Annotated in this window: 54 protein-coding genes; 30 read left to right on the forward strand and 24 right to left on the reverse strand. The window is 63.0% G+C overall.

The window, feature by feature from the left end; genetic code table 11:
* Positions 1-407: 407 nt before the first annotated feature.
* Positions 408-1301, forward strand: coding sequence for a formate/nitrite transporter family protein (locus tag Q7C30_RS07870; protein WP_317871186.1), 894 nt, complete (start codon positions 408-410; stop codon positions 1299-1301).
* 3 nt (positions 1302-1304) lie between these two features.
* On the opposite strand, the gene Q7C30_RS07875 is transcribed toward Q7C30_RS07870, so the two are convergent.
* The gene (locus Q7C30_RS07875) at positions 1305-2327 is read right to left on the reverse strand and encodes an MBL fold metallo-hydrolase (protein WP_317871187.1); all 1023 of its coding nucleotides are present in this window, start codon (positions 2325-2327) and stop codon (positions 1305-1307) included.
* Positions 2328-2492: 165 nt separating this feature from the next.
* On the opposite strand from Q7C30_RS07875, the gene Q7C30_RS07880 reads away from it, so the two are divergent.
* A complete protein-coding gene (locus tag Q7C30_RS07880; protein ID WP_317871188.1) occupies positions 2493-3560 on the forward strand; it encodes a diguanylate cyclase in 1068 nt (355 codons plus the stop codon).
* An 8-nt stretch (positions 3561-3568) separates the two neighbouring features.
* On the opposite strand, the gene Q7C30_RS07885 is transcribed toward Q7C30_RS07880, so the two are convergent.
* A complete protein-coding gene (locus tag Q7C30_RS07885) occupies positions 3569-3892 on the reverse strand; it encodes a DUF2025 family protein (RefSeq protein WP_116887721.1) in 324 nt (107 codons plus the stop codon).
* Positions 3893-4092: 200 nt separating this feature from the next.
* On the opposite strand from Q7C30_RS07885, the gene Q7C30_RS07890 reads away from it, so the two are divergent.
* Positions 4093-5289, forward strand: coding sequence for a GAF domain-containing sensor histidine kinase (locus Q7C30_RS07890; RefSeq protein WP_317871189.1), 1197 nt, complete (start codon positions 4093-4095; stop codon positions 5287-5289).
* Between the two features lie 31 nt (positions 5290-5320).
* Here the strand turns inward: Q7C30_RS07890 and Q7C30_RS07895 are convergent, their stop codons facing one another.
* The 7 genes from Q7C30_RS07895 to Q7C30_RS07925 all read right to left on the reverse strand — a co-directional run bounded on the left by Q7C30_RS07895 (position 5321) and on the right by Q7C30_RS07925 (position 10185).
* Positions 5321-6190 carry an HlyD family secretion protein gene (locus Q7C30_RS07895; RefSeq protein ID WP_029613196.1) on the reverse strand — a complete coding sequence of 290 codons (870 nt, stop codon included), beginning with the start codon at positions 6188-6190 and terminating at the stop codon, positions 5321-5323.
* 11 nt (positions 6191-6201) lie between these two features.
* Positions 6202-6408, reverse strand: a complete 207-nt coding sequence (locus Q7C30_RS07900) for a DUF1656 domain-containing protein (protein ID WP_029613197.1) — start codon at positions 6406-6408, stop codon at positions 6202-6204.
* Positions 6395-8383: an FUSC family protein gene (locus Q7C30_RS07905; RefSeq protein WP_317871190.1), complete on the reverse strand. Its 1989-nt coding sequence runs from the start codon at positions 8381-8383 to the stop codon at positions 6395-6397. Before Q7C30_RS07905 ends, Q7C30_RS07900 begins: the two co-directional genes overlap by 14 nt.
* Before the next feature lie 165 nt (positions 8384-8548).
* Positions 8549-8659 carry a cytochrome c oxidase subunit CcoM gene (gene ccoM / locus Q7C30_RS07910; RefSeq protein WP_029613199.1) on the reverse strand — a complete coding sequence of 37 codons (111 nt, stop codon included), beginning with the start codon at positions 8657-8659 and terminating at the stop codon, positions 8549-8551.
* Positions 8660-8792: 133 nt separating this feature from the next.
* Positions 8793-8954, reverse strand: coding sequence for a hypothetical protein (locus tag Q7C30_RS07915; RefSeq protein WP_317871191.1), 162 nt, complete (start codon positions 8952-8954; stop codon positions 8793-8795).
* 84 nt (positions 8955-9038) lie between these two features.
* On the reverse strand, positions 9039-9377 hold the full coding sequence (locus Q7C30_RS07920; RefSeq protein ID WP_039576006.1) for a hypothetical protein: 339 nt from the start codon (positions 9375-9377) through the stop codon (positions 9039-9041).
* Between the two features lie 109 nt (positions 9378-9486).
* On the reverse strand, positions 9487-10185 hold the full coding sequence (locus Q7C30_RS07925) for a hypothetical protein (protein WP_317871192.1): 699 nt from the start codon (positions 10183-10185) through the stop codon (positions 9487-9489).
* 118 nt (positions 10186-10303) lie between these two features.
* On the opposite strand from Q7C30_RS07925, the gene rapA reads away from it, so the two are divergent.
* The 3 genes from rapA to Q7C30_RS07940 all read left to right on the forward strand — a co-directional run bounded on the left by rapA (position 10304) and on the right by Q7C30_RS07940 (position 16303).
* The gene (gene rapA / locus Q7C30_RS07930; protein ID WP_317871193.1) at positions 10304-13150 is read left to right on the forward strand and encodes an RNA polymerase-associated protein RapA; all 2847 of its coding nucleotides are present in this window, start codon (positions 10304-10306) and stop codon (positions 13148-13150) included.
* 71 nt (positions 13151-13221) lie between these two features.
* Complete coding sequence (locus tag Q7C30_RS07935; RefSeq protein ID WP_317871194.1) at positions 13222-13851, forward strand: hypothetical protein; 630 nt, start codon at positions 13222-13224, stop codon at positions 13849-13851.
* A 187-nt stretch (positions 13852-14038) separates the two neighbouring features.
* On the forward strand, positions 14039-16303 hold the full coding sequence (locus tag Q7C30_RS07940; protein ID WP_317871195.1) for an EAL domain-containing protein: 2265 nt from the start codon (positions 14039-14041) through the stop codon (positions 16301-16303).
* On the opposite strand, the gene Q7C30_RS07945 is transcribed toward Q7C30_RS07940, so the two are convergent.
* The gene (locus Q7C30_RS07945) at positions 16203-17090 is read right to left on the reverse strand and encodes an NAD(P)-dependent oxidoreductase (RefSeq protein ID WP_317871196.1); all 888 of its coding nucleotides are present in this window, start codon (positions 17088-17090) and stop codon (positions 16203-16205) included. The genes Q7C30_RS07940 and Q7C30_RS07945 overlap by 101 nt on opposite strands.
* Before the next feature lie 173 nt (positions 17091-17263).
* Positions 17264-17575: a DUF2288 domain-containing protein gene (locus Q7C30_RS07950; RefSeq protein ID WP_317871197.1), complete on the reverse strand. Its 312-nt coding sequence runs from the start codon at positions 17573-17575 to the stop codon at positions 17264-17266.
* A gap of 360 nt (positions 17576-17935) precedes the next feature.
* Between Q7C30_RS07950 and Q7C30_RS07955 the strand changes: the two genes are divergently transcribed.
* The 8 genes from Q7C30_RS07955 (at position 17936) to nhaA (ending at position 26802) form a co-directional block, all read left to right on the forward strand.
* Positions 17936-19051, forward strand: coding sequence for a branched-chain amino acid ABC transporter substrate-binding protein (locus Q7C30_RS07955; RefSeq protein ID WP_295481366.1), 1116 nt, complete (start codon positions 17936-17938; stop codon positions 19049-19051).
* A gap of 189 nt (positions 19052-19240) precedes the next feature.
* On the forward strand, positions 19241-20164 hold the full coding sequence (gene livH / locus Q7C30_RS07960) for a high-affinity branched-chain amino acid ABC transporter permease LivH (RefSeq protein ID WP_039575990.1): 924 nt from the start codon (positions 19241-19243) through the stop codon (positions 20162-20164).
* Complete coding sequence (locus Q7C30_RS07965; protein ID WP_039575988.1) at positions 20161-21417, forward strand: high-affinity branched-chain amino acid ABC transporter permease LivM; 1257 nt, start codon at positions 20161-20163, stop codon at positions 21415-21417. The genes livH and Q7C30_RS07965 overlap by 4 nt, the downstream gene beginning before the upstream one ends.
* Positions 21414-22181, forward strand: coding sequence for a high-affinity branched-chain amino acid ABC transporter ATP-binding protein LivG (gene livG, locus Q7C30_RS07970; protein ID WP_317871198.1), 768 nt, complete (start codon positions 21414-21416; stop codon positions 22179-22181). The genes Q7C30_RS07965 and livG overlap by 4 nt, the downstream gene beginning before the upstream one ends.
* Positions 22182-22883, forward strand: coding sequence for an ABC transporter ATP-binding protein (locus Q7C30_RS07975; protein WP_029613208.1), 702 nt, complete (start codon positions 22182-22184; stop codon positions 22881-22883). It begins immediately after the preceding gene.
* A gap of 110 nt (positions 22884-22993) precedes the next feature.
* Positions 22994-23668, forward strand: coding sequence for a hypothetical protein (locus Q7C30_RS07980; protein WP_317871199.1), 675 nt, complete (start codon positions 22994-22996; stop codon positions 23666-23668).
* 102 nt (positions 23669-23770) lie between these two features.
* Complete coding sequence (locus Q7C30_RS07985; RefSeq protein WP_317871200.1) at positions 23771-25384, forward strand: NAD(P)/FAD-dependent oxidoreductase; 1614 nt, start codon at positions 23771-23773, stop codon at positions 25382-25384.
* A gap of 227 nt (positions 25385-25611) precedes the next feature.
* On the forward strand, positions 25612-26802 hold the full coding sequence (gene nhaA, locus Q7C30_RS07990) for a Na+/H+ antiporter NhaA (RefSeq protein ID WP_317871201.1): 1191 nt from the start codon (positions 25612-25614) through the stop codon (positions 26800-26802).
* Between the two features lie 59 nt (positions 26803-26861).
* Here nhaA and Q7C30_RS07995 read toward each other — a convergent pair whose 3' ends face one another.
* Positions 26862-27326, reverse strand: coding sequence for a glycine zipper 2TM domain-containing protein (locus Q7C30_RS07995; RefSeq protein WP_029613212.1), 465 nt, complete (start codon positions 27324-27326; stop codon positions 26862-26864).
* A 143-nt stretch (positions 27327-27469) separates the two neighbouring features.
* Here Q7C30_RS07995 and Q7C30_RS08000 point away from each other — a divergent pair, with 143 nt between their 5' ends.
* The gene (locus Q7C30_RS08000) at positions 27470-27712 is read left to right on the forward strand and encodes a hypothetical protein (RefSeq protein WP_317871202.1); all 243 of its coding nucleotides are present in this window, start codon (positions 27470-27472) and stop codon (positions 27710-27712) included.
* A gap of 28 nt (positions 27713-27740) precedes the next feature.
* Here the strand turns inward: Q7C30_RS08000 and pdxH are convergent, their stop codons facing one another.
* The 5 genes from pdxH to dinG form a co-directional block, all read right to left on the reverse strand.
* Complete coding sequence (gene pdxH, locus Q7C30_RS08005) at positions 27741-28388, reverse strand: pyridoxamine 5'-phosphate oxidase (protein WP_317871203.1); 648 nt, start codon at positions 28386-28388, stop codon at positions 27741-27743.
* A gap of 19 nt (positions 28389-28407) precedes the next feature.
* Complete coding sequence (locus tag Q7C30_RS08010) at positions 28408-29403, reverse strand: OmpA family protein (protein WP_317871294.1); 996 nt, start codon at positions 29401-29403, stop codon at positions 28408-28410.
* Between the two features lie 98 nt (positions 29404-29501).
* Positions 29502-30647, reverse strand: a complete 1146-nt coding sequence (locus tag Q7C30_RS08015; protein WP_317871204.1) for a serine hydrolase domain-containing protein — start codon at positions 30645-30647, stop codon at positions 29502-29504.
* A gap of 119 nt (positions 30648-30766) precedes the next feature.
* A complete protein-coding gene (locus Q7C30_RS08020; RefSeq protein WP_317871205.1) occupies positions 30767-33004 on the reverse strand; it encodes a beta-galactosidase in 2238 nt (745 codons plus the stop codon).
* 81 nt (positions 33005-33085) lie between these two features.
* Positions 33086-35230, reverse strand: coding sequence for an ATP-dependent DNA helicase DinG (gene dinG / locus Q7C30_RS08025; protein ID WP_116887709.1), 2145 nt, complete (start codon positions 35228-35230; stop codon positions 33086-33088).
* A 98-nt stretch (positions 35231-35328) separates the two neighbouring features.
* Between dinG and Q7C30_RS08030 the strand changes: the two genes are divergently transcribed.
* On the forward strand, positions 35329-35793 hold the full coding sequence (locus Q7C30_RS08030) for a CopD family protein (RefSeq protein WP_317871206.1): 465 nt from the start codon (positions 35329-35331) through the stop codon (positions 35791-35793).
* Between the two features lie 39 nt (positions 35794-35832).
* Here the strand turns inward: Q7C30_RS08030 and Q7C30_RS08035 are convergent, their stop codons facing one another.
* From Q7C30_RS08035 to Q7C30_RS08045, 3 genes are all read right to left on the reverse strand, one after another.
* Positions 35833-36594, reverse strand: a complete 762-nt coding sequence (locus Q7C30_RS08035; protein ID WP_317871207.1) for a collagen-like protein — start codon at positions 36592-36594, stop codon at positions 35833-35835.
* A complete protein-coding gene (locus tag Q7C30_RS08040; protein ID WP_317871208.1) occupies positions 36587-36862 on the reverse strand; it encodes a DUF1145 domain-containing protein in 276 nt (91 codons plus the stop codon). The genes Q7C30_RS08035 and Q7C30_RS08040 overlap by 8 nt, the downstream gene beginning before the upstream one ends.
* A gap of 153 nt (positions 36863-37015) precedes the next feature.
* Positions 37016-37720: an OmpA family protein gene (locus Q7C30_RS08045; RefSeq protein ID WP_317871209.1), complete on the reverse strand. Its 705-nt coding sequence runs from the start codon at positions 37718-37720 to the stop codon at positions 37016-37018.
* 160 nt (positions 37721-37880) lie between these two features.
* On the opposite strand from Q7C30_RS08045, the gene Q7C30_RS08050 reads away from it, so the two are divergent.
* The 10 genes from Q7C30_RS08050 to pdeM all read left to right on the forward strand — a co-directional run bounded on the left by Q7C30_RS08050 (position 37881) and on the right by pdeM (position 49361).
* Entirely contained in the window at positions 37881-38375 is a 495-nt protein-coding gene (locus Q7C30_RS08050; RefSeq protein ID WP_039575975.1) for a DUF6231 family protein, read from the forward strand.
* A 4-nt stretch (positions 38376-38379) separates the two neighbouring features.
* Positions 38380-38856 carry a YchJ family protein gene (locus Q7C30_RS08055; protein ID WP_029613221.1) on the forward strand — a complete coding sequence of 159 codons (477 nt, stop codon included), beginning with the start codon at positions 38380-38382 and terminating at the stop codon, positions 38854-38856.
* The gene (locus tag Q7C30_RS08060; protein ID WP_317871210.1) at positions 38829-39335 is read left to right on the forward strand and encodes an LEA type 2 family protein; all 507 of its coding nucleotides are present in this window, start codon (positions 38829-38831) and stop codon (positions 39333-39335) included. The genes Q7C30_RS08055 and Q7C30_RS08060 overlap by 28 nt, the downstream gene beginning before the upstream one ends.
* Before the next feature lie 6 nt (positions 39336-39341).
* A complete protein-coding gene (locus Q7C30_RS08065; protein WP_029613223.1) occupies positions 39342-39539 on the forward strand; it encodes an SEC-C metal-binding domain-containing protein in 198 nt (65 codons plus the stop codon).
* A gap of 170 nt (positions 39540-39709) precedes the next feature.
* Positions 39710-42145 (forward strand): penicillin acylase family protein, encoded by a 2436-nt coding sequence (locus Q7C30_RS08070; protein ID WP_317871211.1) that lies wholly within the window; start codon positions 39710-39712, stop codon positions 42143-42145.
* A gap of 108 nt (positions 42146-42253) precedes the next feature.
* A complete protein-coding gene (locus Q7C30_RS08075; protein WP_317871212.1) occupies positions 42254-43270 on the forward strand; it encodes a ligase-associated DNA damage response exonuclease in 1017 nt (338 codons plus the stop codon).
* Positions 43267-44931: an ATP-dependent DNA ligase gene (locus Q7C30_RS08080; RefSeq protein ID WP_317871213.1), complete on the forward strand. Its 1665-nt coding sequence runs from the start codon at positions 43267-43269 to the stop codon at positions 44929-44931. The genes Q7C30_RS08075 and Q7C30_RS08080 overlap by 4 nt, the downstream gene beginning before the upstream one ends.
* 103 nt (positions 44932-45034) lie before the next feature.
* A complete protein-coding gene (locus Q7C30_RS08085) occupies positions 45035-46150 on the forward strand; it encodes a M14 family metallopeptidase (RefSeq protein WP_317871214.1) in 1116 nt (371 codons plus the stop codon).
* 68 nt (positions 46151-46218) lie between these two features.
* A complete protein-coding gene (locus Q7C30_RS08090) occupies positions 46219-48669 on the forward strand; it encodes a ligase-associated DNA damage response DEXH box helicase (RefSeq protein WP_295481353.1) in 2451 nt (816 codons plus the stop codon).
* A 35-nt stretch (positions 48670-48704) separates the two neighbouring features.
* Positions 48705-49361 carry a ligase-associated DNA damage response endonuclease PdeM gene (pdeM, locus tag Q7C30_RS08095; protein ID WP_317871295.1) on the forward strand — a complete coding sequence of 219 codons (657 nt, stop codon included), beginning with the start codon at positions 48705-48707 and terminating at the stop codon, positions 49359-49361.
* Here the strand turns inward: pdeM and Q7C30_RS08100 are convergent, their stop codons facing one another.
* Positions 49362-49565, reverse strand: a complete 204-nt coding sequence (locus Q7C30_RS08100) for a hypothetical protein (RefSeq protein WP_029613226.1) — start codon at positions 49563-49565, stop codon at positions 49362-49364.
* 95 nt (positions 49566-49660) lie between these two features.
* Positions 49661-50227 (reverse strand): dCTP deaminase, encoded by a 567-nt coding sequence (gene dcd, locus Q7C30_RS08105; protein ID WP_029613227.1) that lies wholly within the window; start codon positions 50225-50227, stop codon positions 49661-49663.
* A gap of 323 nt (positions 50228-50550) precedes the next feature.
* Between dcd and Q7C30_RS08110 the strand changes: the two genes are divergently transcribed.
* On the forward strand, positions 50551-50760 hold the full coding sequence (locus Q7C30_RS08110; protein ID WP_016488765.1) for a cold-shock protein: 210 nt from the start codon (positions 50551-50553) through the stop codon (positions 50758-50760).
* Positions 50761-50880: 120 nt separating this feature from the next.
* On the opposite strand, the gene apbC is transcribed toward Q7C30_RS08110, so the two are convergent.
* Positions 50881-51975 (reverse strand): iron-sulfur cluster carrier protein ApbC, encoded by a 1095-nt coding sequence (gene apbC / locus Q7C30_RS08115; RefSeq protein WP_317871215.1) that lies wholly within the window; start codon positions 51973-51975, stop codon positions 50881-50883.
* Between the two features lie 159 nt (positions 51976-52134).
* On the opposite strand from apbC, the gene metG reads away from it, so the two are divergent.
* The 3 genes from metG (at position 52135) to Q7C30_RS08130 (ending at position 55174) form a co-directional block, all read left to right on the forward strand.
* Positions 52135-54174, forward strand: a complete 2040-nt coding sequence (gene metG, locus Q7C30_RS08120) for a methionine--tRNA ligase (protein WP_317871216.1) — start codon at positions 52135-52137, stop codon at positions 54172-54174.
* An 86-nt stretch (positions 54175-54260) separates the two neighbouring features.
* Positions 54261-54899, forward strand: coding sequence for an endonuclease III (nth, locus tag Q7C30_RS08125; RefSeq protein ID WP_039575953.1), 639 nt, complete (start codon positions 54261-54263; stop codon positions 54897-54899).
* A gap of 104 nt (positions 54900-55003) precedes the next feature.
* The gene (locus tag Q7C30_RS08130; RefSeq protein ID WP_029613231.1) at positions 55004-55174 is read left to right on the forward strand and encodes a hypothetical protein; all 171 of its coding nucleotides are present in this window, start codon (positions 55004-55006) and stop codon (positions 55172-55174) included.
* A 42-nt stretch (positions 55175-55216) separates the two neighbouring features.
* On the opposite strand, the gene Q7C30_RS08135 is transcribed toward Q7C30_RS08130, so the two are convergent.
* Positions 55217-55843 (reverse strand): response regulator transcription factor, encoded by a 627-nt coding sequence (locus Q7C30_RS08135; protein WP_029613232.1) that lies wholly within the window; start codon positions 55841-55843, stop codon positions 55217-55219.
* Between the last annotated feature and the right edge of the window lie 90 nt (positions 55844-55933).

Below are 55933 nucleotides of genomic sequence, written 5' to 3' on the forward strand. Positions count from 1 at the left end.
AAATGACTATGTGATTTCTCGCATGGCCACTTGTGATGCTGATAATCTAGGCGACGATCAGTCCGTACTCACAAGCACCCACACGAATTGCTTGATTCGATTTGTTAAAGAGCGTTTGGCTAAGAGCGTTTCGTCTCAACCGAGGCCGCGCATTCTACAGCAGCCTTACTTCGTGTCAAGCGTTTATTTTGAAGTTTTTTTGAAACGCTTTCATTCGAAAGCTTTCAACCTCAACAACTAACCGCCTGTCTCGCTGCGTGCATCGCTGCGAGGAGGCGAATAATACGCGCTTTGAAATCAGAGTCAACACCTTGATCCAAAAAAGTTTTATCGGCCTCCATCAGGCTTCCAGCAACTAATTGCGGCGCAGTCGATCTGTAGAGAAACATCCTTGGAGCAGGCGCATCATGAGCGAGGCGGAAAACGAGAAGACCCCAGGACTGTCGGCAGACGAAGAACAGGAGGTCAGCCACAACCAGCCCCCCAGGCCTGCGGTATTGCACGAAATCATCCGCTTCCAGGGCGATCATGAATTGGAGCGTACCTTGGCGGCGCTCTGGTGGTCGGCCTTGGCAGCGGGCTTGACCATGGGCTTGTCGCTAATGGCGATGGGCTTACTCTATTCACGCTTGCCCGACAGTGAAAGCAGCCAGGTGATTGCCAGTCTCGGTTACAGCGCGGGCTTTCTGGCCGTGATCCTGGCACGCCAGCAACTGTTCACTGAAAACACACTCACCGCAGTGCTGCCGGTAATGACCGCCCCTACCCTGGGAAACTTCGGCCGTTTGTTGCGCCTGTGGTCGGTGGTGCTGCTCGGCAACCTGGCTGGCACCTTGCTGGTAGCCTGGGTGATGCTCGAGCTGCCGATCTTCGACACCAAGACCGACATGGCCTTCCTGGAAGTCGGGCGCAAGGTCATGCACAACGACCTGGGTCAGATGTTCGCCAAGGGCATCGTCTCAGGCTGGATGATCGCCACCATGGTGTGGATGATTCCCTCGATGGAACACGCCAAGATCTGGATCATCCTGATGATCACCTATCTGATGGCCCTGGGGGACTTCACCCACATCGTCGTCGGCTCCGTGGAAGTGTCCTACTTGGTATGGGCCGGCGAAGAAAGCTGGCGCACGTTCTGGCTGGACTTCGCACTGCCGACACTGGCCGGCAACATCATCGGTGGCAGTTTCATCTTTGCTCTGATCAGCCACGCGCAGGTGCGTAGCGACAGTGGTAAAGCCCCCTCGAAGTTGCTGAAGGACGAAGAACAGGAAGAGGCCAAGCAACGTAGCCACGATTGACGTTTAACGGGCAGGCGTAGTCCGTTGCCACCACGCCTGCCCGTGGTGCGGGCTGTCGAGGCAGACCCGCTCGCCCATCTGCGGTGTACTCAGGTCGACCCCGGCAGCGGCTGCCAGCGCGACGATACGCTCGAAAGGCTCCTGCCAACTGTGCATGGCGAGGTCGAAGGTGCCATTGTGGATCGGCAGCATCCAGCGTCCACGCACATCCAGATGAGCCTGCAGGCTCTGTTCAGGCTGCATGTGCACATTCGGCCACGCCACGTTATAGGCGCCGGTCTCCATCAACGTCAGGTCGAATGGACCATAGCGCTCGCCGATAGCGCGAAAGCCTTCGAAATAACCTGTGTCTCCACTGAAGAACACACGGCGCTCGCCATCGATCATGACCCACGAAGCCCACAGGGTGCTGTTGCTGTCGAACAGACCGCGACCTGAAAAATGCTGAGCAGGGGTAGCGATGAAACGCACGCCGTCTACCTCAGCCTCTTGCCACCAGCCAAGCTCACACACCTTGTTGTGCGGCACGCCCCAGTGGATGAGGCGCTGACCGACACCCAACGGCGCCAGAAACCGTCCGGTGCGCGGCGCCAGCCGGCGCACAGCAGACTCGTCCAAATGATCGAAATGGTCATGGGAAAGAATCACGGCTGCCAGCGGCGGCACTTGCTCCAGTGGCAGCGGCGCGGGATGAAAGCGCAGCGGCCCCGCCCATTGCACCGGTGAAGCACGCTCAGCGAAGACCGGATCGGTGATGAAGTAGCGTCCGCGCAGCTTGAGCAATACGGTGGAGTGACCAAGCCGCCACAGGCTGCGGTCGGGGGCATCCAGCACCTGCTGGCGAGTCATCGGTCGCAGGTCGGGCATGACCGCCGGACGCGTGTGCGCCGGCTTGCGTCGCAGCAGATACTTCAAGCCGATGCGCAACTTCTTGCCCATGCCGTCCTTGGGCAACTCGGCACCATTATGGAAACGCCCCTCGCTGAAGCGTGCCGGCGGACCTGGCGGAGGATCGATCGCACTCATGAAAACAGACCCTCTAAAAAGAAACACAAGGGAGTCATCCTAACTCACGGTGATCCGCGTAACCGTGAATTGGCTTGTAAGGTCATTTTTCATGAATGAATCATTGTCCGACAATCTTCATGCAACTTATGCGATAAACGCCGCCTGTATAAAAGAACGACAGACATGATAGACAACAGAAGTGGCAAAGGACTCTCCTTCGTCAGGCGCATCTACGTGCCACGCATCATCGGCATGGGTATTGGCCTGTTCAGTGTCATGGCGGCGATGGCACCGCTGCATCCAGCGCCTTGGGTATGGCTGCTGATGCTGTTCAACGGCCTGGTGTGGCCACACCTGGCGTATCAGTGGGCCATACGCTCGCCTGCTCCGTATCGCGCCGAGCAGCGCAACCTGCTGCTCGACTCGCTGGGAGGAGGCTTCTGGGCAGCAGCCTTTCACTTCAATCCGCTGCCCACCGTGACCATCCTATCGATGATGACCATGAACAACGTCTCGGCCGGAGGCAAGCGGCTACTGCTGCGAGGTGTACTTGCGCAAGTGGTCGGCATGCTGCTCGCCTTGGCACTGTTCGGCCCAGGCCTGCAATTGCAGGCGACCTCGCTGCAGGTCTACGCCTGCCTGCCGATGTTGACCTTGTACCCGGTCGCGCTGGGTTGGGTCTGCTACCGTCTGGCGATCAAGCTGGCCGAGCACAAGGGACGGCTCAGCGCACTGAGCCGCACCGACAGTCTTACTGGACTGCTCAACCATGGGTCATGGAAGGACCTGCTGCTGCTCAGGTTCCAGATGTGCCAGCAGCAACGGACGCCTGCGGTCATCGCACTGATCGACATCGATCATTTCAAGGCCATCAACGACACATTCGGTCATGTGGTGGGCGACTGCGTGCTGCGCCAGCTGAGTCTGGAGATTCGTCACCTGCTGCGCGCCGACGACCTGGCTGGACGCTACGGCGGCGACGAATTCTGTCTGATCCTGCCCGATACCGACCAGCATCAGGCCGGCCTGGCCATGGAGCGTCTGCGCCAGCAAGTCAGTGCCTATCGCAACCCGCAGCTACCGGAACTGCGTATCAGCCTGAGCATCGGCCTCTCGGTCTATCACGAAAGCTTGAAAACGCCGGAGCAGTGGCTGGAGGATGCCGACAAGGCGCTTTATGCAGCCAAGCACCAAGGCCGCAATCAGGTGAACTTCGCCCACCGCGAGGTGGTGCCGCTCAGGCTGGCCTGACGCGCCCCTTACTGCGCCAGGCTGCGTTCGGCGACAATTTCCGGTAGATCGGTGCGACGCAGGTAAATACGCAATGGCTCGCCGATGTTCAATCGATCGTCCACATGCTGCGCCAACAGCAGCGCCAGACGCTCTCGACACAGCGCCATGCGCTGACCCGATGCCGGTTGCCAGACGAATTCGGCGCACGGGACGATACTGTCGTCGGCGACGTCCATCCCAAAGGCATCTTCGCTGAAACGCACGATATACGCCCCTCGCTTGCGGTGAAAGCCGACAAAACCCTTGAGTTGATCAGCAGCGCTGCAAATATCTTGTGAAGTGATAGCCATGACGTTACCTCGCAAAGGAATTGGAAGGAACGCACGCAGGCAGACGGTTGCCTCTGACGGGCAACGCGCAGGTGGTTTCCTGCGCAGCCTACCGCAACCCGCGCTACCCGTACCAAGGTTTTACATCGCGCCCCCAAAGGCGCGCTAGACTGATGATCGCCAGCTTGCAAGACCACTCCAGAGGACATCAGCAAAGCACTATGACCGACGTGACTTCCGACCTTGCCACTATTGCGCGGATCAATGCTGTGCCCGCGATTCTTCAGGTGATCTGCGAGACCAGTGGGCTGCGATTCGCGGCTGTGGCACGGGTAACGGACGACAGCTGGACGGCCTGCGCCGTCCTCGACAACCTGGGCTTCGGCCTCAAGGTCGGGGGTGAGTTGGACGTCGCCAGCACCCTCTGCCATGAAATCCATAACACCCGGCAGACGATCGTCATCGACAAGGCCAGCGAAGACTCCGTTTACTGCAACCATCCGACCCGGCGCAAATACCGTTTTGAAAGCTACATCTCGGTACCGGTCATTCGGGCCGATGGCAGCTTCTTCGGCACCATCTGTGCACTCGACCCCAAGCCGGCCCGCCTGAAGGGCACGGCCATAGAACCGATGATGGCGTCTTTCGCGCGCCTGTTGTCGATACAGATCGAAAGCGAGGAAAGCGTCCAGCGCACCGAACTTGCCTTGCGTGAGGAGCGCGCCATGGCCGAGGTGCGCGAGCAGTTCATTGCCGTGCTCGGGCATGACCTGCGCAATCCGCTGTTCGCCATCACCGCAGGCGCCGAACTGCTTGCCCAGCGCCTGAGCGACGAGAAAAGCCGGGCCATTGCCCGGCACATTCTGACCTGCGGCCGACGGGCCGCGCACTTGGTGCGCGATGTGCTGGACTTCGCCCGTGGACGCCTCGGCGCTGGCATACCCTTGAATCTGCAATCTTGCCCAGACCTTGCTCAAGCCCTGAGTCATGTAGCGTCTGAGCTGCAGCGAGTGCACCCGCAGCGCCGGATCCTGCTGGATATCGGACCGATCGAAGGCCTGCGCTGCGACCGCGAACGGGTGACCCAGCTACTCTCCAACCTGATCGCCAATGCCCTGGAGCATGGCGACCCCGACGGGCCGGTGTGGGTCTGCGCCAGCCTTCAGCCCGATGCCTTCGTGCTGAGCGTGCGCAATACCGGAGAGCCCATCGCGCCGCAGGCCATGGGACAACTGTTCCAGCCCTTCACCCGTCAGGTCAGTACGGCCCCTCAGCAAGGACTCGGTCTAGGCCTGTACATCGCCAACCAGATCGCCCTGGCCCACGGGGGTTCCATGGAAGTGTCGTCCAGTGCCGAGCACGGCACGCTATTCAGCTTCCGCCTGCCACTGGCACCCACGCAAGCCAACGCCTCCTAAAGCACAGACGCCGGCACGCTGCTTAGGCGGTTCAGCGCTGGATCTCGTCCTCACGCACCTGCACGCTTGCGGTCATGCCTGCGCTGAGGGTCACACCTGCCGGCAACTCGTCCAGAACGATGCGTACCGGGATACGCTGGGCCAATCTCACCCAGTTGAACGTAGGTTCCACCTCCGGCAGCAGTTGGCCGTCTGGCGTCGAGTTGCGGTCCGTGATGCCTCGACTGATGCTCTGCACATGGCCGCGCATGGCCTCCCCTGCTCCCATCAGCCAGACCTTCACCGGATCACCGACCTTGATCCGCGGCAGTTTGGTTTCTTCGAAATACGCCTGTATGTAGAACGTCGAGTCGTCGACCAAGGCCATCACCGATTGACCGGCATTGACGTAGTTGCCTTGGGCCAGGCGCAAATTGGTGATATGGCCGCTGCGCGGTGCGCGGACTTCGCTGCGGGCCAGATTGATTCTCGCCACCTGCAGTTGTGCCTGAGCTTCGTGCAACTCGCCGCGGGCGATGGCGGCATTGATCTGAGCATTCTCGCGCAGCTCGGCGCTGATCGCTTCTGGCCCCAGCGCCACGCGCCGCGCTGCCTCACGCTCGCGCAGGCGCAATTGCTGGGCACGGGTGTCGGTGACCGCGCTGGCCTGGTCGAACGCGGCCTGGAAACGTTCGCGGTCGATGGACATCAGGAGCTCACCGGCCTCGACCGGCTGGTTGTCCCTTACCTTCAACTCGCGCACCCAACCGGATACATCCGGGGCAATCACCACGACGTCGGCTCTGACCCGCGCATCGCGGGTCCAGGGTGTGAGCATGTAGTACTGCCAGAGCCGATAACCGGCGAACACCGCGATGGCCACCACGCACAGGGTGACCAAGGTACGTACCGCTGCACGCATGGATTGACTCCTTACAAAGGTCCTAACAGATGTACCAGCAACGACAGCACGCAGACGAACAGTGCCGCATCGAACAATGCTTCATGCCAGATCCAACGCCCCAGCGAGGTGACCTGAACCAGCAGGCGTAGTGCGCCGGTTAGCGCCAGCGCCAGCAACACGTAGATCAGAAACGGGCTGAGCAGCACGCCACCCAACGCCCATTCACGCAAGCCCATGAATCTCCTCCTGCCAGCGGCACCACTGGTGCCAGCTCTTCTGCAATTGCGCCACTGCCCCGATAGCCAGGCGCAAGGGATCACTCGACGGTTGGCCACGCAAGGCTTCGATGAAGACTTCGCTGGGCGCATCCAGGCGCTGCCCGCGACCCGGTGCCGGACCGCTGGCCAACACCGCCTCCAACTGCTGCAGATACTGGCGCTCGGCGCCGGCCAAGGGTGCCTGGGCCACCGCCAGGCACATGCGCAGGTGCACCAGTTCATCGCCGATATCCAGCCCCAGCAGGCCATCGTCCCAGCGCTTGCGCTCGACCTCCGGCAGCTCACTGGCATGACGCGCCAGTTGCATCAGACGATCGGCCATGCGTCCGCCGAACCAACTGTCGGCGCCGCGCAGGTCACGGTGGGTCAAGCGCACCAGATCGCTCTGGGTAGCAGAACGCAACCGCCGCCCCAACCACTTCGGATGACGCAGCACCACCAGACGAAAGGCCAGCACCGCCGCCGACACACCGACCAGCATGGCCAGGGCACTGTTGAGCAACGTCGCCACGTCGTAATGCATGACGTTGGCAGGCCCGACCAGCACGATGAAATGCAGGCAGAACGCGGTAGCCGTGGGTCCGGTGCGCGGATGCGCCATGCCCAGCGCAGCGAAGAACAGCGGCACGCCCATGGCCAGGGCCAGCAGGGCAAAACTGCTCCATTGCGGCAACAGGATCTGCCCGACGAAAAATGCCGTGGGAATCGCCAGCAGAATGCCGCGCAGGAAACTCAGGCCAATCTGGGCACCGTTCTCACGACTGGCGAACAAGCTGCAGACCACACAGGTCAGCACCAGACCACCCGGCGCCGAAGGCCAGGCCGTTGCCAGCCAGAAGCTGCTCATCACCAGAAAGGCCAGCGCACTGCGTGAGCCAAAAAGCAGCGCCAGGGTCAGGTCACGGTGAACGGCGAGCCCCTGGGAGACATCCTTGGGCGTGCGCCCTTGTTCCATATCCAGCAAGGCTTGGGTGGCAGCCATGGCGAAGTCCAGCAGCAGGGCCAGGCGCGCCAGGCAGAAGTGTTCCGCCGAGCTGATCGCCTCGTCCTGGGCCGCATCCCAAATGCGCTGGCGCAACAGCAGCAGACTGGCCAACTCCGGACTCGCCAGCTGCCTGCGCACTTCCTCTAGCCAGGGCGCCAATCGTGCAGCCTGCGGCGAATCGAGCTGGCGCCACTGACGGCGGACCGAACGCGAGAGGCGAAGCAACACCATCAGTTTCTGGCTCAAGCCACGGATCGCCTTGGCGCGCTGCCGTCCTCGTGCGCCTTCGAACCATGCATGCTCGCGCTGCGCATCGATGGCCACCACCCGACCGAGGATGTCCAGCAGGCCTTTGTGTGCTTCATCCTCGCCGCCCAACATGGCGCTGGCGGTCTGCAATCCACTGCGCCACGCCTGCCGTGCCTGGTCGCCCAACTGCTGTTCGACACGCAGCGGCCAGACCAGTGCACTGCTGAGTGTGGCGCAGACGATGCCCAGGCAGATCTCGGTGCAGCGCGCCACGGCCTGGTCGAACACCTGGAGGGGATGATTGATCGCTGGCAGGGCAATGATCGCCACGGTGTATCCGGCCAGCACGAAGGCATACGCCCAGGCGCTGCGCAGTTGGGTCGAGGCGGCGGTGCACAACGCCAGCCACAGGGCCAAGGCCAACAGGAATAGCCATGGCGTCTGAGCGAACAGCCCTATGAACACCACTGACATGAAGGTACCGACCAGCGTGCCAGCCAGTCGCGCCAGACCCTTCTGCACCACCATGCCCGACAGCGGCTGGGCGACGATGAATGCCGTCATCAACGCCCACGCGGGTTGCTCGAGCCCCCAGCGCAGCGCCAGCCACAGCGCCAGCCCTCCTCCCAGGAGGGTCTTGACGGCAAACTTCAGCGCCAGGCCGGTGGGCGCGAACAGGGCCTGAAAGGTGATGGGCACGAAGCGGACCTTGCACAGACTGTTGAGTGAACGATAGACAACAGCGGCAAGAATAAAGTGTAACCAAACAATTAGCTAGCTAAGCATCTAAGCAATGGACAAAAAAATGGGCGACCGAAGTCGCCCTAAATGCCTTGCGTGCTCGTAGATCGGGAAGGATCAGCGCTACTTGCGCTTGTTCGCATCCTTCCAGATGAAAATCCCTAGACCGGCAAAGAACACCACCATCAATCCGACCGTCACCACACCGGCGATCACCACGTTGTCGAAAAACATGTCGGCCTCCCTGCCCGTTGCCGTTGTCCGATGTGGCCAAGGTAACCAAAGCGACGGCAGGGAAAATTGATCGGGGTCAATGCTGCCCGGGACCGGGCACAGGAGGGGGTGCAGGGTTGACCTGCATCAGTTTTCAGCGCTTCTTGGGCTTGCCTTTGCTTTTCTTCTTTTTGGACGGAGCCAGGGGCATGGCCTGCTCGAAGGCCTGGCGCATGTCGTCCAGGCGCTTGTCCTTGATGTCGTGAATGCGTTTGGCGCGCTCGGCGCCGAAGTCGATGAGGTTGTCTTGGCTCATGGGCAGGCTCGGATGACAGCGGATGTGTCCATGATGGGGGCTGCAAGCAGCGGGTTTCAAGACAGACACTGCACGCAGGTGTCGTCAGATCTCGATATCCACCAGCAGGCCCTGCCGGGGGCGCTCACCCAGCGGCGCGACCGGCACGGTATTGTCGGCGTTGAGTTCATCGCCTGGCATGGCGCTGTAGAGATCGGTCTGGTCGTCCTGGCGGCGCTGCTCACGACGCTGCTGCTGACGGCGCTGTTCTTCGCGCAGCAGGTAGGCCTGCTCCTCGGGATCGCGCTGATGCCGCAGGTCGATGGTGCCATCACTGGAGGCAGGCTGAGCCGGCACCACCGGAGGAATGTCCGGCGTCGGCTTGACCGGGTCGTGTTGCGAGGTCACGGGGGCAGCACTGAGCGGTACGATAGGCAGCAGCATGGGTCGGTTCTCCTGTAGCCCCTTTATCGGCCAACTGGCAATCGCCTTGAGCGCAGCTACACAGGTTTGTGCGGCCTGTCACAGGTCACGTGTGGAGTGTAGACCGCGCTTACTCGCTGTCGTCATCGGAATCATCGTCGACCGGGCCGCTAGCGTCGCTCCAGGGACGTTTATAGACCTGCTGCCAGACCGCATCCAGGTGCTCACGCAGCACGGGCGGCGCATCCTTGAGCGAGGCACTGTCTTCGCGCTCGCCGCCGATCGGCTCCTCGCCTGCGGGGCTGATCAGCGACTGACCGTGGATACCGTAGACCGCCTGGCCCTGATGCATCTCGATGGTGATGTCGTGCGGGTCGATGCCACCGCCGCAGAACGCGTGGCTGGCCACGGTGACTTCGGCGATACCGTTGTTGTCCAGGTCCGTGACATCGCTGACATCGGTGTAGAAGTCGACATCCAGGTCGAGCCCCGGACAGGTGGTCTGCTGATCGATCTGCCAACGCGGCTTGAACGCCTCACGGTCGTTGTCACGGCCATACAGCGTGGCCTTGAGCACCACCTTGTCCACTTCTTGCTCGCTGCCCGGCTCGACGGCCTGGCCGTCCAGCCGACTCAGTACCAGCAGCCCCTCGCCCTCACGGTCGCGGAAATGAACGCTCTTGAGCGGCGACTGCACGTCCAGCGCCTGGAGCTGGTCGACCGGCAACGGGGCCAGGATTTCGAAACTCTTCTTCTGCTCGCAGGCAGCGACCAGGGCCAGGCTGCCCAGGGCCAGGGAAAGATTCAACCAGCGGTGGGTGACAGGCATGTTGGCGCACGGCCCTCGTCGGCAAGACAGGATTCGTCGATGAAGTGGCTGAACGCTTTGGTCCGCCCGGGCGATCCGTTAAGATGGGCCGTTTTTTTCATCGCGGGAGTTCGGCAGTATGGCGCAGCAGTATCAACCGGGGCAACGCTGGATCAGCGACAGCGAAGCGGAGCTCGGCCTGGGAACCATCCTGGCGCAGGATGGCCGCCTGCTGACCGTGCTTTATCCGGCCACGGGCGATACCCGTCAATACGCCCTGCGCAACGCACCGTTGACCCGCGTGCGCTTCTCGCCAGGTGACCAGATCACCCATTTCGACGGCTGGAAGCTCACCGTGCAAGAGGTCGATGATGTCGATGGCCTGCTGGTGTATCACGGTCTGGACGGGCAGAACCAGCCCCGTACCTTGCCGGAAACGCAACTGTCGAACTTCATTCAGTTCCGTCTGGCCAGCGACCGCTTGTTCGCCGGCCAGATCGACCCGCTGTCGTGGTTCTCGCTGCGTTACAACACCCTGCAGCACAACAGCAAGCAGTTGCTCTCCCCGCTCTGGGGCCTGGGCGGCTGCCGCGCCCAGCCGATCGCCCACCAATTGCATATCGCCCGCGAAGTGGCCGACCGTATCGCACCGCGTGTGTTGCTGGCCGACGAAGTCGGCCTGGGCAAGACCATCGAAGCCGGTCTGGTGATCCATCGCCAACTGCTGTCCGGCCGAGCCAGCCGCGTGCTGATCCTGGTGCCGGAGAACCTGCAGCACCAGTGGCTGGTGGAAATGCGCCGACGCTTCAACTTGCAGGTGGCGCTGTTCGATGCCGAGCGTTTCATCGAAAGCGATGCCAGCAACCCGTTCGAAGACGCCCAGCTTGCGCTGGTGGCACTGGAGTGGCTGGTCGACGACGAGAAGGCTCAGGATGCGCTGTTCGCGGCGGGCTGGGACCTGATGGTGGTCGACGAAGCCCACCACCTGGTGTGGCATGAGGAGCAGGCCAGCGCCGAGTATGCGCTGGTCGAGCAACTGGCCGAAGTCATTCCCGGCGTTTTGCTGCTCACCGCCACTCCCGAGCAACTGGGTCAGGACAGCCACTTCGCGCGTCTGCGCCTGCTCGATCCCAACCGCTTCCACGACTTGGCCGCGTTCCGCGCCGAGAGCGAACATTATCGTCCGGTGGCCGAGGCGGTTCAGGAACTGCTCGACGAAGGCCGCCTGTCGCCCAAGGCCCATGCCACCATCCACAATTTCCTCGGCGCCGAAGGCGAAGCCCTGCTGGCAGCCGTGGCCGATGGCGACACCCAGGCCAGCGCGCGGCTGATCCGCGAACTGCTCGACCGTCACGGCACCGGTCGCGTGTTGTTCCGCAACACCCGCGCGGCGATCCAAGGCTTCCCCGAGCGTCAACTGCACCCCTACCCGCTGGCCAATCCCGCACAGTACAGCGAGCTGCCGGCCGGCGAGCGCGCCGAGCTGTACCCGGAAGTGGCGTTCCAGGCCCAGGGCGAGGGGGCTGAGGACGAGCGCTGGTGGCGTTTCGATCCGCGGGTCGACTGGTTGATCGACACCCTGAAAATGCTCAAGCGCACCAAGGTGCTGGTGATCTGCGCCCATGCCGAAACCGCCATGGACCTGGAAGACGCCCTGCGCGTGCGCTCCGGTATTCCGGCCACGGTGTTCCACGAAGGCATGAGCATTCTCGAGCGCGACCGCGCAGCGGCCTATTTCGCCGACGAGGAATTCGGTGCCCAAGTGTTGATCTGCTCGGAAATCGGCAGTGAGGGCCGCAACTTCCAGTTCGCTCACCACCTGGTGATGTTCGACCTGCCAGCCCACCCGGACCTGCTCGAACAACGCATCGGTCGCCTGGACCGGATCGGTCAACTGCACACCATCCAATTGCACATCCCGTACCTGCAGGACAGTCCTCAGGAACGCCTGTTCCAGTGGTACCAGGAAGGCCTGAACGCCTTCCTCAATACCTGTCCGACCGGCAACGCCTTGCAGCACCAGTTCGGCCCGCGCCTGTTGACGTTACTGGCCGCCAATGACAGCAGCGCCTGGAACGCCTTGGTCGCTGAGGCCCGCGCCGAGCGCGAGCGCCTGGAAGCCGAGCTGCACACGGGGCGCGACCGCCTGCTGGAGCTCAACTCCGGTGGCGCCGGCGAAGGCGAGGCACTGGTCGAAGCCATTCTCGAGCAGGACGACCAGTTCGCCCTGCCCATCTACATGGAAACCTTGTTCGACGCTTTCGGCATCGACAGCGAGGACCATTCCGAGAACGCGCTGGTGCTCAAGCCCAGCGAAAAGATGCTCGATGCCAGCTTCCCACTGGGCGACGACGAAGGGGTGACCATCACCTACGACCGCGGCCAGGCACTGTCGCGCGAGGACATGCAGTTCCTCACCTGGGAGCACCCCATGGTGCAGGGCGGCATGGACCTGGTGCTGTCCGGCTCGATGGGCAACACCGCGGTAGCGCTGATCAAGAACAAGGCGCTCAAGCCCGGTACCGTGCTGCTCGAACTGCTGTACGTCAGCGAGGTGGTGGCGCCACGCAGCCTGCAGTTGGGCCGCTACTTGCCTTCGGCGGCGCTGCGCTGTCTGCTCGATGCCAACGGCAATGACCTGGCGGCGCGGGTGGCCTTCGAAACACTCAACGACCAGCTCGAAAGCGTGCCCAGGGCCAGCGCCAACAAGTTCATCCAGGCCCAGCGTGAGGTGCTGGCCAAGCGCATCGCCGCTGGCGAAGCCAAGGTACTGCCGGTCCATGATGAGCGCGTCGCCGAAGCGCAACGCCGCCTGAGTGCCGAGGCCGACGAGGAACTGGCACGCCTGACCGCGCTCAAGGCGGTCAACCCGAGCGTGCGTGACAGCGAGATCGATGCGCTGCGCCTGCAGCGCGAGCAGGGTCTGGCAATGCTCGACAAGGCCGCTCTGCGCCTGGAAGCGATTCGCGTGCTGGTCGCCGGCTGACATCCGTACCGCGCTCCCCTCGGCCAAGCTGGCGAGGGGACGCCTCGCCACCCGTCCATCGTGGAATGAAGATGTTCAGGACCTTTGCCAAACTGTTGGTCATTGCAGCGCTACTGGCCATTGGCTGCCTGGTAGCGGGGTACTACGGCCTGTTCCAGGAAGAACGGGTATTGCGCAACTACCAACTGGCTGTGGAAATGGGCGGCAAGCGTTATTCGCCTCTGTGGCTGAGCGCAGGGCGTACGGCTATCAGCGAAAAAACAGGACACTTTTTCTGCCAAGCCGAAGACCTGAAGTATCTGATCGCCCTCGCCAAGGGTGAAGTGACGTTCAACGACAACCGCGACAACCCCTACCTCGACGGCACGGTCGACTACTCCTCGAACAAGGCTTACGTACTCACCTCCAGGCACTACCTCAACGCGGTAGACAGCGTCACGCGCTACGACATTATCGGTCACGACGCTGAGGTGGCTCATCGCTACGTCCCAGATACCGATGACCCTTACGCACGAGTGCTGATCAATGTGGGCATGACGCGCAGTTCCGCCGGTCGTGGCAGTTCCGTGGTCAAGGATGAGTACCTCGACGCCACGCGCCTGCTGCACGACGTGTACGGCGTGAGCGTGCGCTTCGACAAGGATGATGAGGCCAGGTTGGTCACCTTGCATTTCGACCGTTCCTCCACCATCGACCGATAGCCTGGGATCGTCTCCAGCCTGCTGCTTGGGCTGACATATAGCCATCGGCTATATGGCAAATGCCCAAATAATTGAAATCAAATCGCCATCAATCAGGAACGCGGTCAGCACCTTTCCTATACTCACGGCTCGATGGTCTTCTCCATGAGCGCAGAGGACCCCTGCGTACTCGACGAAGAGACAGGCAATGGAGTGGCTGGGACTTCAACTATTCGCCGAGCTGCCGGCGCACGGACAGGTTGTCCTCGACTGTCATCACAACCCTTTCCTTGTCGTGCTCGCCTATGTGGTCGCCGGCGCAGCCTGTTTCGCCACCCTGGACATGGCTGATCGACAGATCAACAGCGAGGAGCCACGCGCGCGTCGCCAATGGAAAGGCCTGGGCGCCTGCTGTCTGGCCAGCGGCATATGGGCCATGCACTTCATCAGCCTGCTGGCCTACCAGCCACCGCTGGAAGTGCATTACGACATGACGTTGACAGCGCTTTCCTTGTTCATAGCTTTGATCGCCGCCTGGTTGGCAATGAACCAGCTGGATCGGTTGCACATGCAACCGCGCCATTACCTCCAGGCGGCATTGGCCATTGGTTTGGGTATCGGCGTCATGCATTACGTCGGCATGGCGGCCCTGCAGACCAGCGCTCGACAGTACTATCAGACCCCGCTGGTGGTGGCCTCGCTGGGTATTGCCGTGGTCACCAGCCTGGTGGCGGTGTGGGTCACTCGCTACCTGGGCAGCGGCAGTGGTACGCGGCACTTGGCGATGAAGTATGGGGCAGCCCTGATCATGGCGGCAGGCATCGTATTCACCCACTACACGGGAATGGCCGCACTGTCGCTGGTGATTGCCGAGGGCGACGCTGCCCAACTGCCCTCCGCCGACAACAGCTTGCAACTGGGCCTGAGCATCGGTTTCATCACCCTGCTGATCAGCGCCAGCAGCATCAGCGCAGCACTGGCCGACAAGAAGCTGCAGAGCAAGGAGCACGACCTGCGCAGGGTGAATGTGCTGCTCAGTCAACTCGACCAGGCCCGGGTTTCGCTGCAGCAAGCCGCTCACTACGACGCCTTGACCAATCTGGTCAATCGCAGGGGCTTCAACCAGGTCTTTGCCGAGCGCCTGGCCGAGCACGCGGTCACAGAAAGCCTGCTGGCGGTGATGTTTCTCGACATCGATCACTTCAAGCGCATCAACGACAGCCTCGGCCACGCCGCCGGCGATGAGTTGCTCAAGGTGATCGCCGCCCATATCCGGGCAGCGACCCGCAGTCAGGACTTGGTGGCACGCTTTGGCGGCGACGAGTTCTGCATCGTCACCAGCCTGCACAACCGTGACGAAGCGCGCAAACTCGGCCAGCGGATCATGCAGCGCATGAAGGAGCCCATCGACCTGGGTGGGCGGCGCATGGTCATGACTACCAGCATCGGCATCAGCATTTTCCCGGATGATGGCCGCAGTGGTGAGGAACTGCTGAAAAATGCCGATCTGGCGCTTTATCAATCCAAGGATGGCGGGCGCAACAACCTGAACTTCTTCAACAGCAGCTTGAAGACCCGGGCCACTCTCGAACTGCAGCTTGAGGAAGAACTGCGCGTGGCATTGCTCGAGGAACGCGGGCTGTGCGTGTACTACCAGCCGATCTTCGATCTGCACGACGCCCGCGTGGCCAAGCTCGAAGCACTGGTGCGCTGGCACCATCCGCAACAGGGCCTGATCGGCCCTGACCGTTTCATCGCCATCGCCGAGGCCAACGGACTGATCGCCGAGCTCGACCAGTGGGTGCTGCAGCGCGCCTGTCAGGACCTGGCCGACCTCACTCGGCGTGGCTATGGACATCTTAAGGTCACGGTCAATTGCTCGGCAGTCACCCTTGGCCGTGAGGAACTGGCCAGCGATGTCGAGATGGCCTTGTTGCAGGCCGGCCTGGCTGCCCGCCAACTGGAACTTGAGGTCACGGAAAATGCGCTGATGGGCGACATCCACCGCACCATCAATCTGCTCAAGCGCATCCGTGGCCAGGGCGTGGGGCTGTCGATCGACGATTTCGGCACCGGCTATTCGTCGCTCGCCTACCTCAAACGCCTACCGCTGGATGTGTTGAAGATCGATCGTTCGTTCATCCAGGACGTACCGGGTAGCCAGCAGGACCGCGAGATCGTCCAGGCGATTCTGATCATGGCGCACACCCTGCACTTGCAGGTGGTGACCGAGGGCGTGGAGACCGATGAGCAACTGGCCTTCCTGGCGACCCAGGGCTGCGACTTCGCTCAGGGCTTCCTGCTCAGTCGCCCCGTGGCACTGAGCGAGTTACCGGCCGTGCTGGAGCGGCTGGATCGCATGGACAGCACGGTCATGGGCGAGTGCGAAACAGCTCGACCAGGGTTGCAGGGTCGTCCTGCAGATGTCCCTGGCCGCCGTGCAGGCGCATCAATTGCGCGGCGAGGCCGGTGATCGGCGTCGCCGAGCCTTGTTCGCGGGACAGCTTCACCGCCGTATCGAGATCCTTGAGCAAGGTGCGTACATGCCATTTGACCGGCGAATACTGGCTCTGCGCCATTTGTGGGGCGAGTATCTGCAAGGGTCGCGAATCGGCAAAACCGCCGGCCAAGGCTTGGGCGATGAAGCTGGCATCGACCCCGGAGCGTTCAGCCAGCGCCACCACCTCAGCGATCACCAGGGCATTGCAGGCGACGATCATCTGATTACAGGCCTTGGTCACCTGGCCGGCCCCCACGCCGCCCATGTGCGTGACGCGTTGGCCGAGGGTGAGCAGCACTGCGCGCACGCGCGCCAGATCGGCCGCCTCGCCACCGACCATGATCGCCAAGGTTCCGGCTTGTGCACCCGCAGTGCCGCCGGACACTGGAGCGTCAAGCCAGGCCATGCCACAACGCGCCGCCAGTGCGGCGGCCATTTCACGGGTGGCGCCGGGCTCCAGGCTGGACAAATCGACCAGCAACTGACCTGGCTTTGCACCGCAGGCCACACCCTGCTCTGCGAATACGACTTCGCGCACAACCGCCGTGTCGGCCAGACACAGCATCACCACATCGCTGTCACGGCACAGTGCTGCCGGACTTTCGGCCAGTCGAGCTCCTGCAGCGACCAACTCCGCGCACTTGTGCGCGCTGCGATTCCATACCGTCAGCGAATAGCCTGCGGCGAGTAGCCGGTGGCACATCGGCAGTCCCATCAAGCCGATTCCGGCAAATCCGAGGGTTGGCATGGCTGTGCTCATGGACGACTCCAGACATATTCGATATAGACGAAAGGCCGGGCCGGCATTACGCATGGCGTAAACTGTTACCGCAACGGCACCGTCGAACCTCTTTTGTTACCTACAGCTACTGTAACCCAACCCGCGAAAGCACCATAAAGGTGCCGATTTACATCCAGCCGCACCAGAATAGATCAGTCGTTTTCCGCTGACTTCACTTGGATGAGGATGAACGGTGAGACCACCACGGCCCAGATCTGCGGATTGCGCGTCTGCATGTCTAGCGCCTGCTCTGCATCGACCGCCGCGACAGCGCCCTGCTCACGCCACGCAGCAACGAGATCACTGCGGTTTTCTGCCATGGCTTGGGCCACGGCGATCAAGTCCAGGGTGGGGTCGACCCAAATCAGGTCACCCTTGGCCCAAAAACGCTCCAAGGCGCTCCATTCGATAATCGCCGTCTCGCCGAGCAATTTGGCATAGAGGGTGCTTGTGTGATCAGTCATGGGGATTCCTGCCAATGGCATGGCCAACTAAAAAGCCCGCATTTTTGCAGAAAAAACCACGTTTCAAATAAGTAATTTGCTCGATAGGTATTCGTCTCCACCAGAAAACCCGTAAATACAGGCATTTTGATGGCGCTTATCTGTATTTTCATGTCGAGCATGCGACAACCCGCAGAACAGGGACTTTTCGCCCGCTTTTCAAGCGCTCGGAGAGCGCTCTACACTGTACCGGTACAGTTCCGGGACATGTTCCGGGGGAAGGTGGGCTCGCGACATGGCACGAGCGTGCCGCGAATCTCGCCCGGTCTGTAGCCCTGGCCGCCAGGACTCTAAGAATTACAACAGAATGAGTGGAGCACTATGATCAAGATTTCCAAGCTGTTCGCCGCAATGGTTCTGGCCGGGGTAGCCAGCCATTCGATGGCCGCCGACACCATCAAGATCGGTATCGCCGGTCCCAAGACGGGCCCTGTGACCCAGTACGGCGACATGCAGTTCATCGGCGCCAACCAGGCTATCAAGGACATCAACGCCAAGGGTGGCGTCGATGGCAAGATGCTCGAGGCCAAGGAATACGACGACGCGTGCGACCCTAAACAGGCCGTGGCCGTCGCCAACAAAGTGGTCAACGACGGCGTCAAGTTCGTCATCGGCCACCTGTGCTCCAGCTCCACTCAGCCCGCGTCGGACATCTACGAAGACGAAGGCGTGATCATGATCACCCCGGCCGCCACCTCTCCGGAGATCACCGCCCGCGGTTACAAGCTGATCTTCCGTACCATCGGTCTGGACAGCGCCCAGGGTCCAGCGGCCGGCAACTACATCGCCGATCACGTCAAGCCCAAGGTCGTTGCAGTGCTGCACGACAAGCAACAGTACGGTGAGGGCATCGCCACCGCGGTCAAACAGACCCTCGAGAAGAAAGGCGTCAAGGTCGCCGTCTTCGAAGGTCTCAACGCAGGCGACAAAGACTTCTCCTCGATCATTCAGAAGCTCAAGCAGAACAACGTCGACTTCGTCTACTACGGTGGCTACCACCCAGAACTGGGTCTGATCCTGCGCCAAGCTCAGGAAAAAGGCCTGAAAGCCAAGTTCATGGGTCCGGAAGGTGTCGGCAACGACTCCATCTCGCAGATCGCCCAAGGCGCTTCCGAAGGTCTGCTGGTGACCCTGCCGAAGTCGTTCGACGCCGATCCAGAGAACAAGGCCATCGTCGACGCCATCAAGGCCGACGGCAAAGACCCGAGCGGTCCGTTCGTGTTCCCGGCCTACTCGGCCGTCGAGCTGATCGCCGAAGGCATCAAGGCTGCCAAGTCCGAAGACACCACCAAGGTGGCTGATGCGCTCCACGCTGGCTCCTTCAAGACCCCAACCGGCACCCTGTCCTTCGATGCCAAGGGCGACCTGAAAGACTTCAAGTTCGTGGTCTACGAATGGCACTTCGGCAAGCCGAAGACCGAAGTCTCCCCTCAGTAATACGCGTGACTAAATAGCTGACCGTAGAAGCCCACTGTGCGAGCAGTGGGCTTTGTTTTACGAGGTTCATGGGCCCGACTCCCGCGATCCGGGGGCGGGCTCACCTGAAAATCTTAAAACCGTCACCCGCGGTTTCCTGGCCGTTACCCCGGCCAGCGAAATGCACATCAGGTTTTTAGGAGCGCTGTAATGCCTGAGATCTACCATTTCTTCCAACAACTGGTTAATGGATTGACCATCGGCAGCACCTATGCCTTGATCGCCATCGGTTACACGATGGTGTACGGCATCATCGGGATGATCAACTTCGCCCACGGCGAGGTCTACATGATCGGATCCTACGTGGCCTTCATCGCCCTTGCCGGGCTGGCCATGATGGGCATTCACTCGCTGCCGATCCTGATGACCGTGGCCTTCGTCGCCACCATCTGCGTCACCAGCGCCTATGGCTACAGCATCGAGCGGGTGGCGTACCGTCCGCTGCGCAACAGCAATCGCCTGATCCCGCTGATTTCCGCGATCGGCATGTCGATTTTCCTGCAGAACACCGTGCTCCTGTCGCAGGACTCCAAGGACAAATCCATCCCCAACCTGATTCCGGGAGCCTTCTCCTTCGGTCCGGGCGGTGCGGAAGAAGTGCTGGTGTCCTACATGCAGATCCTGGTGTTCGTGGTCACCTTGGTGGCGATGACCTGCCTGACGCTGTTCATCTCCCGCTCCCGCCTGGGCCGCGCCTGTCGCGCCTGTGCCGAGGACATCAAGATGGCCAACCTGCTGGGCATCAACACCAACAACATCATCGCCCTGACCTTCGTCATCGGCGCCGCACTGGCGGCGGTGGCAGCCGTGCTGCTGAGCATGCAGTACGGGGTGATCAACCCCAACGCCGGCTTCCTCGTGGGGCTGAAGGCGTTCACCGCAGCAGTACTGGGCGGCATCGGCAGCATCCCGGGGGCCATGCTCGGCGGGCTGGTGCTGGGTGTGGCCGAAGCGTTCGGCGCAGACATCTTCGGCGACCAATACAAGGACGTCGTGGCGTTCGGCTTGTTGGTTCTTGTCCTGTTGTTCCGGCCGACCGGCATCCTGGGCCGTCCGGAGGTTGAAAAAGTATGAACAAAAATCTCAAACAGGCGCTGTTCAGCGCCTTGCTGGTCTGGGCCGTGGCCTTCCCGGTGCTGGGTCTGAAGCTGAGCATCGACGGCATCAACCTGGTCGTGCACAGCCAGGGCGAATTCACCCTCGCCGTGATCGCCGCGTGCTCGCTGCTGATGTTCCTGCGTGTGCTGTTCGACCGGCAGTGGAGCGCGGTCATGGGTAGCCGCACCGAGCGCAAACTGATTCCGCCTTCGGTGAGCAACTTCCTGACCCTGCCCAAGACCCAGCGCTGGGTCATCCTCGGCCTGATCGCGGTTGCACTGGTATGGCCGTTCTTCGGCTCACGCGGGGCGGTCGATATCGCCACGTTGATCCTGATCTACGTTCTGCTGGGCTTAGGGCTGAACATCGTGGTGGGCCTGGCCGGTCTGCTCGACCTGGGTTACGTCGGTTTCTATGCCGTCGGCGCCTATAGCTACGCCATGCTCTCGCATTACTTGGGCTGGAGCTTCTGGGTGTGCCTGCCGATCGCCGGCCTGATGGCCGCAACCTTTGGTTTCCTGCTCGGTTTCCCGGTACTGCGCCTGCGCGGCGACTACCTGGCGATCGTCACGCTGGGCTTCGGCGAGATCATTCGCCTGTTCCTGCGCAACCTCACCGACTGGACCGGCGGGCCCAACGGCATCAGCGGCATCGAGAAGCCGACCTTCTTCGGCCTGACCTTCGAGCGCCGCGCCGCCGAGGGGATGCAGACCTTCCACGAGTTCTTCGGCCTGGAATACAACTCGATCAACAAGGTCATCTTCCTCTACCTGGTAGCGCTGGTACTGGCATTGCTCGCATTGTTCGTGATCAACCGCCTGCTGCGCATGCCCATCGGACGAGCATGGGAAGCGCTGCGCGAAGACGAGATCGCCTGCCGTGCGCTGGGCCTGAACCCGACCATCATCAAGCTCTCCGCCTTCACTCTCGGCGCCAGCTTCGCCGGTTTCGCCGGCAGTTTCTTCGCCGCGCGCCAGGGCCTGGTGACACCGGAGTCATTCACCTTCATCGAGTCAGCGATCATCCTCGCCATCGTCGTGCTCGGCGGCATGGGCTCTCAGTTGGGCGTGATTCTCGCGGCCATCGTGATGATCCTGCTGCCTGAGTTGATGCGCGAGTTCAGCGAGTATCGGATGCTGATGTTCGGTGCGCTGATGGTGTTGATGATGATCTGGCGTCCGCAGGGCCTGCTGCCCATGCAACGTCCCCATATGGAGCTGCGTCGATGAGCCGCGAAATTCTGCAAGTCAGCGGCCTGAGCATGCGCTTCGGCGGCTTATTGGCGGTCAATGGCGTGGGCCTGACCGTCAAGGAAAAACAGGTGGTGGCCTTGATCGGTCCGAATGGCGCCGGCAAGACCACCGTGTTCAACTGCCTGACCGGCTTCTACAAGCCCAGCGGCGGCACTATTCTGCTCGATGGCCAGCCCATTCAGGGCTTGGCCGGACATCAGATCGCCCGCAAAGGCGTGGTGCGCACTTTCCAGAACGTTCGCCTGTTCAAGGAAATGACCGCGCTGGAAAACCTGCTGATCGCCCAGCACCGCCACCTGAATACCAACTTCTTCGCCGGGCTGTTCAAGACGCCAGGTTTCCGCCGCAGCGAGAAGGAAGCCATGGAACGCGCCCAGTACTGGCTGGACAAGGTCAACCTGACCGAGTTCGCCAACCGCACCGCTGGCACGTTGGCCTATGGTCAGCAACGCCGCCTGGAAATCGCCCGCTGCATGATGACCCGGCCGCGTATCATCATGCTCGATGAACCGGCCGCTGGCCTGAACCCTAAGGAAACCGAAGACCTCAAAGCCTTGATCGGATACCTGCGCGAATCCCATGCCGTGACCGTGCTGCTGATCGAGCACGACATGAAGCTGGTGATGAGCATTTCCGACCATATCGTGGTGATCAACCAGGGTACGCCCCTGGCTGATGGCACACCGGAGCAGATCCGTGCCAACCCTGATGTGATCAAGGCCTACCTGGGGGAAGCGTAAATGCTGAAGTTCGAGAACGTTTCCACCTTCTACGGCAAGATCCAGGCGCTGCACAGCGTCAATGTGGAGATCAACCAGGGTGAGATCGTCACCCTGATCGGTGCCAACGGCGCGGGCAAGTCGACGTTGCTGATGACCCTGTGCGGCTCGCCGCAGGCGCATAGCGGCAGTATCCGCTACCTGGGCGAAGAACTGGTGGGCCAGCCCTCCTCGCACATCATGCGCAAGAGCATCGCGGTCGTACCCGAAGGCCGCCGCGTGTTCGCCCGTCTGACGGTCGAGGAAAACCTGGCCATGGGCGGTTTCTTCACCGACAAGGGCGACTATCAAGCCCAGATGGACAAGGTCCTGGCCCTGTTCCCGCGCCTGAAGGAGCGCTTCAACCAGCGTGGCGGCACCATGTCCGGCGGCGAGCAGCAGATGCTCGCCATCGGTCGGGCGTTGATGAGCAAGCCCAAGCTGCTGCTGCTCGATGAGCCGTCGTTGGGCCTGGCGCCGATCATCATCCAGCAGATCTTCGACATCATCGAGCAACTGCGCCGCGATGGCGTAACGGTGTTCCTGGTGGAGCAGAATGCCAATCAGGCACTGAAGATCGCCGACCGCGCCTATGTGCTGGAAAACGGCAAGGTCGTGATGCAAGGCACAGGCGAAGCCTTGCTGACCGATCCGAAAGTGCGCGACGCCTACCTCGGCGGCTGATGCTCGCGCGACAGGAGTGGCGGCTCGTCGCTCCTGTCCCCCTCTTGTGGACCGGACCTACGCTGGGTAACGTGAGCTCCCTCGACCCACGCGACCCCGGAGTCCACCCGATGCGCTTCACCTCCCCTCTTCTGCTCGCTGCCATGCTGCCGCTGTTCGCCGGCTGCCAGATGTTCGCCGAGCAACCGAGCGACCCCAACGTCGGTAGCACACGCCTGCAGGGCGAGTTGAGCGCGGCCGACGGTCAACTGCTCTTCAAACCCTGCAGCGAAGCGCGCCACTTCGTGGTCAAGGATGCGGCCGGCACCGGCATTCTTCAGGAGGCGGCCAACCTGGCCGGCGGGCCAAAAGCCACATTGTTCGCCGATGTTCGCGGGCGTCTGGCCGGCAGTCGCGCTGCCAACAGCGATGGGCAGTTGGAGGTGACTCGGCTGTACCGCGTAGAAGCGTCGGCCAACGCCTGCGAAGACCCGAACTTCAAGCAATTGACGCTACGCGCCGGCGGGCCTGAGCCCGACTGGGACATCAAGGCCAGCGGCAAAGGTATGGTGATCAACCGCGCAGGCAAGGATCCGCTGCCATTGCCGTTCCTCGAAGAGCAGATGCCCGGTGGTGGTTTGAGCCTGTCCAGCGAAGCCAACGGTCAGCGTGTCGAACTGTGGGTGGCGCCGCAACGCTGCGTCGAGCGCGGTACGGGCGCCATGCGTCACCTGCGCGCCGAACTGCGCATCGACGGCCAGACCCTGCAAGGCTGCGCCTACTACGGTGGTGCGCGGGACAAGTGATCGCCGGACACTTTTATCCTGCCAGTCGAGGCGGCGAACAGCTTATACTTGGCGGTTTGTTTAAAGCCGCCGGCCGCCCATGGCCGCGATACTGGACGTGCCATGCTACGAATCACCGAACTGAAGCTGCCCTTGGACCATCCCGACGAGGCCCTGCGCGAGGCCATCGTCCAGCGCCTGGGCATCCGTGACGATCAACTGCTGAGCTTCAACCTGTTCAAGCGCAGCTACGATGCGCGCAAGAAGAACAGCGAGTTGCTGTTCATCTATACCATCGACCTGGAAACCAGCAACGAAGACGAAGTGCTGCGCCGCTTCGTCGACGATCGCAATGTCGGTGTGGCGCCGGATGTCACGTACAAATTCGTCGGCCATGCGCCTGCCGAACTGGCCGAGCGTCCGCTGGTAGTCGGCTTCGGCCCCTGCGGTATCTTCGCCGGCCTGCTGCTGGCGCAGATGGGCTTCAGGCCGATCGTGCTGGAGCGCGGCAAGGAAGTGCGCCAACGCACCAAGGACACCTGGGGCCTGTGGCGCAAAAGCGTGCTCAACCCCGAGTCCAACGTGCAGTTCGGCGAAGGCGGCGCCGGTACGTTCTCCGATGGCAAGCTGTACAGCCAGATCAAGGATCCCCAGCATCACGGCCGCAAGGTGCTCGACGAGTTCGTCAAGGCCGGCGCGCCGGAGGAAATCCTCTACATCAACAAGCCGCACATCGGTACGTTCCGTCTGACCAGCATGGTCGAAAGGATGCGAGAGGAAATCATTGCCCTGGGCGGTGAGATCCGTTTCCAGGAAAAAGTCACTGACCTGTTGACCGAGGGCGAGCAACTCACGGGGGTCGTGCTGGAAAGCGGCGAGCAACTGCACTCGCGACATGTGGTGCTGGCGTTGGGGCATAGCGCCCGCGACACCTTCCGCATGCTGCACGCCAGGGGCGTGTTCATGGAAGCCAAGCCGTTCTCGGTGGGCTTTCGCATCGAGCATCCGCAATCGCTGATCGACAAAGCGCGCCTGGGCAAGTATGCCGGACACCCGAAACTGGGCGCGGCGGACTACAAACTGGTCTACCACGCCAGCAACGGCCGGTCGGTGTACAGCTTCTGCATGTGCCCGGGAGGCACGGTAGTGGCCGCCACCAGCGAGCCAGGCCGGGTGGTCACCAATGGCATGAGCCAGTATTCGCGCAACGAGCGTAATGCCAACTCGGGCATCGTCGTGGGTATCGATCCGGAGCGGGACTATCCAGGCGGTCCACTGGCCGGTATCGAGTTGCAGGAGCGTCTGGAGGCACACGCGTACGTGCTGGGCGGCAGCAACTACCAGGCGCCCGCGCAGTTGGTCGGCGACTTCGTCGCCGGGCGTGCGTCCACCGCCTTGGGTAGCGTGGAGCCTTCCTATAAGCCGGGCATCAGCCTCGGCGACCTGGCGCCTAGCCTACCCGCGTTCGCCATCGAAGCGATCCGCGAGGCACTGCCAGCGTTCGACCGGCAGATCAAAGGCTACAACCTGCACGACGCAGTACTCACGGGCATCGAAACACGCACATCCTCGCCACTGCGCATTACCCGCGGGCAGGACTACCAGAGCCTGAACCTCAAAGGGCTGTTCCCTGCCGGTGAGGGCGCAGGCTATGCCGGCGGGATTCTGTCGGCCGGCGTGGACGGCATTCGCATTGCCGAAGCGGTGGCCAGAAGCATGCTGGGTATCAATGCCTGATCGCGCTGCCCGGGGGCTACGTTGCCCCCGGGGCTGTAGCCATTTTTCGGAATTTTCGACGCCCCGCAGAGACTTTTCGCTCAGCACTCAGCCTTTAAGACCTCTAGCCTTCCCCTACCCAAACGGCAATACGTTATAACAAAAAAGAATATAGTTTTTATTCTAAAGCATAACGCTGCACGCTAGGGTGTATCCCCTGTTCGCCCAAGTCGTGGAGCCGTTCATCCGTGCGCAGTCTTATCAATCGCTTCCTTCAGTTGGAATCCGCCAGCGGCCTGCTGCTGATCACTGCAGCGGTCATTGCCCTGATCGTCAACAACTCTTCCCTCTCGCACTGGTACGTCAGTTTCCTCGACGTACCGGTGGCCGTGCAGATCAGCGACCTGCATATCGCCAAGCCCCTGCTGCTGTGGATCAACGATGGCCTCATGGCACTGTTCTTCCTGCTGATCGGCCTTGAGGTCAAGCGAGAAGTCTTCCAGGGCCAGCTGTCCAAGCCATCGCAAATCATTCTTCCAGCGACCGCAGCCGTCGGCGGTATGCTGGTGCCCGCCTTGATCTACTGGTTCATCAACCGCGACAACCCTGCCACGTTGGCGGGTTGGGCAATCCCCACGGCGACCGATATCGCCTTCGCCCTCGGCGTGCTGGCACTGCTCGGCAAGCGCGTACCTGTGTCGCTGAAACTGTTCCTGATGACGCTGGCAATCATCGATGACCTGGGCGCGATCATCATCATCGCCCTGTTCTATTCCGGCGCCCTTTCGAGTCTGGCGCTGAGCCTGGCAGGCGCGTGCCTGCTGGCACTGCTGGGCATGAATCGGCTAGGGATCAAACGCTTGGCACCCTACCTGATCGTCGGCCTGGTGCTGTGGGTCTGCGTGCTGAAAAGCGGCATCCATGCCACGCTTGCGGGCGTCATGTTGGCGATGTTCATCCCGCTGCGGGGCCACGACGACAAAACCGCCTCGCCACTGATCACGTTGGAGCATGCACTGCACCCTTGGGTGGCCTATGCGATCCTTCCCTTGTTCGCCTTCGCCAACGCCGGGGTTTCGCTGGTCGGTGTAACGGCTCAGAGCTTCATCCACTCCGTGCCGCTGGGCGTAGCCATCGGCCTGGTGCTGGGCAAAACGGTCGGTGTGTTCGGCCTTACTTGGGTCGCCATAAAGCTGCGCCTGGCTTCGCTGCCAGCAGGCGCCAATTGGGGCCAGGTTTTCGGTGTAGCCATCTTGTGCGGGATCGGATTCACAATGAGCCTGTTCGTCGGATCCCTGGCCTTCCCTTCAGGGGTGAGCGAATATGCGGGCGAGGATCGAATGGGCATTCTGACCGGCTCGTTCTTCGCGGCGTTGATCGGCTACGCCGTCACGGCGGCAGCCAGTCGCCAGCGGGATCCTGCAACGGCCACGCCCTGATCGCCAAGCGCAAAAAAACCCGACCGGCCGTGCCGAGTCGGGTTTTTCATACTTAGCAATCAGTGGGTAACGCGACTGGTGCCATCGACCGTCATGATGCGCACGCGCTCGCCAACGCGGAAGATCTCGTTCTGCTGCACTTGCTGCACATAGGCTCGCATGCTGCCGTCGTCTTCACGCACGGTGATTTCGACACCTTGAGTGCGGGTCAAGCCCTCTTCGGCGGCAGAACCCGCCAGGCCACCGGCCACTGCACCAATCACCGCAGCGACGATGCTGCCGCGACCGCCGCCGACTGCGCTGCCTGCCACACCACCAACGATGGCACCTGCACCACCACCGATCGGCGTCTTGCTGCCTTCGATCTTCACCGGACGCAGGGATTCGATGGTACCCATGCGCACGGTTTGCACACGGCGGGCCTCGTCACGGGAATAGCTGTCGCCGGTCAGGCTCGACTGGCAACCGCCGAGCAGCAGCGCCATGGTGGTGAAGCTGGCCATCAGCAGAACGGATTTACGCATGGGAAATCTCCATAAGTCAGGTGTCCATTAGACTCCGCGCATTGATGGGTGTCACGACACCCAGGCTATTAAATTGTTTTCATTCAGTTCAGGTACAGGCGATAGCCCATCGCCGCGCTTGAATACTGAGACCAATGATAGCCATGGATTACTTCATCGTCGCGGCGACCACCGCCGCCGGCCTGTACTTTCACGGCTGGCTGTACCTGCGTATGCGGCGCTGGATGGACCGTGACCTGGCGCTGTCACTGGCGGGCCAGGACGCCGCAAAAGGTGCCTATATGCTGCAACGATTGGCACAGGCGCGAGAACAGAAGATCGCTCGAGGGCAACTGGCGGACTGGTTGAAGCGTGAGGCCGATGCCTACGCGAAGGAAGCTGCGTGAAGACGAGGGCCTGAACGGCCCTCACCGATCAAGGCGCCAGACGCTCTCGCTGCCACACACCGTTGATCCAGCGATAGTTCAGACGATCGTGCAAACGGCTCGAACGGCCTTGCCAGAATTCGATGCGCTCAGGCAGCAAACGATAGCCGCCCCAGTGTTCCGGACAGTGCGGCTGAGTGTCGGAGAAGCGCGCTTCGGTAGCCTTGACCAAGCCTTCGAGCTCGGCACGGTCAGCGATCACCCGGCTTTGCGGCGACGCCCAGGCACCCAGGCGACTACCCAGAGGACGCACCTGATAGTAATCGTCCGACTCCTTCGCCGAGACCTTTTCCACTCGTCCCTCGATGCGCACCTGACGCTCCAGCGCAGGCCAGAAAAAGGTCATGGCCGCAAAAGGATTGACCAGCAGTTGCTGGCCCTTGGCGCTCTCGTAGTTGGTGAAAAAAGTGAACCCGCGCTCATCGAGCCCTTTGAGCAGCAACACCCGGCAATGCGGGCGCCCCTGACCATCGACCGTGGCCAGCGTCATGGCGTTGGCCTCCACTGGCGGCTGCTCGGTCTTCACCGCATCGCCGAACCAGTGGTGGAACAAGGCGAAGGGCTCGGCCGGGGCCTGGTCTTCGGCCAGGCCATCACGGGTGTAGTCGCGCCGCATATCGGCCAGGGATTGGGTCATTGCTGCGTTTCCTTGACGATCAGTTGGTCTTCGCAGGGCTATTGGCGGCGACTTTCTTGTCCGTGGTGGTGGTCGCCTTTTTCGCGGCGGGTTTTGCAGACGCCTTCTTAGCGGCGGGCTTGGCGGCAGCCTTGCTCGCAGTCTTCTTCGCAGCAGGCTTGGCGGCGGCCTTGGTCGCAGGTTTCGCGGCTGGCTTGGCCGCAGCGGCCTTGACTGGCGCTTTGGCATCCTGCGTAGCAACCATGGCCGCCGGAGCAGCCATAGGCGCTGGGGCTGCCTGCTGATACTTGGCGAGCAGCGCCAGCATGGTGTTCTGCGGGGTCAGCAGCATCTCGACACGGCGGTTCAGCGCCCGGCCCTCGACACTGTCATTGGCTGCACGCGGCATGACCGCACCCATGCCCTTGAGGTTGAGGCGATCACGCTGCAGGCCGCTCAAACGGAAAATAGCCGATACCGAGGCCGCGCGTTCCAGGCTGAGTTTCTGATTGGCGACGGCAACACCGCTGGTATCGGCGTGGCCGAGCACCAGCACTGCGGTTTTGGGATCGCCTTCGACAATCTTGGCCACACGGGTGATGGGGCCGAGCGTGACGGGAAGCAGCATATTGGGTCGATCTGGGTTGTACGAACCGTCGACCGGCAGGATCACGACCAGTACATCTTCACGACGCTCCACCTCCAGCTTGCTGTCCTTGGCGGCTTCGCGCAGCTTGGGTTCGTACGCATCCAGCCAGGCCTGGGTGGCCTTCTGGTCGATCTTCGGTACGACTGGCGCTTCAGCCTGCTTCTCGCTCGAGCCAAACGGCCACCACCAATGACTGCCGCCCTCGGACTTGGCGTCAGCTTTCGCAACCTTTTCGGTGACCGCCGCTTTCACTTCCTGGTCAGCGACCTTGTCCGAACCGAACGGCCACCAGCTCAGGGCCGCGCTCTTGGCGCCATCCGGGGTTTGGCTGGCGCAGCCGGTCATGGCCAGGCACAGGGCGAGTGCTAAGGTTTTGTGTGAAGACATCGGCGATACACCATGAATTAGAAGAAGATTTTGCCCACCCGTGGTGGCGTTGGCATTGAGGATAGTCAAAGGAATCGGGCATTACCCGCATTACCCGATCAAAGGCAACTGGACAGTACCCGCACCAGTTTCTGCGCCCGCGGATCCATCAGCACGTAAGGCCCGAGGGTGTTGGTGACAAAGCCGAACGCCACGTCGTACTCCGGGTCGGCAAAACCGACCGAACCACCTGCGCCGGGATGACCGAACGCCCGTGCGCCCAGCCCGAACGTGGCATTGGCGACCTGGGGCTGGTCGAGCATGCAGCCCAGGCCGAAGCGGGTTTGGGTCAGCAGCGTCCGGTCCTGGCCAAGGCTGTGCTCGCGGGTCAACTCATCGAGCAGTTCCGATTCCAGCAGACTGCCATCGAGCAGACCGGCGTAGAAACCAGCCAGGCTGCGCGCATTGCCGTGGCCATTGGCAGCCGGTTGCTGCATGCGGCGCCATTCGGGCTTGTTGGTGCTGGTGAGAATCGCCGGGGGATTGGTGAAAGCGCGGGTGGACAGCGCCTCCGGCTCCCGCATGGTCACCTGCAGCAAGCGCTGGGCAGCGGCGTCCCCGGGATTGCCCTTGCCGCGAGCGATATGCGCGACACGGTGGAATTCGGCATCGTCCAAGCCCACATGGAAATCCAGACCCAGAGGACGCGCTGTGCGGGCCACGATCGAATCGCCCGGGCCGCGACCGTCGGCGCGCCGGATCAGCTCGCCGATCAGCCAGCCGTAGGTGATGGCGGCATAGCCATGCTCAGTGCCCGGTGTCCACCAAGGCGCCTCGGCCGCCAGAGTATCGACCATGAACGACCAGTCGTAGAGCGCCTCGGCCGGCAGCAGATGACGGATGGCTGGCAGGCCGGCACGGTGACTGAGCAGATGGCGCAGCGTGATGCCTTCCTTGCCAGCCTGGGCAAACTCGGGCCAGTAACGGGCCACAGGGGCATCCAGTGCCAGCTTGCCCTCGCCGACCAACTGCAGCGCGGTCACCGCAGTGAAGGTCTTGGTACAGGAAAACAGGTTAGCAAGGGTGTCACTGTGCCAAGCCTGCTGCCCGTCCTTGTCGGCCATACCCGCCCACAGGTCGATGACGGCCTCGCCGCCCACCTGAATGCACAGCGCCGCACCACGCTCCTGGGAATCCTCGAACAAGGCGGCGAAGGCGTCGCGCACCGCCTCGAACTTCAGCTCATAGTGACCCTGAATATGCACCCGCCCGCTCTCCGTACCACTTGCCAGACAAAGGCGGGCATTGTTTCAGTAGTTGGCGGATTTGCCTACTGAATGTGGCCGGAAGGTTGTCGGAAAAAACCCAAGTTCCTCTACGACGCTCAGGGCGTCTTGGACTCCAGCATTCGACGCACCTCCTCGAGGGTTTCCCGATTGCTCTTGCGCACCGCCTCGACGAAGCCCGGATAGGCGACATCGGTGATGGCCACCAGCCCGAGATGGCCGTTCTCACCATCGAGCAGCCGGCCACTGGCGGGCTGATCCAGGTACTGGAACCAATGCGCCCCGACGATCATTGGCTGGGCCAGCGCGGCTTTGAGGAAATTGCCGTACGCCGGACCTCGATCCTCTTCCCGCGCCACTTCCAGCGGCCCAGGCCAGAACGGACCACGGTCGCGCGAGCCGAACTGGAATTCCGAGACCAGTACCGGCTTGTCCAACTCGGCCAGACGCGCGAAGTCGTAGCCGTCCTGGGGCTTGAGGGTATAGAAGTTGAAACTGATGACATCGCAGAACTCGGCGCATGCCTGGACCGCTTCCGGTGTGCTGATCGCATAGCGCCCACCCAGCAGCAGGTGATTGGGTGCATGCCACTTCAGGGCATCGGAGATGGTCTTGAAGTAGGTCTGGGCGAACACCTGCTGGAAGTACTGATAGTCACGCTCGATCTCCGGATGCTCGGCATTGGGCAACGGCGCCTCGAAGCCTGGGTCTTCCATCAGTTCCCAGGCCTTGAGCTCGATGCCCCAGGCTTTCGACAGACCCTCCTGGTTGCGGTACTTGTCGCGCAACTGCTTGAGGAACGCGCGCTTGGCGGGCACATCGGTGGTCAGCCGAAGCGTACCGAAGGCCAGGCCATAACGCGCCTTGGGATCGTCGCCAGGCGCTGCCCAGGCCAGCTCGTTGTCGGCGAAATAGCCGATCAGCCAAGGATCGTCGCGGTGGTCGCGGGTCGCGATGGCCACCGCCCGCTCGGTAGCCATGGCAAAGCGCGGGTCGAACGGATCGGGCATGCGGCCCCACCAGTCCATGCCCGTACTAATGCTGGCGTAATCACCGACAATCGACAGTGGCAGGGTGTAAGGCACCCTCTGCGCCTCACCCAACGCTGGATCGCTCCAATTACCCAAGGTATTGAAACCCCAGGCCAGCAACCGGTCGAGGCTATGGGTTTGCCAGCGCGTCGCATCGAGGGTCGCAGCCGCACAGTCGGCAGGCCCTTGGCTCTCGGCGACCGGCGTGCAGGGCTTGGCGTAAGTGCGCTGCAGGTTGGCCGCGTAGAAGTCGAACCAGCGGCCTTGCTTGAAGCCGCGCCCCTGGGAAGACGCGTTGCCATCGTCATTGTTGCCTTCACCATAGAATGCCGAGAGTGCCTCGCCCTGCGCCGGCAGGCCCTTGAACATCGTTTCCCGTCCAGCGACGTAGGTGCGCCCACCGTCCGCAGCCACGGCATTGACGCCCAGGGAATAGAACGCATGGCCTTGCGGCGTGACCAGATACCAGCGCCCATCGCGCTTTTCGGTTCTGAAGAAGCCCTGGGCCTCGAAGGCCGGACCGGCGATCACGCCGCCATAAAGGTCGAGCGACTGTTGCTCGCGCTCGCCCAGCCAACGTTTGAGTTGCTGCTGTTCGCGGACATCGGCTGCCTTGAGTTGCTCGTCGCTGGCAATCTTTTCTGGCCAGCGACTGCGAGTGGACTGACCATAGGCATCGATCAACTCGCTATAAACCGCACGCACCACGCGGTCGTCGCTCTCCAGGCCGAGCTTTTCCACCAGCAGGTTCTGCGCGACCTTGGGCTGGGGAATGCTCAAGCTGACCGACGCCACCTGTTTGAGGTCCAGCTCGCCGCTGCTACTGGTCAACAGCAGACGTTGGCCGTCGTAACTCCAGGGCATCGGCGGGCCGGCGCGCATGCCCTGGCTGAGCGGCGAACTGGCCTTGAGCGGCACCATCACCGTTTGCGCCGGGCCTGCCGGCAGATCGATACGGCTGACCAGGCTGCGGCCGTCACCGCCCGTGACCGTCACGTCCACGGTCAGCGCCCAGTCCTGGGCACTCTGCAGGCGCAGCGTCAGGAACTGCCCAGCCGACCAGTCCCACACGCCAGTCTGGGGACTCAGGCGCAGGGTAGGATGCGCCACCGGGTTGAACACCACACGCCGAAGCACCTCGCCCTCGGCCGTCTGTTCCGCATTGTATTGCGGCATGCCGGTATCTTCAGTGGTGACCGTCACCATCGAGGTCGGACGCACGAAGCTGAACAGCGTCTGCTGCTCAGCCAGCACGCCAGTGCTGCACAACAGGGTGAGGACAACGGGCAGGGTGCGGCGGATCATGTGGACGGGGCTCTCCTTCAAGGCCCTCATGGGCCCGTATCGAGTCATGGACAACAGGCCGGAGCATCGTGCTCCAGCCGTTTACTGAATCTCCCGCCGGAAGGGCGGCAGTGCATTGAGGATAGCCTTGCCGTAGCGCTGGGTGACCAGACGCCGGTCGAGCAAGGTGATGACGCCGCGGTCCTGCTCGGTACGCAGCAGGCGACCGCACGCCTGGATCAGACGCAGCGAGGCATCGGGCACGGCAATTTCCATGAACGGATTGCCACCACGGGCCTCGATCCATTCGGCGAGCGCAGCTTCAACCGGGTCGTCGGGCACCGCAAATGGGATCTTGGCGATGACCACGTGCTCGCAGTAGGCACCTGGCAGGTCGACCCCTTCGGCAAAGCTGGCGAGGCCGAACAGGACACTGTGCTGGCCGTCGTCGACCCGCGCCTTGTGCTTGTTCAGGGTTTCCTGCTTGGACAGGTTGCCCTGGATCAGCACCAGCTTGCGCCAGTCGCGGTCCAGGCCGTCGAACACATCCTGCATCTGCTTGCGCGACGAGAACAGCACCAGCGCACCGCGCGCGTCTTCGACGATCGCCGGCAGTTCGCGGATGATGGCTGCGGTATGCCCGGCGGCATCGCGCGGGTCGGCGCCCAGGTCCGGTACGCGCAGCAGACCGGCATCGCCGTGCACGAAGGGACTGGGCACCACGCAGGTGACGGCATCGCGGGGCAGCCCCGAGCGCATGCGGAACCGGTCGAACTTGCCGAGCGCCGTCAACGTCGCCGAGGTGACCAAGGCACCGTAGGCGACATGCCAGAGATTGCGCCGCAGCATCTCGGCGGCCAGGATCGGGCTGGCATTGACTTCGATGTCGAACAGCGCGCCGCTTTCGGCGAGGGTCAACCAGCGCGCCATGGGCGGACTGTCCTGCGGATCTTCGGCAGTGAACGCCGTCCACAGCTCCCAATTACCCTGGGCGCGAGTCACCAGGCTGCCGAACAGCGGGTACCACTCTTCGGCCTGATGACTGGCGATGCCGATGTTGACCTCGCCATCCATGCCTTCCTTGAGCAGGTCGGCCAAGCGGGTGAACAGGTCATTGAGCCGGGCGAAGCCTTTCTTGAGCTCGATGCCCACCTCGCGGATCTGCTCGGGCACCACGCCCCCCTCGAAGCGATAGCGCGGGCGGTCACGGCCCTCCATGTCTTCGCCAACGCGGAAATCAGCTACCTGTTCGCACAGGGTGAACATGAACTGCTGCTGCGTGCGGATTTCCCGCGCCAACTCCGGCACCTGCTCGATCAGCCGGCCAAGGTCGCCTGGCAGCGGGTGCTGGGCCAGCAACTTGGCCAGGTTCTTGGCGGTCTGCTCCAGCCAGTCGGCGGTGGAGCGCAGACGCGAATAGTGGGCGAAATGGCCGATAGCCTTGTCCGGCAGGTGGTGGCCTTCGTCGAACACGTACATCGTGTCGCGTGGATCGGGCAGCACTGCACCGCCACCGAGCGCCAGATCGGCAAGAACCATGTCATGGTTGGTGACGATGACGTCGACCTTACCCATGCCTTCGCGGGCTTTATAGAAGACACACTGCTGAAAATTCGGGCAATGCCGGCCAGTGCACTGGCTGTGGTCGGTGGTCAGGCGCGCCCAGTCCTGGTCCTCGAGGGTTTCGGGCCAACTGTCGCGGTCGCCATCCCAGCGGTTGCCGGCAAGCTTCTCGATCATGCTGTTGAACAGCTTTTGGCTGCGCTCATCCACCTCGATATGGAAACCTTCCTCTTCGAACAACTGAGCGGTGGCCGACTGCGCGTGGCCTTCCTGCAGCAGCACGTCGAGTTTGGACAGGCACAGGTAGCGGCCCCGCCCCTTGGCCAGCGCGAAGCTGAAATTCAGGCCGCTGTTGCGCATCAGGTCGGGAAGATCCTTGAAGACGATCTGCTCCTGCAAGGCGACGGTGGCGGTGGCAATCACCAGACGCTTGCCCGCAGCCTTGGCAGCGGGGATCGCGGCGAGGCTGTAGGCGACCGTCTTGCCGGTACCGGTGCCGGCCTCGACCGCCACCACGGCGGGTTCACCAGATCGGCGTCCTTCCTCGTCACAAGCGATATCGCCGAGCACCTTGGCCACTTCGGCGATCATCAGGCGCTGGCCGTAGCGAGGCTTGAGGCTCTTGGCTTCGAGAAAACGCGAGTAGGCGCCCTGGATGGTGGCTTTTAGTTCATTGCTGATCATGGTCTGGGCGCGCCCGACGGGCTGGATATATTTTCAGTGTTTTGCATGGGGCGGCTATCATACCCCGTCATTGCCCTCGATGCCCCATGGAGATCCGGATGCTTGCCTTTGCCCTGCCCTACACACTGCACGTTCTGGCCGCGTTGGTCTGGGTCGGCGGCATGTTCTTCGCCTGGCTGATACTGCGCCCGGCGGCAGTCGTAGCGCTGGAAGGGCCAGCGCGCCTGCGGCTGTGGCTGGAAGTTTTCCGACGTTTCTTCGGATGGGTATGGCTGGCCGTGGCGGTGCTGGCGATCAGCGGTATCGGCATGTTGCACCTGCGCTTCGGCGGCTTTGACGCCGCGCCACGCCACGTTCAGGTGATGATCGGCGGCGGCATCGCGATGTTCGCGCTGTTCATGCGCGTGCAGGCGCTGCTGCTCCCGGAGTTGCGCGCCGCCGTGCAGGCCGAGGACTGGGCCTCGGGTGCTGCGGTGCTGGGCAGGATCCGACGGATGGTCGGCATCAATCTGTTGCTGGGCGTCTGCGTGGTGGCCGTCGCCAGTTCGCGCCTGCCCCTTTGACAGATCGAACAGGGCTGCAGTGCAGCCCTGAGCACCGAACTAACGGATCGTTTGCAGAATCAACTCCCCCGCTGCTCCGGCCAACCCGGGCTGTCCTGGCAAGCCCGCTCGCCCCGCGCTGCCCGCTGCGGTGCGATACACCAGACAGCCTTTGCTGGCTCCGCCCTGCCCCGCTTTGCCCGCCGCGCCAGGTTGACCCGGAGCGCCGCCTTCGACACGGACCTGAATGCGCTCCACCGGGAAGTCACCGGGGACGGCCAGACGCACCCGTCCGCCCGCCGCGCCATCGTGGCCGTCACCGCCATTGTCGCCATTCGCGCCGCGGCTGGCAGTGCCCCAGGTGCAGCCCCCGGCGCTGCCAGTACCGCCGTCGAGACCGGCAAAGCCAGGCGCTCCGGCCCCACCCCTGGCATCGATCATCAGTTGCTCGGCCTCCAGTGTCTGCAAGCGCAGGTCCAGGTCGCGCCCTGGGCGTGCAGGGCGCTGATAGGTTCCGGCGGCGCCAGGCGCGCTGATCTCGCTACCAGGACCTACCACTGCGGTACCGGCTTCGATGCTCAGCGCGCTCGGCGCTGGCGCAATGGCGATACGTGCCTCGCGGCCCATGACCAAGTGGTCGATCTTCAGCGCGGTCAGCGTGGCCGGCAGCAGCAGCGTCGCCGAGTCGGCCACCTCGACACGCTCCAGGTGCACGCTGGACGACTTGTTCGGCAACCGCAGCATGGAATGGGCACCCACCTCAAGGCTTTCGGCCTGCGCCAGCGGAGCGGCCAACGCGGCCAACAACATCAACTTACGCATGGCGCGGAGCCTCCAGCGGACGGGGAATGGACATGACGTGAAAGATGCCGGTCAACAGGATTTGCAGGCGATCGAACCAGCGGTGACTGCGCCCGCGAAGACTGGCATTGAACATCAGCACCTCAAGCAGGTGCAGGGCCAGCAAGAACGCACCGGCTGCATTGATCAACAGATTCAATGGCAATGGCTGCGGCAGGCTCAGATTGACCAGCACCACCCACCAGAACACCACGGTCAGGGCCTTGCCCAGACCCAAGATGAATTTCATACCTCGCCCCCGACTGTCTTGTTGTTGGCTTGCGGCCCGTTCGAGCGGACGCTGCGGCCAACAGTAACGCCGTGCCGGGCCGTGCGCCAGGGGCCGGCGACACGGCTTCGCAGCACAAGCCCACGCCCCGACCGGCGACGTGGACGCGGCCCATCAACGCTGGATCTTGATCTCGGTGCGACGGTTCAGGGCGCGGCCCTCGGCCGTGGCGTTGTCGGCCACTGGCTGACGCTCGCCCGCGCCGACCACCGACACGAAGCGGTCACGCGGTATACCGCTGCCGATCAGGTAGTCGGTCACCGAATGGGCACGACGCTCGGAAAGTTTCTGATTGTAGCCATCGGCACCGACACTGTCGGTGTACCCGGTGACGCTCAGGCGGGCGCTGGGCGCCTCTTGCTTCAAGCGGGTGGCCACGCTGTTCAGGCGCTCTTTGTCGGTGGCGGTGAGCCGCGCCGAGTCGAACTCGAAGTGCACGTCGCGGATGACGATGACCTCTTCCTTCTCGACCACCACCACCTCCTCGACCACCCGCTCCTCGACCACCGGCTGCAGTGGACAACCGTTGGCATCGACCTGGACCCCACGCGGCGTACCGGGGCACTTGTCGCGGCTGTCCGGCACGCCATCGCCGTCTTCGTCACCGTCGCCATGGGACCAGCAGTAACCGGCTGCCAGGCCACCGCCGAGCAAAGCGCCCCAGCCGGCCCAGCTCGAACTTTCGATGGCGCCCAGGGCCGCGCCCCCTACACCACCGACCGCTGCGCATTTCGGCCAGTCGGTTTTCTGCAGGCCTGCACACCCGGTCAACACACCGGTGATCAGAACCAGGGGTATCGCAGTGCGTACTATGCTCATTTTTGTCGTCTCTCCTGAGGGAATCGGTGCACGACCGATGCTCAGGGAGTAAAGACCGCCCGTGCCCGCTCTGCCAGCAATGGGCCATGACTGCACCACAACCCGCTTTGCCCGCAAAGCCAGGGCCGCTAGTCTAGAGCGACCTGAACGAGGATTGGCAATGACCGACGGTTTTTCCCAGCGCACTCCGCAACAGGCCCTGGCGGCCCTGCTCGAGCGCTTCGCACCCGCCCGCCTGCTGCTGGTGGGCTCGCGTTTCCCGGCCCTGGACGCCTTTGCCGCCGCACACCCGGCGACCCAGGTGCAGGTAGCCGCGCCGGGGCCGCTGCCCGCCGACTTGGCCGCGCAGCGTTTCGACCTGGCCGTGCTGGTGGACTGCCTGGAGCACCTGCCCAAGCGCAGCGGCCTGGAACTGTTGGGCGGCATCCGCAATCTCAACGCCAGCAAGGTGGCCGTGTTGGCCGACCTGGCCGCCTGCGGCTGGCACGACACCGACTTCTTCGCCCTGGCGATGTCGGCGAGCGAAAAGTTTCGCCGCCAGGAGCAGGTGCTGAGCCTGTTCACCTATGATCTGCATGACTACAAGCAGGTGCCGGACTGGCTCAATGCCAAGTTCTGGGCCAATCCGCAAAACTTCGGCAAGTACTGGTGGTGACTTCATGAGCGTTACGGTCTGTCCCTGCGGCAGCGGCAATCTTCTCGACGCCTGCTGCGGGCGCTTTCATGCCGGCACGCCGGCAGCCGATGCCCAGGCCTTGATGCGCTCGCGCTACAGCGCCTATGTACTGGGCCTGGTGGACTACCTGGTGGCAACCACGCTGCCCGCCCAGCAAGCCGATCTGGACCGCGCCGCCATGGCCACCTGGAGCGCCCAGAGCACCTGGCTGGGCCTTGACGTCGAAAGCAGCGAAGTGCTCGGCGGACAGCCTGAGCATGCATTCGTCACCTTCACCGCGCGCTGGCACGATCAGCAAGGCGACCATCAGCACCGCGAACGCTCGGCCTTCGTGCAGCATGGCGGGCACTGGTACTTCATCGACCCCACCGTGGCACTGCGCGCCGGGCGCAACGATCCCTGCCCCTGCGCCAGCGGGCAGAAGTTCAAGAAATGCTGCGCCAGCTACGTCGGCCACTGACCATGAACGTCATCGGGCGGCTCTGCCTGCTAACTGTCACCTTCCTCTGGCTGGGCGGTTGCGCGGGCTGGGACGCCAGCGAGCGGGCCCGGCCCGAGGTTCATTTGCTGCGCGTGGAAACGGTCAAGGCGCGCCTGCACCAGCAGCAATTCGTCTTGCATGTGCGCATCGACAACCCGACCGACAGTCGTCTGTTCATCCGCACCATCGCCTATACGGTACGCCTGGGCGACCTGCTACTGGTGCAGGACGAGGCCAGCCTGTGGCGCAGCGTCGGCGCCCATTCGCGGCGGACCTTCAAGATCGATGTGCGCACCAACCTCTGGCAGCACCTCAAACCGCTGGCCAAGCTGCTCAGAAGTGGCAAACCCTTGAACTACAGTTTGCAGGCCGAGCTTGCCACCGGGCTGATCGTGCACAGGGACCTGCACTTGTCGCGCAGTGGTGAGATAATCCGCGGCGATCTCAAACCGGAGTAACCCGCAATGACCCAACAACCCCATGTCCATGGCCCCGACTGCGACCACGGTCACGACCACCACCACGACCACGGCCATGTGCACGGCCCGCACTGCAACCACGGCCATCAGGAGCCGGTGCGCAATGCGCTGAAAGACGTCGGCCGCAACGACCCTTGCCCCTGCGGCAGCGAAAAGAAATTCAAGAAGTGCCACGGCGCTTGAATTAGCCGCGAGCGGCAAGCTTGGAGTGCGGGCATGCCGAGGCCGCCCCTCGAAGTCGCTCGCGATGCATGGGCTCACGCGCCTTTACTTACAACTTGCCGCTTGAAACTTGCCGCTTGAAACTTACCCGCTTGAAACTAGCCGACTTCCCCTCTTCAGGAGCCTTTGCAATGGCTGCCCCCGTGTTTCCTCCTTTGCGTTTCCGGTTCGGCTCTGGCGCCGTGCTGCTCGGCCTGCTCGGGCTTGCCGGCTGTCAGGTGGGCGGCCATCAGGACAGTGTGCCGCCGAGCACCGGCGTGCAGCCGCTCAAAGGACTGGCGCAGAACGTCTCGGTACGGCGTAACGCCATGGGCGCGCCGCTGATCGAGAGCAGCAGCTTTCACGATGCACTGTTCAGTCTGGGCTATGTGCATGCTGGCGACCGCATCGAACAGATGATCGCCATGCGCTTGCTGGCCCAGGGGCGCCTGTCCGAAATCGCCGGGGCCGAGGCGCTCGATATCGACCGCCTGATGCGCGCGGCCAATCTCAAGCAAAGCGCCGCCCAGCAATATGCCGATGCCTCACCGCGGCTCAAGCGCTTCTTCGAAGTCTACGCCCGAGGCGTCAACGCTTACCTGTTCCGCTACCGCGACAAACTGCCCAGCGACCTCGCCGGCAGCGGCTATCGCCCTGAGTACTGGAAAGCCGAGGACTCGGCGCTGATTTTCAGTCTGTATGCCTTCAGCCAGTCGGTGAACCTGCAGGAAGAGCTGTCCGCGCTCACCCTGGCGCAGAAAGTCGGCAGTGACAAGCTGGCCTGGCTGCTGCCCAGCGCCCCTGACGAGGCCTTGGCCAATGGCGAGGCCGACAAGCTCAAGGGCATCGATCTGACGCGCATCCCTGGCCTGGGCGACGTCACTGCGGCCAGCCAGAAGCTCACCGAGCTGGGCCTGCTGGGCAGCGCCGGCTCGTCCAACCTCGCGCTGGGTCCGCTGCGCAGCCGCAGCGGCAAGAGCCTGCTGGCCAGCGACAGCCGCGCCGCCTGGGCCTTGAGCCCGGTGCAGATCCACACCAGCAAGTATCAGGTCGCCGGTCTGTCGCTGCCCGGTTTGCCCATCGTGCTGGCCGGCTACAACGGCAAGTTGGCGTGGAGCGCCAGCGCGGTCATGGCCGATAACCAGGACCTGTTCCTCGAACAACTGCGCCGCCAGGGCAACCAGCTCACCTATATGGCCGACGGCAAGTGGCAGGCTGCGCGTGGGCGCAACGAGACCTTCTTCGTGCGCGGTCAGCGACCCGTGCGCGAAGTGCTGTACGACACCCGCCACGGCACCTTGCTCGGCCAGCCCGGCAACGGCTACGGCCTTGCCCTGCACTTGCCACAGCTCAAGGACGACCGCAGCCTGGACGCGCTGTTCGACCTGACCCGCGCCAGCACGCTGGAACGCGCCTTCGACAGCACCCGCGAAGTCGGCGCCGCGGCCTTGAACTTCGTTTTCGCCGAACCCGAGCACATCGGCTGGCAGGTCAGCGGGCGCTACCCGAACCGTCGTGAAGGCCAGGGCCTGCTGCCCTCCCCTGGCTGGGACGGGCGTTATGACTGGGACGGTTTCGCCGACGCCATGCTTCACCCCTACGACCAGGATCCGCCCAGTGGCTGGATCGGCCACGCCAACCAGCGCAGCCTGCCCAAAGGCTATGGCATGCAGCTGTCGAGTACCTGGTACTACCCCGAACGCGCCGAGCGTCTAGGCCAACTGGCGGGCAACGGTCGCCACGACAGCCGCAGCCTGATGGCCCTGCAGAACGACCAGGTGACGCTGCTCGCCGACAAGCTCAAGCGCATGTTCGACGCGCCCGGCATGGCCCAGCCGCTCAAGCAGGCCATCGACGCGTTGCCTGCCGCACAGCGCGACAAGGCCCGCGAAACCCTGGCCAGGCTGAAAGCCTTCGACGGTCGCCTCAGTCCGGTCTCGGCCGACGCCGCGCTCTATGAACTGTTCCTGCAGACCGTCGTGCGCCAGACCTTCCTCGGCGAACTCGGCCCTGAGTCCAGTGCCGCCTGGCAAGCCTTCGTGAGCAATGCCGAGCTGTCTTATTCGGCCCAGGCCGATCACCTGCTCGGCCGTGAAGACAGCCCGTTCTGGGACGACCGCAGCACGCCGCAGAAGGAAGACAAACCGACCATTCTCGCCCGTAGCCTCGCGGCGGCCATGGACGCAGGCATCGCCACATTCGGCGCCGACCGCAAGGCCTGGCAATGGGGCAAGCTGCACCAATACCACTGGCCTGCGCCGAACGTACATGGCCTGGGCGACGCCCTGAACCAGGCACCGATGGCAGCCGGTGGCGACTTCAGCACCCTGGCCCTGACGCCCTACGCCTGGGGCCGTGACTTCGACACCAGGTTGCCGGCCTCGGCGCGGATGATCGTCGACTTCGGCCAGGCCGAACCGCTGCAAGTGCTGACCAGCAGCGGCCAGTCCGGCAACGCTGCCAGCGCCCACTACGCCGACGGCCTGGACGCCTGGTTCAAGGGCCGTTTCACTACCCTGCCGCTGCAGCCGCAGAACTTCGCCCGCGCCTACGGCAGCCAGCGCCTGACCCTCACCCCGGGCAAGTAGCCCTATTGCCGAGCGGCTCGCCAGGGTCGCTCGGCGTGCTTCGATCCAGCCGAACTTCCACGCCGACGTCGCGCTCCTAAGCAATAACCCCAGCCAGCGCGAATGCCCATGGATCTCGTGATCGCCCGTCCCGAAGGCCTGTATTGCCCACCCGGAGATTTCTACATCGATCCGTGGCGGCCAGTGGAGCGCGCGGTGATCACCCACGGCCACGGCGACCATGCCCGCACCGGCAACGGACACTACCTGTGCGCAGCCCCCGGCGCCGGTATTCTGCGCAGCCGGCTGGGCCAGGACATCGACCTGCAGACCCTGCCGTACGGCGAGCGTCTGGTGCACCACGGCGTGACCTTGAGCTTCCATCCTGCCGGGCATGTCCTCGGCTCGGCGCAGGTACGGCTGGAGTACGAGGGCGAGGTGTGGGTGGCGTCGGGCGACTACAAGGTCGAGCCCGACGGCACCTGCGCGCCGTTCGAGCCGGTGCGTTGTCACACCTTCATCACCGAATCCACCTTCGGTCTGCCGATCTATCGCTGGCCCTCCCAGGCCGAGGTGTTCGCCGACATCAACGCCTGGTGGCGCAGCAACCGCGACCAGGGCAAGGCCAGCGTGCTGTTCTGCTATGCCTTCGGCAAGGCCCAGCGCATCCTCCATGGGCTGGACGCCAGCCTCGGGCCGATTCTGGTGCATGGCGCCGTGGAGCCGCTGAACCGGGTCTACCGCGAAGCCGGTATCGCGCTTCCGGAAACCCGCTATGCCGGTGATATCCCGCGCAATGATCCGCTGATGCGCCAGGCCTTGGTGCTGGCACCGCCATCGGCCGGCGGCAGCAGTTGGATGCGCCGTTTCGGCGACTACAGCGACGCCTTCGCCAGCGGCTGGATGTTGTTGCGCGGAACCCGTCGGCGGCGTGGCGTGGACCGCGGCTTCGTGCTCTCCGACCATGCCGACTGGCCCGGCCTGCTATGGGCCATCGGCCAAACCGGTGCCGAGCGGGTGATGGTCACCCACGGCTCGGTCGGCGTGCTGGTGCGCTACCTGTGCGAACAGAGCCTGGACGCCCGCGCCTTCGTTACCGAATACGGCGATGAGGATGACGCCCCCGCTGCGGAGCCTGCACCATGAAGGATTTCGCCGAGCTCTACCTGCGCCTGGACGCAACCACTTCGAGCAATGCCAAGCTACAGGCCCTGCGCGACTACTTCGCCCAGGCACCGGCCGCCGACGCGGCCTGGGCGGTCTATTTCCTGGCCGGCGGCCGCCCACGGCAACTGGTGCCCACCCGCTTGCTCCGCGAGTTGGCCACGGCCATGGCGGGCTTGCCGGACTGGTTGTTCGAGGAGAGCTACCAGTCGGTCGGCGACCTGGCCGAAACCATTTCCCTGCTCCTGCCACAGCACGATCACGACAGCGATGAAGGACTGGCGCAGTGGGTCGAGCAGCACCTGCTGCCCCTGCGTGGGCAACCCGCCGAGGTGATTGGCGAACGGTTACCGCAACTGTGGCTGCGTCTGGACCGTCCCAGCCTCATGCTGTGCCTGAAGTTGATCACCGGCAGTTTCCGAGTCGGGGTGTCGAAACTGCTGGTCACTCGCGCACTGGCCCAATTGTGCGACCTGGACCCCAAGCGTGTGGCGCAACGGTTGGTCGGCTACACCGACCTCAGCCATCGACCGACGCCCGACAGCTACCTGAAACTGATTGCCCCGGAATCGGACGACGAACACGCCCAACGTGGCGGACAGCCCTACCCATTCTTCCTGGCCCATGCCCTACAAGCGCCGGTGGAAGACTTCGCCACGTTGATCGGCCCGGTCGAAGACTGGCAAGTGGAATGGAAGTGGGACGGTATCCGTGCCCAGGTGGTCAAGCGCGAGGGCCAGTTGTGGATCTGGTCGCGCGGCGAAGAATTGGTCACGGAGCGTTTTCCCGAACTGCACAGCCTGGCCGAAACCCTGCCGGACGGCGTGGTACTCGATGGCGAAATCCTGGTGTGGAAGCCTGGCACTACGCAAGACGCGCCCGCGGTGCAGCCTTTTGCCTTGTTGCAGCAGCGCCTGGGTCGCAAGATCCTCGGCAAGAAGCTGCTCGCCGATGCGCCGGTGGTGCTGCAGGCCTACGACCTGCTCGAGTATCAGGGAGAAGACTGGCGCAGCCGCCCGCAACACGAGCGGCGCAGTGGGCTGGAACGTCTGCTGAACGAACACCCGCTGGCGCCGGTACTGCTGTCCCCTCTGCTGCAGGCAGACGACTGGGCGGGCCTGGCCGAACAGCGCGAGCAGTCGCGCAGTCTTGGCGTCGAAGGGTTGATGCTCAAGCGGCGCGATGCACTGTATGGCGTCGGTCGCACCAAGGATCTGGGCGTGTGGTGGAAGTGGAAGATCGACCCCTTCAGCGTCGATGCAGTGCTGATCTATGCCCAGCGCGGCCATGGCCGCCGCGCCAGCCTTTACAGCGACTACACCTTCGCCGTCTGGGATGCACCGGCCGGTGCTGCGCAACGCACGCTTGTGCCCTTCGCCAAGGCCTATTCGGGGCTCAGCGACGAAGAAATGCGCAAGGTCGATGCGATCATCCGCAAGACCACCGTGGAGACCTTCGGCCCGGTGCGCAGCGTCAAGCCGACCCTGGTGTTCGAGCTCGGTTTCGAAGGTATCGCCCTGTCCAAACGTCACAAGAGCGGGATCGCCGTGCGCTTTCCACGGATGCTGCGCTGGCGCCTGGACAAGTCCGTGGAAGAGGCCGACGACTTGGCCACCTTGCAGAGTCTGCTCGGTCCGACCTGACGCGTTTGCCGGTGTCCGGTGCTCACGTGCATAGGCACGCAGGCTCAGTTTGTGCTTCTATTTCCAGTCGCCACGATCAACGCCCGCGCAGCCCAGGACTCCCATGCATCACTTGACCCACGACTTGCTCTCTCCGGTTCCCGGTGTCACCCGTCACTTGCACAGCTTCCACTTCGGCCCGCGAGGCCAAGGCAAAGTCTATATCCAGGCCTCGCTGCACGCCGATGAGTTGCCCGGCATGCTGGTCGCCTGGCACCTGAAGCAGCGTCTGCGGGACTTGCACCAGCAGGGCCTGCTACAGCGCGAGGTGGTGCTGGTGCCCGTGGCCAACCCGGTGGGTCTGGAGCAGGTGCTGCTGGATGCGCCACTGGGACGTTTCGAATTGCACAGTGGCGAGAACTTCAACCGCAAATTCGTCGACCTGTCGGACAGCATCGGCGATCAGATCGAACCACGGCTGAGCGACGATCCTGAACACAACCTCGCCTTGATCCGCAAATACCTGCGTCGCGGGCTGGAGGCCCACCCGGCGGTGACGCCGCTGCAGGCCCAGCGCCTGACCTTGCAGCGCCTGGCCTGCGACGCTGAGCTGGTGCTCGACCTGCACTGCGACTTCGAGGCCGTCGAACACCTCTACACCACTCCCGAAGCCTGGCCGCAGGTCGAGCCGCTGGCGCGCTATCTCGGCGCCCAGGCCAGCCTGCTGGCCACCGACTCGGGCGGGCAGTCGTTCGACGAATGCTTCAGCCTGGTCTGGTGGCAACTTCAGCAGCGTTTCGCCAAGCGCTTCCCGATTCCCCTGGGCTGCGTGGCGGTCACCGTCGAGCTGCGCGGCCAGGCCGACGTCAACCATGAACTGGCCCGCCAGGATTGCCAGGCGATCCTCGATTTCCTCGTGCACCGGGGCGTGATCGCGGGCCAGGCGAGCCCCCTCCCCCCGCTTCGGTATCCTGCCACGCCGCTGGCAGCGGTCGAGCCGCTGGCGGCGCCACGTGGTGGCCTGCTGGTGTTCCACGCCAAGCCAGGACAGTACCTGGAGCCGGGACAGCAGGTCGCTGAGATCATCGACCCGCTCAACGACCAGGTGACCCCGGTGAGCACTGCACACGGCGGCCTGCTCTATGCACGCAGCGTGCGCCGCATGGCGACGACCGGTATGGTCATCGCCCATGTCGCGGGCGAGCAGGTGTGCCGTAGCGGCTATCTACTGGCCAACTGACGCGAATCAAACCAAAGCGCACACTGGCGGGTCTGTAGAAGCACAGCCTTCGACGAGACCGGCCACTGATGCCCACCTCACCCGACCTCGCCAACGCCTGGTTCAGCAGCCGACGCTGGAAGCCCTTCGCCTTCCAGCGCACCGTGTGGGCAGCGATTGAGCGCGGCGAATCGGGCCTGCTGCATGCCAGTACCGGCAGCGGCAAGACCTACGCCGTCTGGCTGGGTGCCCTGCGAGCCTTCGCCCGTCCTGTGAGTGGACGTCATCCGGCGCCGCTGCAGGTGTTATGGATCACGCCCATGCGTGCGCTGGCCAGTGATACCGCCCGCGCCTTGCAGGCACCGGTCGATGAGCTGGGGCTGCCTTGGAGCATCGGCGTGCGCAGCGGTGACACGTCCAGCGCCGAGCGCGCACGGCAGACTCGACGCCTGCCCAGTGCGCTGGTGACCACCCCGGAAAGCCTGACCTTGCTGCTCACCCGTGAACACGCCGAGCGCGACTTTGCCGAACTGCGCATGATCGTGGTGGATGAGTGGCATGAACTGCTGGGCAACAAGCGTGGCGTGCAGTTGCAACTGGCCCTGGCTCGCCTGCGGCGCTGGCAGCCACAGTTGGTGGTCTGGGGCCTGTCGGCCACTTTGGGCAACCTGCCGCACGCGCTGGAGGTGCTGCTGCCTGGCGGCGGACGTCTGGTGCAAGGGCGCCAGGACAAACGCATCCAGGTCGATACCTTGCTGCCGGACGAAATCGAGCGATTTCCTTGGGCTGGGCACATGGGGCTGAAGATGCTGACCAAGGTCAGCGCCGAGCTCGAGGCCAGCGCCAGCAGCCTGGTGTTCACCAATACCCGCGCCCAGGCCGAGTTGTGGTACCAGGCGCTGCTCGATGCCCGCCCCGACTGGGCAGGCCTGATCGCACTGCACCACGCGTCGCTGGCCCGGCACACCCGCGACTGGGTGGAGCGCAGCCTCAAGCAGGGGACGCTGAAAGCGGTGATCTGCACCTCGAGCCTGGACTTGGGGGTGGATTTCCTGCCAGTCGAACGGGTGCTGCAGATCGGTTCGGCCAAAGGCATCGCGCGCCTGCTGCAGCGTGCCGGGCGGTCGGGACACGCGCCAGGCAGGACGTCCCGCATCACCTTGGTACCGACCCACAGCCTGGAACTGGTGGAGGCCGCCGCGGCTCGACAAGCCTTGGCGGCCGGGCACATCGAGGCGCGTCGCTCGCCGCGGCTGAGCATGGACGTGCTGGTCCAGCACGTGGTCAGCATGGCGCTGGGCAGCGGGTTCCGGCCTGAGCAGTTACTCGAGGAGGTGCGCAGCACCTGGGCCTTTCAGGACTTGCAGGACGCCCAGTGGCAGTGGGCACTGGCCTTCGTGCGCCATGGCGGCAGCTCGCTGACGGCCTACCCGGATTACCAACGCGTCGAAGCTCACCCCGATGGCCTCTGGCGCGTGGCCAGCGAGCGGCTGGCACGCCGCCATCGCTTAGGCATCGGCACCATCGTCAGCGATGCCAGCCTGCAACTGAAATACTGGAGCAAAGGCGGAGGCGGCAAGTCGCTGGGCAGCGTCGAAGAATCGTTCATCGCCCGTCTCAAGCCTGGCGATACCCTGCTGTTCGGCGGGCGCATCCTGGAGCTGGTACGGGTGGAAAACATGACCGCCTACGTGCGTCGCAGCACGGCGCGCAAAGCGGCGGTGGCGCGCTGGAATGGCGGGCGCATGCCGCTGTCCAGCGAGCTGGCCGATGCCCTGGTCGAGCGCCTGGATGCCGCGGCCCATGGCCATTACGAAGGCCCGGAAATGCGCGCGGTGCGTCCCTTGCTGGCGCTTCAGGCCAGTTGGTCGGCGCTGCCCACGCAACGCACCTTGCTGGCCGAGACGCTGCATACGCGCCAGGGCTGGCACTTGTTCGTCTATCCCTTCGCCGGGCGCATGGCCAACCTGGGACTGGCCAATCTGCTCGCTTGGCGGGTCAGCCGGCAGCAGCCGCTGTCGGTCTCGATCGCCGTCAACGACTATGGCTTCGAATTGCTGGCCGCCAGCGCGGTGGACTGGGCAGCGTATCTGCCCGCCGCGCTGACGGTCGATGATCTGCTCGAGGATGTGCTTGCCAGCTTGAATGCGGGGGAAATGGCGCTGCGGCGCTTTCGAGAAATCGCCCAGATCGCCGGCCTGGTCTTTGGCGGCTACCCGGCAGCGCAGAAAAGTACCCGTCAGATCCAAGCGTCCAGCGGTCTGTTCTACGAAGTGTTCCGCAAGCATGATGCGGATAACCTGCTGCTGGGCCAGGCGCGTGACGAGGTGTTGATGGAAGAACTGGAAATCGAGCGGCTGAGTCACCAATTGCAGAAACTGGCAGGCCTGAGCCTGGACCTGCATGCATTGCAACGGCCCAGCCCACTGGCTTTCGCACTGCTGATCGAAGGGATGCGCGAGACCCTGAGCACCGAAAAGCTCGCCGATCGTATCGCGCGGATGGTGGCCGACCTGGAGAAGGCGGCGAGCCGACCGTGAATCACCCACACCCTGTCGAGGAGGCCTCGCTGAACGTGCAACATCTGGTCATTGAGCACTGCGGCGAAACCCTCTGGCTATTACCGGACAAGGCGCTTTACTGGCCGGCGCAACGGGCGCTGCTGGTGGCCGATGTGCACATCGGCAAGGCGGCCAGCTATCGTGCCCTGCACCAGCCAGTGCCCCGAGGCACCACCAGCGCGACGCTGGAGCGCCTGGACCGGCTGCTGGAACATTACGATTGCCAACAACTGATCGTACTGGGCGACTTTCTCCATGCGCGCAGCGCCCGGGCACCGGCCACGCTCGCCAGGCTGGCGCTGTGGCGCGACAGACATCCGCAATTGAAGATGATTCTGGTGCGGGGTAATCATGATCGCCATGCAGGCGACCCGCCGCACACACTGGGGATCGAGGTCGTTGAGGAACCCTGGGTGATGGGCGGTCTTGCGCTGGCACACGAACCCAAAGCCCACGCCACGCTGCCAGTGATCGCCGGACACGTTCACCCGGCCTGCGTGCTCAAAGGTCGCGGTAGGCAACGGCTGAGGCTGCCGTGTTTCGTCTTTGAGAACACTGTCAGCCTGTTGCCAGCCTTCGGCGAGTTCACCGGAGGCTGGACTGTGGACCCTTCTCCAGGCACCCGCCTGTTCGTGGCCGGTGGGGATCGTGTATGGGCCTTACCCAGGTGATCAGGCCATCGGGGTCGGCGGTGGCTGGTCCGGTATGGTGGGTTCGCCGGGCTCCGTGGGCGCTGGATCGGGATCGGGCTGGTGTGGTACACCGCCGGCATGCAAGTGCACCGGAGGGTGTGCAAGGAGGCTCCACGCCAGCATGCCGATCTGGTTCGGCTGCAGGCCAGCCAGTTTGGCACTGATTGCAGGGTCGAGTTTCATGGGCTGCTCCAGACAAGGCCGGCGCGCGTTATGCACGCCGGGGAGTTACCTCGTAGGAGTATCAAAAGGGAAACTAATTCCCCCGGTTCGTCGGTTCAAGTGCGCGGCAGGGTCACGCCACGTTGGCCCTGGTACTTGCCGCCACGGTCGCGGTACGACACTTCGCAGGCCTCATCGGACTGCAGGAACAGCATTTGCGCCACGCCTTCGTTGGCGTAGATCTTCGCCGGCAGGGTCGTGGTGTTGGAGAACTCGAGGGTCACGTGACCTTCCCACTCAGGCTCCAGCGGCGTGACGTTGACGATGATCCCGCAGCGGGCGTAGGTGCTCTTGCCCAGGCAGATGGTCAGCACGTCACGGGGAATGCGGAAGTACTCGACGGTGCGCGCCAGGGCGAAGGAGTTCGGCGGAATGATGCAGACATCGCTCTTGATGTCGACGAAGCTGCCTTCGTCGAAATTCTTCGGATCGACCGTCGCCGAGTTGATGTTGGTGAAGACCTTGAACTCGTCGGCGCAGCGCACATCGTAGCCGTAGCTGGACACCCCGAAGGAAATCACCCGGCTGTCCTGTTCACCGCGCACCTGGCGTTCGACGAAGGGTTCGATCATGCCGTGTTCCTGCGCCATGCGGCGAATCCACTTGTCCGATTTGATGCTCATGGCGGGTTGTCCTGAAAGGTCGAGATTGAAAACGAGATGCGCATCTTACCGGTCCTGGCCGACACGATAAAGTTCCCTGCCCTATCCCGCGCCCGGCACGGGCTCGCGCTTGGCCGAGACGAATTTCATCAAAGCCGCTGTTGGCCATTGGCAGGTTGCGGAAAGTGGGGTAAGGTGACGCCACTGTGCTGCACGTGACACCGAGAATCTGTTAGATGCACGATCCTGATCGGCCCATCGCTGAATTTTCCGCTCTCTTTGCACTCAGTCCCGGCCAGGGCGTTTCCTGAGCCGAAATCTACTTTGTCCAAGGAGACAGACACATGTCCAACCGCCAATCCGGTACCGTCAAGTGGTTCAACGATGAGAAGGGCTACGGCTTCATCACTCCTCAGTCGGGTGACGACCTGTTCGTACACTTCAAAGCCATCCAGGCTGACGGCTTCAAAACCCTGAAAGAAGGCCAGGCTGTTACCTTCGTCGCTACCCGCGGCCAGAAAGGTATGCAGGCTGAAGAAGTTCAAATCGCCTAAGTCGATTTAGCTTCCTCGCTTTCAAAAGAACCCGCCTTATGGCGGGTTTTTTTATGGCTGCGAATGGGTCAGCGCTGGATGCATCGCGGGCAAGCCCGCAATGCAATCCTAAGTGCCGGATCAGTCCTCGCTGATGGTAATGCTCGGCATCGCCGGTGCTGCGGCCTCTTGCAGCACGATGCGCGCACCGACCTGACGCGCCAGTTCCTGATAGATCATGGCGATCTGGCTATCCGGCTCGGCGATAGCTGTAGGCTTGCCACTGTCAGCCTGCTCACGGATGACCATGGACAGCGGCAGCGACGCCAGCAACTCGACCCCGTACTGGCTCGCCAGCTTCTCTCCACCGCCTTCGCCGAACAGGTGCTCGGCATGGCCGCAATTCGAGCAGATGTGCACCGCCATGTTCTCCACCACACCCAGCACCGGGATGTTGACCTTGCGGAACATCTCGACGCCCTTCTTGGCATCGAGCAACGCCAAGTCCTGAGGCGTGGTCACTATCACAGAACCGACCACCGGCACTTTCTGCGCCAGGGTCAACTGGATATCGCCAGTGCCCGGCGGCATGTCGATCACCAGATAATCGAGATCGTCCCAAGCGGTCTGGGCGACCAGTTGCTGCAAGGCGCCGGAGACCATCGGCCCGCGCCAGACCATCGGCGTGTTGTCGTCAGTGAGGAACGCCATGGACATCACCTCGACGCCATGGGCCTTGATCGGCACGAACCACTTCTGATCACGGATCTGCGGGCGCGTACCCTCCGGGATACCGAACATCACGCCCTGGCTCGGCCCATAGATATCGGCATCGAGAATGCCCACCCGCGCCCCCTCGCGCGCCAAGGCCAGGGCGAGGTTGGCGGCAGTGGTCGACTTGCCCACGCCACCCTTGCCCGAGGCCACCGCGATGACGTTCTTCACATTGGCCAGCGCCGGCACCTGGGCTTGAGCCTTGTGCGCAACGATCTGCGTGTCGATGCGCACCTGCGCCGACGTCACGCCGTCGAGGTTCTCGATGGCCGTCTGCAGCACCTGAGCCCAGCCGTTGGTGAACAGGCCGGCGGCGTAACCCAACTGCAAGCGCACACTGACCTGACCGTCTTGAACGTCGATGGCGCGCACGCAGCCGGCGCTGACCGGATCCTGGTTCAGGTACGGGTCGGTGTACTGGCGAAGCACGCCTTCGATGGCGGCGGGTGTGACGGCACTCATGGAGACTCCCGTGGCATTTTTCGGAAAAGTGGAACAGGCGCCTATGCTAACCCGCGAGCGCGCACAGATGCGTCTGCGGGGTGAAATATCTGCGCCAGCCCTTTATAGTGGCCGATCATCCTCATTTTTACCCGTCGCCAGATAAGTAGCCGAGCCACCATGTCCGAGCCACGTCAGATTCTCGTCACCAGCGCCCTGCCCTATGCCAATGGATCGATTCACCTTGGCCACATGCTGGAATACATCCAGACGGACATGTGGGTGCGCTTCCAGAAGCTGCGCGGCAATCAGTGCATCTATGTCTGCGCCGACGATGCCCACGGTTCGGCGATCATGCTGCGCGCGGAGAAGGAAGGCATCACCCCCGAGCAGTTGATCGCCAATGTGCAGGCCGAGCACAGCAGCGACTTCGCAGACTTCCTGGTCGACTTCGACAACTTCCACTCGACCCACAGCGAAGAAAACCGTGAACTGTCGAGCCTGATCTACACCCGCCTGCGCGAAGCCGGGCACATCGCCAATCGGTCGGTGACCCAGTATTTCGATCCGGAAAAGGGTATGTTCCTGGCCGATCGCTTCATCAAGGGCACCTGCCCGAAGTGCGCCGCCGAGGACCAGTACGGTGACAACTGCGAAAAATGCGGTGCCACCTACGCGCCAACCGAACTGAAGAACCCCAAGTCGGCCATCTCCGGCGCCACCCCAGTACTGCGCGACTCCCAGCATTTCTTCTTCAAGCTGCCAGATTTCCAGGCCATGCTGCAGCAGTGGACCCGCAGCGGCACCCTGCAGGAAGCGGTGGCCAACAAGCTGGCCGAGTGGTTGGACGCGGGCCTTCAGGAGTGGGACATCTCCCGTGACGCCCCCTACTTCGGCTTCGAGATTCCAGGCGAGCCCGGCAAGTACTTCTATGTCTGGCTGGACGCTCCGATCGGCTACATGGCCAGTTTCAAGAACCTGTGCGCTCGCCGTCCGGATCTGGACTTCGACGCGTTCTGGAACGAAGGCTCGCAAGCCGAGCTGTACCACTTCATCGGCAAGGACATCGTCAACTTCCACGCGCTGTTCTGGCCCGCGATGCTCGAAGGCGCTGGCTTGCGCAAGCCGACCGCGGTGAACGTGCACGGCTACCTCACCGTCAACGGCGCGAAGATGTCCAAGTCCCGCGGCACCTTCATCAAGGCCCGTACCTACCTGGATCACCTGCAGCCCGAATACCTGCGTTACTACTACGCGGCCAAGCTCGGACGCGGTGTAGACGACCTCGACCTGAACCTCGACGACTTCGTGCAGAAGGTCAACTCGGACCTGGTCGGCAAAGTGGTGAACATCGCCAGCCGCTGCGCAGGCTTCATCCATAAGGGCAACCAGGGCGTGATGGTCGCTGGCGACGCGGCACCGGAGCTCACCGAAGCGTTCCTCGCCGCCGCCCCGTCCATCGCCGACGCCTATGAAGCCCGCGACTTCGGCCGCGCCATGCGCGAGATCATGGCCCTGGCCGACCGTGCCAATGCGTGGATCGCCGATAAAGCCCCTTGGTCCCTGGCCAAGCAGGAAGGCAAGCAGGACGAGGTCCAAGCCATCTGCGCCCAGGGCATCAACCTGTTCAGGCAACTGGTGATCTTCCTCAAACCCGTGCTGCCGCTGCTGGCCGCCGATGCCGAGGCCTTCCTGAACGTCGCACCGCTGACGTGGAACGACCACCTGTCGCGCCTGGAAAACCATACCCTGAACCCGTTCAAGGCGTTGATGAGCCGCATCGAGCCAGCCAAGGTCGAGGCCATGATCGCCGCCAGCAAGGAAGACTTGCTGAGCGCCGACGCTCAGGCACCGGCGGGCAATGGCGAATTGGGCAAAGACCCGCTGTCGGCTGAGATCGAGTTCGACACCTTCGCTGCCGTCGATCTGCGTGTCGCGTTGATCGTCAAAGCCGAGGCGGTGGCCGGAGCCGACAAGCTGCTGCAACTGACCCTGGACATTGGCGATGAACGGCGCAACGTGTTCTCCGGCATCAAGTCGGCCTATCCTGACCCTTCCAAGCTCGAAGGCCGATTGACGATGATGGTCGCCAATCTCAAGCCGCGCAAAATGCGCTTCGGCGTCTCCGAAGGCATGGTCATGGCGGCTGGCCCCGGCGGCGAGGAAATCTACCTGCTCAGCCCCGACAGCGGTGCCAAGCCAGGCCAACGCATCAAGTGAACCGGCCCCCGGCCTGGGGCGTCTTCCGACGCCCCAGGCTGCAGCGCTGACTCTCCCCTTTCCGTCGCCGAGGAATGCGTGGCCTCATGAATGCCGCCAAACGCCTGGAGATCTTTCGCAGGCTGCACGAAGACAACCCCGATCCAAAAACCGAACTGGCCTACACCACCCCCTTCGAACTGCTGATCGCGGTGATTCTGTCCGCGCAAGCGACCGATGTGGGTGTGAACAAGGCTACCGCCCGGCTGTATCCGGTGGCCAATACCCCTGAAGCCATTTTCGCCCTGGGCGTGGCGGGGTTGAGCGAGTACATCAAGACCATCGGCCTGTACAACAGCAAGGCCAAGAACGTCATCGAAACGTGCCGCCTGCTCATCGAGCAGCACGGTAGCGAGGTGCCGCAGACGCGCGAAGCGCTGGAGGCCCTGCCCGGTGTGGGCCGCAAGACAGCCAACGTGGTCCTCAATACGGCCTTTCGGCAATTGGCGATGGCAGTGGATACCCACATTTTCAGGGTCAGCAACCGCACAGGGGTTGCGCCAGGCAAGACCGTCCTGGAGGTGGAGAAGAAGCTGCTGAAGTTCGTGCCGAAGGATTACCTGCTCGACGCCCACCACTGGCTGATCCTCCACGGCCGTTACGTCTGCCAGGCACGCAAGCCCCGCTGCGGCAGTTGCCGGATCGAGGACTTGTGCGAGTATCGGCACAAGACCTCGGACGATTGACGCTTTAGCAAAAAATCATGATGCCCGATTGAAAAAATCTTTTTTACCGGTTCTGCGATTCTCGCTATAAGGACGGCCAATGGCCCCTTGGCTTGGAGCGATGCATGAGCACCGATAAAGACGAATTGATCGACGAGGACTTCGTCGCGGAAGACGACGCAGAACCGCAGGTGGAACCTGCCAAAACCAACCTGAGCAAACGCCGCACTATCGACAACTTGCTCGAAGAACGGCGCTTGCAGCGGCAATTGGCCGACTTCGATTACGACCTGTAGCCCGTGGCACGCAGGCCTCCTGCCCTAGAGGCCCCAAGTGTTTCAGGCCAGGCCATGGCGCTGCGCGAGCTCGATCAGGTCCACCAGCGATCGCGCATTGAGCTTGAGCAGCAGCCGGGTCTTGTAGGTACTCACCGTCTTGTTGCTGAGAAACATGCTATCGGCAATTTCCTTGTTGGTTCGTCCTCTGGCCAACTGCTGCAGCACCATCATTTCGCGCCCTGACAGGCGCTCGACCATCTCGCTCTCGCTGCCGCCACTGACGCCGCTGCGAGTCTTGTGCAGCGCCTGATTGGGAAAGTAGCTATACCCCGAGAGCACGGCCTTGATCGCGCTGAGCAGTTCGGTCAGTTCCTGCTGCTTGCACACGTAACCGGCCGCTCCGGCCTGCATGCAGCGCATGGAAAAGTGCCCTGGGGCCTGTGAGGTCAGCACCAGCACCTTGCTCCCAGGACTCGCCGCCGTCATGCGCGCGATCACCTCCAACCCGTCGAGCTTGGGTATGCCAATGTCGAGTACGACGATATCGGGCAGATAGTCCCGGGTCATCTGCAGCGCATCTACACCGTTATCGGTCTCCGCCACTACTTCATATCCATGACGCTCCATCAACATACGTACGGCCAAGCGAATGACCGGATGATCATCCACGATAAGTACTTTATTCATGGGATATCCATTGATCCGTTCTAAGTTCTGACGCGCCACGATAACCGAGCCATCGCTGTTGTGGCGCAGTGATTCATCAGTAGGACGCAG

It is taken from the genome of Pseudomonas sp. RAC1, assembly GCF_030658255.1.
Lineage (GTDB): Bacteria > Pseudomonadota > Gammaproteobacteria > Pseudomonadales > Pseudomonadaceae > Aquipseudomonas > Aquipseudomonas boreofloridensis.

What these genes read in the sequence shown, in the direction of transcription:
- Q7C30_RS07885 (WP_116887721.1), bottom strand. Translation starts at nt 3,892, where the DNA reads ATGGCTATCACTTCACAAGATATTTGCAGCGCTGCTGATCAACTCAAG.
- Q7C30_RS08020 (WP_317871205.1), bottom strand. Translation starts at nt 33,004, where the DNA reads ATGATCCGCCGCACCCTGCCCGTTGTCCTCACCCTGTTGTGCAGCACT.
- Q7C30_RS07995 (WP_029613212.1), bottom strand. Translation starts at nt 27,326, where the DNA reads ATGCGTAAATCCGTTCTGCTGATGGCCAGCTTCACCACCATGGCGCTG.
- apbC (WP_317871215.1), bottom strand. Translation starts at nt 51,975, where the DNA reads ATGAGTGCCGTCACACCCGCCGCCATCGAAGGCGTGCTTCGCCAGTAC.
- Q7C30_RS07985 (WP_317871200.1), top strand. Translation starts at nt 23,771, where the DNA reads ATGCTACGAATCACCGAACTGAAGCTGCCCTTGGACCATCCCGACGAG.
- Q7C30_RS08040 (WP_317871208.1), bottom strand. Translation starts at nt 36,862, where the DNA reads ATGAAATTCATCTTGGGTCTGGGCAAGGCCCTGACCGTGGTGTTCTGG.
- Q7C30_RS08045 (WP_317871209.1), bottom strand. Translation starts at nt 37,720, where the DNA reads ATGAGCATAGTACGCACTGCGATACCCCTGGTTCTGATCACCGGTGTG.
- Q7C30_RS08070 (WP_317871211.1), top strand. Translation starts at nt 39,710, where the DNA reads ATGGCTGCCCCCGTGTTTCCTCCTTTGCGTTTCCGGTTCGGCTCTGGC.
- Q7C30_RS08060 (WP_317871210.1), top strand. Translation starts at nt 38,829, where the DNA reads ATGCTGCGCCAGCTACGTCGGCCACTGACCATGAACGTCATCGGGCGG.
- Q7C30_RS08110 (WP_016488765.1), top strand. Translation starts at nt 50,551, where the DNA reads ATGTCCAACCGCCAATCCGGTACCGTCAAGTGGTTCAACGATGAGAAG.
- rapA (WP_317871193.1), top strand. Translation starts at nt 10,304, where the DNA reads ATGGCGCAGCAGTATCAACCGGGGCAACGCTGGATCAGCGACAGCGAA.
- Q7C30_RS07870 (WP_317871186.1), top strand. Translation starts at nt 408, where the DNA reads ATGAGCGAGGCGGAAAACGAGAAGACCCCAGGACTGTCGGCAGACGAA.
- Q7C30_RS07925 (WP_317871192.1), bottom strand. Translation starts at nt 10,185, where the DNA reads ATGCCTGTCACCCACCGCTGGTTGAATCTTTCCCTGGCCCTGGGCAGC.
- livG (WP_317871198.1), top strand. Translation starts at nt 21,414, where the DNA reads ATGAGCCGCGAAATTCTGCAAGTCAGCGGCCTGAGCATGCGCTTCGGC.
- Q7C30_RS08010 (WP_317871294.1), bottom strand. Translation starts at nt 29,403, where the DNA reads ATGTCTTCACACAAAACCTTAGCACTCGCCCTGTGCCTGGCCATGACC.
- Q7C30_RS07920 (WP_039576006.1), bottom strand. Translation starts at nt 9,377, where the DNA reads ATGCTGCTGCCTATCGTACCGCTCAGTGCTGCCCCCGTGACCTCGCAA.
- dcd (WP_029613227.1), bottom strand. Translation starts at nt 50,227, where the DNA reads ATGAGCATCAAATCGGACAAGTGGATTCGCCGCATGGCGCAGGAACAC.
- Q7C30_RS08000 (WP_317871202.1), top strand. Translation starts at nt 27,470, where the DNA reads ATGGATTACTTCATCGTCGCGGCGACCACCGCCGCCGGCCTGTACTTT.
- Q7C30_RS07875 (WP_317871187.1), bottom strand. Translation starts at nt 2,327, where the DNA reads ATGAGTGCGATCGATCCTCCGCCAGGTCCGCCGGCACGCTTCAGCGAG.
- Q7C30_RS08135 (WP_029613232.1), bottom strand. Translation starts at nt 55,843, where the DNA reads ATGAATAAAGTACTTATCGTGGATGATCATCCGGTCATTCGCTTGGCC.
- Q7C30_RS08100 (WP_029613226.1), bottom strand. Translation starts at nt 49,565, where the DNA reads ATGAAACTCGACCCTGCAATCAGTGCCAAACTGGCTGGCCTGCAGCCG.
- Q7C30_RS08035 (WP_317871207.1), bottom strand. Translation starts at nt 36,594, where the DNA reads ATGCGTAAGTTGATGTTGTTGGCCGCGTTGGCCGCTCCGCTGGCGCAG.
- nth (WP_039575953.1), top strand. Translation starts at nt 54,261, where the DNA reads ATGAATGCCGCCAAACGCCTGGAGATCTTTCGCAGGCTGCACGAAGAC.
- Q7C30_RS07945 (WP_317871196.1), bottom strand. Translation starts at nt 17,090, where the DNA reads ATGAGCACAGCCATGCCAACCCTCGGATTTGCCGGAATCGGCTTGATG.
- livH (WP_039575990.1), top strand. Translation starts at nt 19,241, where the DNA reads ATGCCTGAGATCTACCATTTCTTCCAACAACTGGTTAATGGATTGACC.
- Q7C30_RS08030 (WP_317871206.1), top strand. Translation starts at nt 35,329, where the DNA reads ATGCTTGCCTTTGCCCTGCCCTACACACTGCACGTTCTGGCCGCGTTG.
- Q7C30_RS07940 (WP_317871195.1), top strand. Translation starts at nt 14,039, where the DNA reads ATGGAGTGGCTGGGACTTCAACTATTCGCCGAGCTGCCGGCGCACGGA.
- Q7C30_RS08055 (WP_029613221.1), top strand. Translation starts at nt 38,380, where the DNA reads ATGAGCGTTACGGTCTGTCCCTGCGGCAGCGGCAATCTTCTCGACGCC.
- Q7C30_RS08075 (WP_317871212.1), top strand. Translation starts at nt 42,254, where the DNA reads ATGGATCTCGTGATCGCCCGTCCCGAAGGCCTGTATTGCCCACCCGGA.
- dinG (WP_116887709.1), bottom strand. Translation starts at nt 35,230, where the DNA reads ATGATCAGCAATGAACTAAAAGCCACCATCCAGGGCGCCTACTCGCGT.
- metG (WP_317871216.1), top strand. Translation starts at nt 52,135, where the DNA reads ATGTCCGAGCCACGTCAGATTCTCGTCACCAGCGCCCTGCCCTATGCC.
- Q7C30_RS07900 (WP_029613197.1), bottom strand. Translation starts at nt 6,408, where the DNA reads ATGGGCTTGCGTGAATGGGCGTTGGGTGGCGTGCTGCTCAGCCCGTTT.
- Q7C30_RS08065 (WP_029613223.1), top strand. Translation starts at nt 39,342, where the DNA reads ATGACCCAACAACCCCATGTCCATGGCCCCGACTGCGACCACGGTCAC.
- Q7C30_RS08050 (WP_039575975.1), top strand. Translation starts at nt 37,881, where the DNA reads ATGACCGACGGTTTTTCCCAGCGCACTCCGCAACAGGCCCTGGCGGCC.
- Q7C30_RS07915 (WP_317871191.1), bottom strand. Translation starts at nt 8,954, where the DNA reads ATGAGCCAAGACAACCTCATCGACTTCGGCGCCGAGCGCGCCAAACGC.
- Q7C30_RS08080 (WP_317871213.1), top strand. Translation starts at nt 43,267, where the DNA reads ATGAAGGATTTCGCCGAGCTCTACCTGCGCCTGGACGCAACCACTTCG.
- pdxH (WP_317871203.1), bottom strand. Translation starts at nt 28,388, where the DNA reads ATGACCCAATCCCTGGCCGATATGCGGCGCGACTACACCCGTGATGGC.
- Q7C30_RS07980 (WP_317871199.1), top strand. Translation starts at nt 22,994, where the DNA reads ATGCGCTTCACCTCCCCTCTTCTGCTCGCTGCCATGCTGCCGCTGTTC.
- Q7C30_RS07975 (WP_029613208.1), top strand. Translation starts at nt 22,182, where the DNA reads ATGCTGAAGTTCGAGAACGTTTCCACCTTCTACGGCAAGATCCAGGCG.
- ccoM (WP_029613199.1), bottom strand. Translation starts at nt 8,659, where the DNA reads ATGTTTTTCGACAACGTGGTGATCGCCGGTGTGGTGACGGTCGGATTG.
- Q7C30_RS07880 (WP_317871188.1), top strand. Translation starts at nt 2,493, where the DNA reads ATGATAGACAACAGAAGTGGCAAAGGACTCTCCTTCGTCAGGCGCATC.
- Q7C30_RS07935 (WP_317871194.1), top strand. Translation starts at nt 13,222, where the DNA reads ATGTTCAGGACCTTTGCCAAACTGTTGGTCATTGCAGCGCTACTGGCC.
- Q7C30_RS08085 (WP_317871214.1), top strand. Translation starts at nt 45,035, where the DNA reads ATGCATCACTTGACCCACGACTTGCTCTCTCCGGTTCCCGGTGTCACC.
- Q7C30_RS08090 (WP_295481353.1), top strand. Translation starts at nt 46,219, where the DNA reads ATGCCCACCTCACCCGACCTCGCCAACGCCTGGTTCAGCAGCCGACGC.
- Q7C30_RS08130 (WP_029613231.1), top strand. Translation starts at nt 55,004, where the DNA reads ATGAGCACCGATAAAGACGAATTGATCGACGAGGACTTCGTCGCGGAA.
- Q7C30_RS07890 (WP_317871189.1), top strand. Translation starts at nt 4,093, where the DNA reads ATGACCGACGTGACTTCCGACCTTGCCACTATTGCGCGGATCAATGCT.
- Q7C30_RS07950 (WP_317871197.1), bottom strand. Translation starts at nt 17,575, where the DNA reads ATGACTGATCACACAAGCACCCTCTATGCCAAATTGCTCGGCGAGACG.
- Q7C30_RS07955 (WP_295481366.1), top strand. Translation starts at nt 17,936, where the DNA reads ATGATCAAGATTTCCAAGCTGTTCGCCGCAATGGTTCTGGCCGGGGTA.
- Q7C30_RS07895 (WP_029613196.1), bottom strand. Translation starts at nt 6,190, where the DNA reads ATGCGTGCAGCGGTACGTACCTTGGTCACCCTGTGCGTGGTGGCCATC.
- Q7C30_RS07965 (WP_039575988.1), top strand. Translation starts at nt 20,161, where the DNA reads ATGAACAAAAATCTCAAACAGGCGCTGTTCAGCGCCTTGCTGGTCTGG.